The 57671-nt window shown below is 40.4% G+C and carries 56 protein-coding genes (1 of these 56 running past the window's edge); 33 read left to right on the top strand and 23 right to left on the bottom strand.

Annotated elements, in window-relative coordinates:
* A protein-coding gene (locus EHQ58_RS15110) for a hypothetical protein (RefSeq protein ID WP_246047383.1) crosses the window boundary here: on the bottom strand, positions 1-1045 show its 5' end (the start). The gene continues 1280 nt to the left of window position 1, outside the view; 1045 of the gene's 2325 nt are visible here — the first part of the coding sequence; the start codon lies at positions 1043-1045; its stop codon lies beyond the left edge, outside the window.
* Positions 1042-2307: a valine--pyruvate transaminase gene (locus EHQ58_RS15105; RefSeq protein WP_135624743.1), complete on the bottom strand. Its 1266-nt coding sequence runs from the start codon at positions 2305-2307 to the stop codon at positions 1042-1044. Before EHQ58_RS15105 ends, EHQ58_RS15110 begins: the two co-directional genes overlap by 4 nt.
* Positions 2308-2461: 154 nt before the next feature.
* Here EHQ58_RS15105 and EHQ58_RS15100 point away from each other — a divergent pair, with 154 nt between their 5' ends.
* Together EHQ58_RS15100 and EHQ58_RS15095 are read left to right on the top strand one after the other, a co-directional pair.
* Positions 2462-3556: a DegT/DnrJ/EryC1/StrS family aminotransferase gene (locus tag EHQ58_RS15100; protein WP_135624805.1), complete on the top strand. Its 1095-nt coding sequence runs from the start codon at positions 2462-2464 to the stop codon at positions 3554-3556.
* A gap of 87 nt (positions 3557-3643) precedes the next feature.
* Positions 3644-4738 carry a hypothetical protein gene (locus EHQ58_RS15095; RefSeq protein ID WP_135624742.1) on the top strand — a complete coding sequence of 365 codons (1095 nt, stop codon included), beginning with the start codon at positions 3644-3646 and terminating at the stop codon, positions 4736-4738.
* Here EHQ58_RS15095 and EHQ58_RS15090 read toward each other — a convergent pair.
* A complete protein-coding gene (locus EHQ58_RS15090) occupies positions 4735-5520 on the bottom strand; it encodes a discoidin domain-containing protein (RefSeq protein ID WP_135624741.1) in 786 nt (261 codons plus the stop codon). The genes EHQ58_RS15095 and EHQ58_RS15090 overlap by 4 nt on opposite strands.
* 19 nt (positions 5521-5539) lie before the next feature.
* On the opposite strand from EHQ58_RS15090, the gene cutA reads away from it, so the two are divergent.
* Complete coding sequence (gene cutA, locus EHQ58_RS15085) at positions 5540-5854, top strand: divalent-cation tolerance protein CutA (RefSeq protein ID WP_135624740.1); 315 nt, start codon at positions 5540-5542, stop codon at positions 5852-5854.
* Here the strand turns inward: cutA and EHQ58_RS15080 are convergent.
* Positions 5824-6561: a glutathione S-transferase family protein gene (locus tag EHQ58_RS15080; protein ID WP_135624739.1), complete on the bottom strand. Its 738-nt coding sequence runs from the start codon at positions 6559-6561 to the stop codon at positions 5824-5826. The genes cutA and EHQ58_RS15080 overlap by 31 nt on opposite strands.
* A 187-nt stretch (positions 6562-6748) precedes the next feature.
* On the opposite strand from EHQ58_RS15080, the gene EHQ58_RS15075 reads away from it, so the two are divergent.
* Entirely contained in the window at positions 6749-7564 is an 816-nt protein-coding gene (locus EHQ58_RS15075) for a M23 family metallopeptidase (RefSeq protein ID WP_167883649.1), read from the top strand.
* Here EHQ58_RS15075 and EHQ58_RS18775 read toward each other — a convergent pair.
* From EHQ58_RS18775 to EHQ58_RS15050, 6 genes are all read right to left on the bottom strand, one after another.
* On the bottom strand, positions 7561-7704 hold the full coding sequence (locus EHQ58_RS18775; RefSeq protein ID WP_167883648.1) for a hypothetical protein: 144 nt from the start codon (positions 7702-7704) through the stop codon (positions 7561-7563). The two genes, EHQ58_RS15075 and EHQ58_RS18775, sit on opposite strands and share 4 nt — an antisense overlap.
* A gap of 80 nt (positions 7705-7784) precedes the next feature.
* Positions 7785-9077, bottom strand: coding sequence for an acetyl-CoA hydrolase/transferase family protein (locus EHQ58_RS15070; protein WP_135624737.1), 1293 nt, complete (start codon positions 9075-9077; stop codon positions 7785-7787).
* A 63-nt stretch (positions 9078-9140) separates the two neighbouring features.
* The gene (locus EHQ58_RS15065) at positions 9141-9482 is read right to left on the bottom strand and encodes a 4a-hydroxytetrahydrobiopterin dehydratase (protein ID WP_135624736.1); all 342 of its coding nucleotides are present in this window, start codon (positions 9480-9482) and stop codon (positions 9141-9143) included.
* On the bottom strand, positions 9479-10381 hold the full coding sequence (locus tag EHQ58_RS15060) for a DMT family transporter (protein ID WP_342776258.1): 903 nt from the start codon (positions 10379-10381) through the stop codon (positions 9479-9481). The genes EHQ58_RS15065 and EHQ58_RS15060 overlap by 4 nt, the downstream gene beginning before the upstream one ends.
* Positions 10356-11021, bottom strand: a complete 666-nt coding sequence (gene ung, locus EHQ58_RS15055) for a uracil-DNA glycosylase (protein ID WP_135624735.1) — start codon at positions 11019-11021, stop codon at positions 10356-10358. Before ung ends, EHQ58_RS15060 begins: the two co-directional genes overlap by 26 nt.
* A gap of 18 nt (positions 11022-11039) precedes the next feature.
* Positions 11040-12281, bottom strand: coding sequence for a hypothetical protein (locus EHQ58_RS15050; protein ID WP_135624734.1), 1242 nt, complete (start codon positions 12279-12281; stop codon positions 11040-11042).
* Between the two features lie 29 nt (positions 12282-12310).
* On the opposite strand from EHQ58_RS15050, the gene EHQ58_RS15045 reads away from it, so the two are divergent.
* Positions 12311-13204 carry a DMT family transporter gene (locus tag EHQ58_RS15045; protein ID WP_135624733.1) on the top strand — a complete coding sequence of 298 codons (894 nt, stop codon included), beginning with the start codon at positions 12311-12313 and terminating at the stop codon, positions 13202-13204.
* Here EHQ58_RS15045 and EHQ58_RS15040 read toward each other — a convergent pair.
* Both EHQ58_RS15040 and EHQ58_RS15035 read right to left on the bottom strand, forming a co-directional pair.
* Positions 13197-14249: an AI-2E family transporter gene (locus EHQ58_RS15040; RefSeq protein ID WP_135624732.1), complete on the bottom strand. Its 1053-nt coding sequence runs from the start codon at positions 14247-14249 to the stop codon at positions 13197-13199. The genes EHQ58_RS15045 and EHQ58_RS15040 overlap by 8 nt on opposite strands.
* Positions 14246-14770 (bottom strand): cyclic nucleotide-binding domain-containing protein, encoded by a 525-nt coding sequence (locus tag EHQ58_RS15035; RefSeq protein ID WP_135624731.1) that lies wholly within the window; start codon positions 14768-14770, stop codon positions 14246-14248. The genes EHQ58_RS15040 and EHQ58_RS15035 overlap by 4 nt, the downstream gene beginning before the upstream one ends.
* Before the next feature lie 60 nt (positions 14771-14830).
* On the opposite strand from EHQ58_RS15035, the gene bioD reads away from it, so the two are divergent.
* From bioD to serB, 7 genes are read left to right on the top strand one after another with little or no spacing between them, the layout of a single operon-like run.
* On the top strand, positions 14831-15529 hold the full coding sequence (gene bioD, locus EHQ58_RS15030) for a dethiobiotin synthase (RefSeq protein ID WP_135624803.1): 699 nt from the start codon (positions 14831-14833) through the stop codon (positions 15527-15529).
* Positions 15513-16835: an adenosylmethionine--8-amino-7-oxononanoate transaminase gene (gene bioA, locus EHQ58_RS15025; protein WP_135624730.1), complete on the top strand. Its 1323-nt coding sequence runs from the start codon at positions 15513-15515 to the stop codon at positions 16833-16835. The genes bioD and bioA overlap by 17 nt, the downstream gene beginning before the upstream one ends.
* A 43-nt stretch (positions 16836-16878) precedes the next feature.
* Positions 16879-17934 carry a biotin synthase BioB gene (gene bioB / locus EHQ58_RS15020; RefSeq protein ID WP_135624729.1) on the top strand — a complete coding sequence of 352 codons (1056 nt, stop codon included), beginning with the start codon at positions 16879-16881 and terminating at the stop codon, positions 17932-17934.
* Positions 17935-17990: 56 nt separating this feature from the next.
* On the top strand, positions 17991-19568 hold the full coding sequence (locus EHQ58_RS15015) for an MFS transporter (protein WP_246047382.1): 1578 nt from the start codon (positions 17991-17993) through the stop codon (positions 19566-19568).
* Between the two features lie 22 nt (positions 19569-19590).
* Positions 19591-19770 carry a hypothetical protein gene (locus tag EHQ58_RS15010; RefSeq protein ID WP_135624728.1) on the top strand — a complete coding sequence of 60 codons (180 nt, stop codon included), beginning with the start codon at positions 19591-19593 and terminating at the stop codon, positions 19768-19770.
* On the top strand, positions 19748-20521 hold the full coding sequence (locus EHQ58_RS15005; RefSeq protein WP_135624727.1) for an SGNH/GDSL hydrolase family protein: 774 nt from the start codon (positions 19748-19750) through the stop codon (positions 20519-20521). Before EHQ58_RS15010 ends, EHQ58_RS15005 begins: the two co-directional genes overlap by 23 nt.
* Before the next feature lie 5 nt (positions 20522-20526).
* On the top strand, positions 20527-21405 hold the full coding sequence (gene serB / locus EHQ58_RS15000; protein WP_246047381.1) for a phosphoserine phosphatase SerB: 879 nt from the start codon (positions 20527-20529) through the stop codon (positions 21403-21405).
* Here serB and mutS read toward each other — a convergent pair.
* The 5 genes from mutS to EHQ58_RS14975 form a co-directional block, all read right to left on the bottom strand.
* Entirely contained in the window at positions 21376-23916 is a 2541-nt protein-coding gene (gene mutS, locus EHQ58_RS14995; protein ID WP_135624726.1) for a DNA mismatch repair protein MutS, read from the bottom strand. The two genes, serB and mutS, sit on opposite strands and share 30 nt — an antisense overlap.
* Positions 23903-24526, bottom strand: a complete 624-nt coding sequence (locus EHQ58_RS14990; RefSeq protein WP_135624725.1) for a phosphoribosylanthranilate isomerase — start codon at positions 24524-24526, stop codon at positions 23903-23905. The genes mutS and EHQ58_RS14990 overlap by 14 nt, the downstream gene beginning before the upstream one ends.
* A gap of 20 nt (positions 24527-24546) precedes the next feature.
* Positions 24547-25167 (bottom strand): TetR/AcrR family transcriptional regulator, encoded by a 621-nt coding sequence (locus EHQ58_RS14985; protein WP_135624724.1) that lies wholly within the window; start codon positions 25165-25167, stop codon positions 24547-24549.
* Positions 25168-25229: 62 nt separating this feature from the next.
* Positions 25230-26435, bottom strand: coding sequence for a glutamate ligase domain-containing protein (locus EHQ58_RS14980; RefSeq protein ID WP_135624723.1), 1206 nt, complete (start codon positions 26433-26435; stop codon positions 25230-25232).
* A 3-nt stretch (positions 26436-26438) separates the two neighbouring features.
* Positions 26439-27317 (bottom strand): shikimate dehydrogenase family protein, encoded by an 879-nt coding sequence (locus EHQ58_RS14975; protein WP_135624722.1) that lies wholly within the window; start codon positions 27315-27317, stop codon positions 26439-26441.
* Between the two features lie 83 nt (positions 27318-27400).
* Between EHQ58_RS14975 and EHQ58_RS14970 the strand changes: the two genes are divergently transcribed.
* Positions 27401-27745, top strand: a complete 345-nt coding sequence (locus EHQ58_RS14970) for a hypothetical protein (protein ID WP_135624721.1) — start codon at positions 27401-27403, stop codon at positions 27743-27745.
* Here the strand turns inward: EHQ58_RS14970 and EHQ58_RS14965 are convergent.
* Positions 27650-28504: a glycosyltransferase family 2 protein gene (locus EHQ58_RS14965; RefSeq protein ID WP_135624720.1), complete on the bottom strand. Its 855-nt coding sequence runs from the start codon at positions 28502-28504 to the stop codon at positions 27650-27652. The genes EHQ58_RS14970 and EHQ58_RS14965 overlap by 96 nt on opposite strands.
* 6 nt (positions 28505-28510) lie before the next feature.
* A complete protein-coding gene (locus EHQ58_RS14960) occupies positions 28511-29209 on the bottom strand; it encodes a histidine kinase (RefSeq protein ID WP_135624719.1) in 699 nt (232 codons plus the stop codon).
* 110 nt (positions 29210-29319) lie between these two features.
* On the opposite strand from EHQ58_RS14960, the gene EHQ58_RS14955 reads away from it, so the two are divergent.
* From EHQ58_RS14955 to EHQ58_RS14925, 7 genes are all read left to right on the top strand, one after another.
* Positions 29320-30687 (top strand): hypothetical protein, encoded by a 1368-nt coding sequence (locus EHQ58_RS14955; RefSeq protein WP_135624718.1) that lies wholly within the window; start codon positions 29320-29322, stop codon positions 30685-30687.
* On the top strand, positions 30684-31844 hold the full coding sequence (locus tag EHQ58_RS14950) for a S1 RNA-binding domain-containing protein (RefSeq protein ID WP_135624717.1): 1161 nt from the start codon (positions 30684-30686) through the stop codon (positions 31842-31844). Before EHQ58_RS14955 ends, EHQ58_RS14950 begins: the two co-directional genes overlap by 4 nt.
* Positions 31845-31854: 10 nt before the next feature.
* The gene (locus EHQ58_RS14945; protein ID WP_135624716.1) at positions 31855-32313 is read left to right on the top strand and encodes a tRNA (cytidine(34)-2'-O)-methyltransferase; all 459 of its coding nucleotides are present in this window, start codon (positions 31855-31857) and stop codon (positions 32311-32313) included.
* Between the two features lie 56 nt (positions 32314-32369).
* Positions 32370-33035, top strand: coding sequence for an ATP-binding protein (locus EHQ58_RS14940; RefSeq protein ID WP_135624715.1), 666 nt, complete (start codon positions 32370-32372; stop codon positions 33033-33035).
* A 5-nt stretch (positions 33036-33040) separates the two neighbouring features.
* Positions 33041-35038, top strand: coding sequence for an excinuclease ABC subunit UvrB (uvrB, locus tag EHQ58_RS14935; protein ID WP_135624714.1), 1998 nt, complete (start codon positions 33041-33043; stop codon positions 35036-35038).
* 64 nt (positions 35039-35102) lie between these two features.
* Complete coding sequence (gene lon / locus EHQ58_RS14930) at positions 35103-37490, top strand: endopeptidase La (protein ID WP_135624713.1); 2388 nt, start codon at positions 35103-35105, stop codon at positions 37488-37490.
* Between the two features lie 17 nt (positions 37491-37507).
* Complete coding sequence (locus EHQ58_RS14925; RefSeq protein ID WP_425460492.1) at positions 37508-39958, top strand: transglycosylase domain-containing protein; 2451 nt, start codon at positions 37508-37510, stop codon at positions 39956-39958.
* Here the strand turns inward: EHQ58_RS14925 and EHQ58_RS14920 are convergent.
* The gene (locus EHQ58_RS14920) at positions 39924-41351 is read right to left on the bottom strand and encodes an ABC transporter substrate-binding protein (protein WP_135624711.1); all 1428 of its coding nucleotides are present in this window, start codon (positions 41349-41351) and stop codon (positions 39924-39926) included. The two genes, EHQ58_RS14925 and EHQ58_RS14920, sit on opposite strands and share 35 nt — an antisense overlap.
* 2 nt (positions 41352-41353) lie before the next feature.
* On the opposite strand from EHQ58_RS14920, the gene EHQ58_RS14915 reads away from it, so the two are divergent.
* Positions 41354-43243: an ABC transporter ATP-binding protein gene (locus EHQ58_RS14915; RefSeq protein ID WP_135624710.1), complete on the top strand. Its 1890-nt coding sequence runs from the start codon at positions 41354-41356 to the stop codon at positions 43241-43243.
* Here the strand turns inward: EHQ58_RS14915 and EHQ58_RS14910 are convergent.
* On the bottom strand, positions 43240-43656 hold the full coding sequence (locus EHQ58_RS14910) for a zinc ribbon domain-containing protein (RefSeq protein WP_135624709.1): 417 nt from the start codon (positions 43654-43656) through the stop codon (positions 43240-43242). The genes EHQ58_RS14915 and EHQ58_RS14910 overlap by 4 nt on opposite strands.
* 101 nt (positions 43657-43757) lie before the next feature.
* Between EHQ58_RS14910 and EHQ58_RS14905 the strand changes: the two genes are divergently transcribed.
* The 7 genes from EHQ58_RS14905 to crcB all read left to right on the top strand — a co-directional run bounded on the left by EHQ58_RS14905 (position 43758) and on the right by crcB (position 50994).
* On the top strand, positions 43758-44024 hold the full coding sequence (locus tag EHQ58_RS14905; RefSeq protein ID WP_135624708.1) for a metal-sensitive transcriptional regulator: 267 nt from the start codon (positions 43758-43760) through the stop codon (positions 44022-44024).
* A gap of 104 nt (positions 44025-44128) precedes the next feature.
* The gene (locus tag EHQ58_RS14900) at positions 44129-44356 is read left to right on the top strand and encodes a YgaP-like transmembrane domain (protein ID WP_135624707.1); all 228 of its coding nucleotides are present in this window, start codon (positions 44129-44131) and stop codon (positions 44354-44356) included.
* A gap of 3 nt (positions 44357-44359) precedes the next feature.
* Positions 44360-45778 (top strand): TolC family protein, encoded by a 1419-nt coding sequence (locus EHQ58_RS14895; protein ID WP_135624706.1) that lies wholly within the window; start codon positions 44360-44362, stop codon positions 45776-45778.
* On the top strand, positions 45756-48956 hold the full coding sequence (locus tag EHQ58_RS14890) for an efflux RND transporter permease subunit (protein ID WP_135624705.1): 3201 nt from the start codon (positions 45756-45758) through the stop codon (positions 48954-48956). The genes EHQ58_RS14895 and EHQ58_RS14890 overlap by 23 nt, the downstream gene beginning before the upstream one ends.
* Before the next feature lie 12 nt (positions 48957-48968).
* Positions 48969-49718: a sulfite exporter TauE/SafE family protein gene (locus EHQ58_RS14885; protein WP_135624704.1), complete on the top strand. Its 750-nt coding sequence runs from the start codon at positions 48969-48971 to the stop codon at positions 49716-49718.
* Positions 49715-50584: an MBL fold metallo-hydrolase gene (locus EHQ58_RS14880; protein ID WP_135624703.1), complete on the top strand. Its 870-nt coding sequence runs from the start codon at positions 49715-49717 to the stop codon at positions 50582-50584. Before EHQ58_RS14885 ends, EHQ58_RS14880 begins: the two co-directional genes overlap by 4 nt.
* A complete protein-coding gene (crcB, locus tag EHQ58_RS14875; RefSeq protein ID WP_135624702.1) occupies positions 50581-50994 on the top strand; it encodes a fluoride efflux transporter CrcB in 414 nt (137 codons plus the stop codon). The genes EHQ58_RS14880 and crcB overlap by 4 nt, the downstream gene beginning before the upstream one ends.
* Positions 50995-51071: 77 nt before the next feature.
* On the opposite strand, the gene EHQ58_RS14870 is transcribed toward crcB, so the two are convergent.
* On the bottom strand, positions 51072-51878 hold the full coding sequence (locus EHQ58_RS14870; protein WP_135624701.1) for a hypothetical protein: 807 nt from the start codon (positions 51876-51878) through the stop codon (positions 51072-51074).
* Positions 51879-52165: 287 nt separating this feature from the next.
* The gene (locus EHQ58_RS14865) at positions 52166-52987 is read right to left on the bottom strand and encodes a hypothetical protein (protein WP_135624700.1); all 822 of its coding nucleotides are present in this window, start codon (positions 52985-52987) and stop codon (positions 52166-52168) included.
* A gap of 195 nt (positions 52988-53182) precedes the next feature.
* Between EHQ58_RS14865 and EHQ58_RS14860 the strand changes: the two genes are divergently transcribed.
* The 5 genes from EHQ58_RS14860 to EHQ58_RS14840 form a co-directional block, all read left to right on the top strand.
* Positions 53183-54154, top strand: coding sequence for an AAA family ATPase (locus EHQ58_RS14860; protein WP_246047380.1), 972 nt, complete (start codon positions 53183-53185; stop codon positions 54152-54154).
* 15 nt (positions 54155-54169) lie between these two features.
* Complete coding sequence (locus EHQ58_RS14855) at positions 54170-55051, top strand: DUF58 domain-containing protein (RefSeq protein WP_135624699.1); 882 nt, start codon at positions 54170-54172, stop codon at positions 55049-55051.
* Positions 55048-55617 (top strand): hypothetical protein, encoded by a 570-nt coding sequence (locus EHQ58_RS14850; RefSeq protein WP_135624698.1) that lies wholly within the window; start codon positions 55048-55050, stop codon positions 55615-55617. The genes EHQ58_RS14855 and EHQ58_RS14850 overlap by 4 nt, the downstream gene beginning before the upstream one ends.
* Positions 55614-56606: a vWA domain-containing protein gene (locus tag EHQ58_RS14845; RefSeq protein ID WP_135624697.1), complete on the top strand. Its 993-nt coding sequence runs from the start codon at positions 55614-55616 to the stop codon at positions 56604-56606. Before EHQ58_RS14850 ends, EHQ58_RS14845 begins: the two co-directional genes overlap by 4 nt.
* Positions 56607-56743: 137 nt before the next feature.
* The coding region (locus EHQ58_RS14840; protein WP_167883647.1) for a vWA domain-containing protein at positions 56744-57671 on the top strand (928 nt) is incomplete at its 3' end.

The raw sequence follows: 57671 nt of genomic DNA, 5'->3' as shown, positions 1-57671 counted from the left end.
TAACCTGTGCTTGGTTCCCTTTTTGGGACGCAAATGGAAAGGATTCTAATAAAGATAAAAATCGTTTCACTCTATCTTCAGGATTCATTTTCTCTTCGATGCTTGAGAAAATCTCATCTTGAAAGTATTGGTTCATCTTATCTACAAAAACTTCGTATTTTGCTTCACGAGCAATTTTCATCAAATGGTCTTTCGTAAAAGTTTCTAATGCATCTAAGTGCGCCAGAATCTGGTTTACCACTTCAGGCAATTTCTTGAAACTACCATCGGGTAAAATTTCCAACTGGTCTAGGACAATATGATAATCGTTTAATATACCAATCGCGAGATTTTGTTCCTTTGCATAATTTACAAAATCAATGAGGAAGTCCGTCATAGGTATGTAAGGAACAGTTCCAAATCCTTTTCGAACTAAGGAGGTGATCTCAGACTCAAGGCTGCCAAGCTTTGGATACAACCAAGGGTTTCCATCTTTGTTTTTTTGGATGAGGAGAGTGCCGGGATTAGTTTCGTCCCAGTTTCTACCTTTTTTGGAACGGTTGTCGAGTAACATCTTGATCAATTCCTGTGAAAACCGAAAGCATGCTTGTCGGTAGGGAATGGTGTCGGTCTTATTATCTTTCTGAGGTGCGATGAGTGCGATCTTGCTTGTAATTTTGCTTCCACTTTTAATGAGGTAAGGGTAAACATACATCACGCGGTTCGCTCCTCTATGATCTAAATCGAGAAGTAGGCGAAGAGCATGGTGGATCGCATTTTCTGTTTTTCCCTGTGAGCCAAGATTCGTATATTTGCCAAGGGCTTCAGGTAGTTTATCGAGCGTTAGCAGATAGGATGGATGTATTTCTTTACTGCCATGTTTTTCGACTCTTTTATGCCAGTCTTTTAATTCATCTAAAATGCAACGAGCTGTAGGCGTGAGACTTCCAATCGCATCAGATAATTGGATGTAGGATTGTGAGACGGGAGCTTGAACATCTGCTGGCGTCGGTGCCGCATCATCGCTCTTTAGGTCATTTATATCAATTAAATCCGCATCATTCATATGTCATTTTTACTATATTGGGAAACAAGTTTTGCCAGAATTTCTGCCCCACGTGCTATTTCTTGTGCACTGCGACAATATGTCAAACGTATGCATTTTTCACGGTGCGAAAAATCATTAGAAAGCCCTGGAAAAAAATAATGTCCTGAAACTATGTACACTTTCTCAAGTTTGCATAAGGAGTAAAGTTCCTGGTTTGAAATTTTCAACTCAGGAAAGTAAATCCATAGAAAAAATCCACCATCAGGAGAATGAATGGAATACTCGATACCATATGATTGAAAACGTTCATCAAGGATTTCCAAAGCTTCTTTACATTTCTTTTCGTAATACGGACGTAATATGTTATTCGATATATTGGTAAGGGTATCATTTGCCCAAAAAATCCGTGCAAGCTCTGCTCCTACATTTCCAGAGCTCAGATTCCCGACCGCGCCAAAGGCGGATAGCGTTTCTATCACATAGGGATCTGCGATGATGATGCCAAAACGGATGCCTGGTAAACCAACTTTTGAAAAACTTAGAGAAAGAATTTTTCCAGGATCAAACATGACAGGATCTGAATTTCCAATCAAATTGGGAAAAGGATTTCCATACGCCAGGTCAATGAGAAGGGGGATGTCAAATTTTTTCGCACCCGTGTAAAGAAAGGTAAGCTCTTCGGATGTGATTATATTTCCTGTAGGATTGGTGGGCCTGGAAAGAGCAATGCACCCGACGTCATTTAGATTGATTTTCTTTTGATCAATTTGATAACGAAACCGATTCGTAGAGAGGATTTCAATTTGTGGTAGGTTCGCTTGGAAAACATTTTCATCCCAAGTTTGATCCGCATAACCTATGTACTCTGGAACAATGGGCAAACAGATCTTTTTGAAACTTCCATCCTCCATATTTCCTGAATACGCATTGAGTAAATAAGAAAATGCGTTTTGGCTCCCATTAAAAAATGCGATGTGTTCATAGGTTAAACTTGCATTCAATTTCTGGCTTAAGTAAGCGGCGGTTAATGCGCGGATGTCTTTATTTCCTATCGGTCCGGCATAGTCACCAAACAAGTTCGCAAGTAAATCTCTTTGGTTTGCGAGTTCTGAAAAGGCAGATTCGTAGATTTTTTCCGCCTCAAGGATCTTTGCAGGATTCCCGCCGCCCAAAAAGGCAGTTCCGTCCCCTGTCTGTGTGATGGTTTCGCTGAGATCTGACATCAAACTGAGAATGCCATTTCCTTCCGTGAGTTTCTTTGCGATACGAGAACGGAGCATACTATCTGCCACAATCCCTGAGAAAACCTAGTACAGAACCCATTTTTTGGGCATTCGCTCTAGTTTCACAAAATTATGTTCCCATTAGTGAAAAAGGAAGTGACATAATTCGATTATGGCTCAATTAAGAGACATAATAAAGGAAGATTGTTGGATGACATCGGAAATATTACAGAGACCGTTAAAAAAACAAAAAGAAATCGAGTTTCATAAGCCCACCCTCTCACGAGAGGATTTAAAAGGTGTTTTGGAATGCCTTGTGGATGAACACCTATCGAGTGGCGAAATCGTAGAGAGATTTGAAAAATCCTTCTGCCATACGTTTAAATTCAAGCATGCCATTTCCGCAAATTCCCTGACCTCGGCCTACCACCTCACATTGCTAGGACTCGGCGTGGGACCTGGCGACGCGGTGATCCTTTCGAGTTTTGCACCGATATCCGCACTAGATGCGATCTTCCTTCTAAAAGCAAAACCCGTGCTCGTGGATTTGGGAAAAAATTCCTTCCACCCAGATGTAGTGGAGTTCAACCGCAAACGATCTGAATCTGGTGCAAAGGTTGCCATCTTTGACCACACATTTGGATCTTTGATCAATGTCAGCAAATATGAATTAGGTGATACGGCAATCATTGAAGATTATTCTGAGGCAATTGGTGCCACTTCTGAGCTTATCTCTGTGAGTAAACAATCAGTTGTTTCTATCTGCGGGTTGAATTCTGAAAATATGATCACCACTGGTAATGGTGCGATGATCACAACGAGCGATACGAATCTATCAAACCAGATCAAATCTCTAAAATCGGGTGTATCTTCCAGACGTATTTTAGGAGAACCAAAATTTGATTACAGTTTGATCGATTACCAAGCAGCACTAGGGATCGAACAACTTTCAAAGCTTGGAGTTATTTTAGAACGACAGAAAAAGATCGCGGTCGCTTATCTACAAGCTGTACAAAATTCAAGATTAGAAACATATTTTGCAAATCCAGCGGAAGATACATTTCATAGATTCCCTATTGTGGTTTCTAATCAGGGATATGAAGAAGTAGAAAGGTATTTTAAATCGATTCACATCGGAACCAAGCGCACCATAGGTGAACCTCTTCATAACGTGTTAGAAGAAAGCAAACAAGATTATCCGAATGCGGAAAGACTCTTCCAAAGAGGGCATTGCATACCAGTGTATCCAAACCTGACAAAAGACAATGTCCAAAGGATCGCAACCGCCATTCGTCGCATCTATTAGTTAGGCATTTTTACGAATCTATATTCACTAGACCCAATCTTTGAATATAGGTTCCTTAAGCCTCCTCCTGCTTTAGACAACCAAACTTTGAGAAGGCGTTTTTCTCTAGAAAAACTCTTCTTTTTTCTTTCTCGTTCAGAGGATTTTGTTCATATAACAGAACCGACAGATGAAAACTTTTTAAAAGACCTCTCTGTGCATGGATTTTCCTTCGGTAGTTCCTGGCTCGAAGGAGACTTTCTCCCTGAAGATGCGAATTTGGTCGAGTGGGGCCGCCGTCATGATCTGAATGAATCGTATCTGATAGAAAATTCTGAGAAAATAGAAATTTCGAGTTACTTGAATTCAAAGTTAACACAGCGACAGTGGAAAGAAGACTTAGGACTGTCAGAGCTACGTTCGAAATTAATTTCCTCTGAGGAACAACTATTAGACTATCTTTCAGATTTGATACATCCCGTAGTACTCAAATCGGAATACGGGCTTGCAGGCCGCAATCATATCATCTTAGAAAACCAATCACAAGGCTGGAAGTTACAACAGATTGCCAAAAAATTGTTTCGCTATCCGATTTATGCTGAGGATTGGGTAGGCAAGGAACGGTACTTGGATTTTTCAACGCTTTGGGACTTTACATCCACAAGTCCAGTGTATCTTGGAAGCACGGAAATGATGGTAGATAAAGATGGTAGCTTTCGAGGGATCCGAATCAGTGCGGAAAAAGAAAAACAACTCACTTGGATTTTACCAAATTGTTTAGAAACCATGAAATCTGTTTTTTCTGCTTCGGAGTATAGACCGACCGGCCCCGCAGCCATGGATGGATTTTTTTATCGCAAAGATACTTCTGTTGGAACTCAAGTTTTTTCCGAGATCAATTTTAGATATTCTATGGGACGCGTTCTTTATGAAATTCGGAAAAAACGAAATGTGAAGATGGATGAGTCCGGCATTTTATTTTTACCCTTAAACAAAATGAAACCATTCAATGAAGTCGCATGGCTTGTTTCGTTAAGAGAACAAACGGGTGCTAGTATATTTTTTGTGACACCGATACGCGATGCGAAGGGTAAGTTCTTTCAAAACGTTGGAATTTATTATGAGGTAAACGATAAGTCCATGCCTGCTGAAGAACTTGTTGAATGGCTCACTCAGCAGTGGAGGATGAAAATAGAAGATTAAACTTCTTCTTTATTTCTGATAAACGTATACTTACCATTCACTTCTACGGTGGGCTCATTGTTTTTGTTTTGAAGGCGCAACTCCAATCGGTCAGAGTTTGTCAAAGGTAGAGTGGCTTCTAGTTGGACCAAAACCTTATCCCCTTTCTCCGTCCAAGTGCAGAGCATCTTTGCCGTCTCGTATCCCATCTCGCAGGTGCCGTCATTATGCAAATTGATCTTGGCGATGTTTGATTCTGTTTTCCATTTTCCAAGAGCCCATGTATTTTTTGGAGGACTTAAAATAATGCCCGCTTGGTCAGCGAGAAATTTTAGCTCGGCAATCGATGTTTCATTTTCAGACTTACCTTTAAAAATTTCAAGGATGGTGAGCTTGATCGATTTTGCTGTGGCTTCCTCTTTTAGATTCAATTTTTGTGCAGAGAGGGTATCCTTTAGAGTGAATATCTCCTCATATCCACTATCGGTCGTTAGCTTTAATTTCTTGACACGGTTTTTGCTCGCCCATTTTTTAGGGTCACCAAATCCATTGTAAATCGCAATGGTTTGAAATTTGATTTCACTCTTATAGGAAATCGTAATTGATTCTCCGATTCCGTTGACATCAGTTCCTTCGATCCAGCTGGATTCGAGTTTGCCATCCATCGCAAAGGTGGGTGGAAATTTCCCGCTTGCATTGGATCGGAAACTACTTGAAGTAATGGTAGGACGGTTGGATGGTTCCGCAGCCAGTTGTGCAAAGAATAAAGTAAAAACCAATATCAATAAGAAACGAAGCATCATGAGCAAACTCTAATTCGACATGGAACAAATTCAATTCATTTATATAACTGTAAAAGATACGATTGAGGCAGAGAGGATCGCGCGCGCCCTGGTAGAAGAACGGCTGGTCGCGTGTGCCAACATCCTTCCCGCTGTTACCTCCATTTACATTTGGAAAAATGAACTGCAATCAGATAGCGAAGTTCTTCTTTTTTTGAAAACAAAAGAAAGTTTGGTTGATCGGGCCATCTCACGCGCCAAGGAACTCCACTCCTATGAAGTTCCATGCATTGTTTCTTATGAAGCAAAAAACGGGAATCCCGATTATTTGGAATGGATTCGAAATTCTTTATAGAATTCTCGGAGTCGGTCAAATAATGGTTCTGCATTTAATGAAATTCTCCAAGCCTCGAAATCTTCAGGCATGTCGACGGAAGCAAACCATGCGGAGGCGGGGGCTTCTGGGGGGAAGGCCAATAGACCCATAAGGCTTGCGAGCGTTAGGTCGACTCTTCCAAATGAACGACCATTAAAATACTTTTTCGACTGGTATAAATCCTGTAAATCGCGCGTAAAGTTGTGAATGTTTTCCCTGACGACCTCGACATTTTTCGGATTGATTTTATATTTTTTTTTGAGGATGAGGGCAATGAAATCATATTTTTCCGGAGGAGGGATCGGAACTTCTTTTTTCGGAGGAGTTGTAGAGAAGAGTTTACCAACGATCTCCGGATAGGCTAACACAAAATGGTAGAGCATCGTTTGCAGTCCTTTGCCAATGGTTTCGTCGATTTTTGTTTCCATTTCTCTTTCTTCTTGCGTTGATTTTTCACCAAAAGCCCGTTCCTCGACTAGATCAATGATCTTTGAGCTTCCCTGTAGGAATTGATCCCCTTCTTGTAGGACCGGCAAAGAGGTTTCGGGAACAATGCCTTTAAGTAGAGGTATATGTTCGCCAGGTGTTAATACTTTCAAGTCGTATGAAAAATTGGCTCGGTCGAGTGCCCACCTCGCTTTCTCAGAAAAATGAGAAATAGGGAAGATATAGAGTATCGGTTTCATGGTAAAAAAATCCCATAAGGAGCAGATTATGTCAGTCAAGTTTTTCAAAATCTGCTGAAAATGAATTGTATCCCTTTCCATTTCGTTCATAATTTAAAGGATTTTTATGAAGTTCCTCCTCGTTTGCATATTGAGCTTTTTACCAGCCCTAGTCCAGGCAGACGGGGAAAGGAGCGAGCACTGTTCTATGGATCGGGTCTGCGTGATCTACGTCCAAGATGAAACAGGCTTCGATGTCTACTTTCGCAATGACATTGGAACTATGCAGGCTGTCGTCACTCTGGAAATCAATGCAAAGTATGAGAACGTCATTCCATCAAGAGATCTACCGTTGGTTGTCAAACTAAATGGAACGAGCGAAATTAAATTTTTAAGATTTGAATTATTGGACAAAAAAGCAAGGGCATCTCTTCAAATTTCATATAACTGGATGTTAGGTGACTTTGATGCCAAACATGATGATAAAATCGTATATGAACTTCCTTTTGAAAAAGGTTATAAATACAGGGTGAACCAAGGCTATTTTGGTAAAAAAAGCCATACAGGTGCCAATCGCTATTCGATCGATTTTGGGATGCCAGAAGGAAGTCCCGTTACCGCTGCACGAGCAGGTGTCGTCGTAGATTTGGAGGATCAGAATACGGAGGGAGGTTTTGATCCGAAGTATTTACACAAAGCAAATTTTGTAAAAATTTTACATAAGGATGGAACCATCGCCCAATATGCTCATCTGGCCTACATGGGTGTGATCGTTAAAAGAGGTCTGGTTGTACGAACGGGGCAAATGCTAGGTTATTCGGGTAACACTGGTTATAGCGACGGACCACACCTTCATTTCGAAGTGTACCGGGCCACCATCGAAATCACAAAAGAAACAATTCCGACTTTATTTCGTACAGAATCCCAAGACGTCACAGAACTATTGGAAGGGGAACTTCACTGGAGAAGGGAGGCCCCGTCTCAACCGATTAGTTCTGCATTCGAAATTGACAGAACCAACTAACCTTCTTCTTTTACATTGGCCTTCACATACGCTTCAAATTCATCTTTGGACATTTTGTCGGAGTAAAGGCTCCATAAAGATTCCTTCAAGGTTTCCATATCTGGAAATTTTGCCCCATCAATTTTGAAAATTTTACTCATATCGTTCCCTCACGTCTCATTTTCAATTGAGTATGTTATGTGGCGACTCTATTTGTAGCGCGCAAAGATCAAAATGGTATTTAGGAAAAATGACGAAGTCCATTGACTTGGTTTTTTAATTCTGACCGAAAGTCTGGATGTGCAATCGAAATGAGAAGTTCCGCCCTTTCTCTGAGTGTCTTTCCAAATAGATTGACCGCTCCAAATTCTGTAACAACCCATTGCACATGGCCTCTTGTCGTCACAACACCAGCTCCCGGTTTCAATTCCAGGGAGATTCTTGAGACTTTTCCTTTGGCCGCTGTTGCTGGAAGTGCGATGATAGGCTTACCACCTTTTGATAAGGCAGCACCCCGAATGAAGTCCATCTGCCCACCGATACCTGAAAAAATTTTATGACCCATGGAGTCGGCACAGACCTGGCCTGTGAGATCGATTTCTAAAGCCGAGTTGATGGCAATGACCTTATCATTTTTACGAATCAAATGGGTATCATTCGTTCTGTCACATGGGTGAAACTCAACGGCTGGATTGTCGTTGATAAAATCAAACAATCGTTTGGTTCCTGAAGCAAAGCTAGTGACCAATCGAAATTGGTGTACTTTTTTGACTTTATTTGTGATGGAACCAGATTCGAATAAATCGACTGCTCTGTCAGAAAACATCTCAGTATGAATGCCAAGATCGGATTTATTTTTAAGACGACTGAGGACGGCATCAGGAATTCCACCAATACCCATTTGTAGCGTGGAGCCATCTTCCACTAACGCAGCAACGATCGTTCCAATTTTCGCCTCGACTTCTGTCTCTTCCGCTAATGGATGTTCGTGCAACGGTCGATTTGTAAGCGTAAATGCTTTGATTTTATTGAAAGGAACAACCGTATTCCCGTGAGTCCTCGGCATTTGTTCGTTGATTTCTGCGATGATGATCTTTGCATTTTCCGCTGCGGCCTTGGCAGTATCGACAGAACAACCTAATGTGCAATAACCATGTTCATCAGGCGGAGAAAGTTGTAAAAAAGCAACATTGAGTGGAACATGACCATTTTGAAAGAGAAGGGGAATATCAGAAAGAAAGATCGGCATAAAATCTGCTCTTCCTTCTTCGATGGGCTTTCGCATGGCAGGACCGGTAAAAAGAGAAATAGATCGAAACTGGTCTTTGTATTCTGGTTCAACAAATTTTAATTCACCCGTTAGGTGCAGGTGGTATAATTTAATATTAGTTAGATCTTTTCTTTTGACAAGCGCATCAAGGAGGGGTGTCGGAGTCGCAGAGGCTCCGTGAACGAAAATAGTATCACCACTTTTTACTAATTTTAATGCATCTTCTGCACTGACAGCCCTGTTTTTCCAATCGTTGTTTCTCATTAGAATCATTCAATCTCCCTGGTAACAGGATAAATTGTGAGTGAGAAAAAACAAACTTTTCTTTTATAGCAATAATTCTGCCTGATAGGCAAAGAGTCTGTCAAGATGAGTCAAATTTTTTGTCGTATGGGTAAATACTGTGAGTTTTACGAGTCCGTATAGATTGTAAATTTCTGCGTGGTGGTCCAATTTTTCAGAAAGGAGTCCGATTTTAGAAAGATAACCAAATGCCTGTATGAAGGTCGTAAACTGGTAGCTCCTTGTCAGAATTTCTATGCCGTCCTGCGCTCTGCGCTCGAGCTTCCAGTTTGGAAATGAGGCTAAAAATAGATTAAGTTCCTCCTTTGTCAGAAGCAATGGATTTTTCATGGGTTTTACTTCCTCTAGTTTCCAATCTGGATTCATTTTATTTTCCTCTGTCTATGAAAAATTAATAAATATAATCCGGACATAATGAACACAGTGCCCATTATTTTTTTCGGAGGCAAGGGTTCGTGCATGAAAAGAACTCCGATGGCCATTAGGAAGACAGGCTCAATCAGCAATGTTGAATTGAGTTTACTAATGGGAAGATGGTTATGTGCCTCAAAATAAAACGCGCGTCCTAAAAAATAACCAAGGAGAGAGAAGAGACCAAGAGCAAAGGTGAGAACGGGAGAGAGCACCACCCAGGAACCATTCATCGTGATATAACAGGCAAAAAAGAAAGAAAGGAGCAGTATCCGTAAGTAAGCAAATGCCAACCCATCTATGTTCTCGATATATCTTTTGATGAGATAACTTTGGATCGCAAAAAAGAAAGCGGAGATTAGGATGATGATTGCGGAAGTCACCTGGATTTGACCATCGAGTGAGGATATTAAAATGATCCCGAGGATGGCAAATAGAATGCCTATCATTTCAAAACCGCGCATTTCCTCTTTTAAGAATGCGACACCTAAGATCACGTTATATAAGACGGTCATTTTGATCAGCACGGCTGACGGCCCTAAGTCTGATATTCTTAGAGCATAATAATACATGACAATACCAATCGCATTGCAAAAGGTTCCAACTAATAAAACTTTGCCGTTATTTCTGATCGTAGTTTTTAAGGATTCTCTTCGCTTTAGATTGAAGAGAAAAAAAGGTGTCACGATTAGGGCGGCAATGGCGACTCCATAAAATGCTGCTATCTCCGGCCTTAGGTGAAATTTTTTGAAAATCTCCTTAAAACCTATCACTTCAAATGAAAAGAATACGCCTGTTAGGAAGACGAAAAAATATCCTTTTTTCGCATTACCATTCAATTGGTTTTGCTCCATGTTGGATCAGATATGCATTTGCTTTGCTGAAATGATGGTTGCCAAAAAACCCACGATGGGCAGAAAGCGGGGAAGGGTGCGGAGATTTTAAGACGAGATGCTTTTTTGTATCAATCACCTCACCTTTCTTATGTGCAAAACTCCCCCAAAGTAAAAATACTAGATTCTCTCTTTGATCCGATAAATTTTTAATAACAGCATCGGTAAAAACTTCCCAACCTTGGTTTTGGTGAGATCCTGCTTGATTCTCTACAACCGTTAGACTAGCATTTAATAAAAGTACACCTTGGTCAGCCCAATAGCTTAAGTTTCCAGATTTTGGCATCGGCTTTCCAATATCAGCATGGATTTCTTTGAATATGTTCAAAAGTGATGGAGGAAGCGGGACTTTATCATTCACAGAAAAACAAAGTCCATTAGCCTGACCTGCGCCGTGGTAAGGATCTTGGCCAAGTATGACTACTTTTACTTTATCAAAAGGGCATCGGTCTAGAGCAGCAAATATCAGTTTAGCGGGAGGATATACTACTTTTGTCTGGTATTCATTTCGAACAAAACTTCTTAAGGATAAAAAGTATGGCTTTTCAAATTCACGGGCCAAAGTTTGTTTCCAGCTTTCTTCGATTTGAATCTCTTTCATGTAGTTCTTTCTAAATTTCTAAAATTGATTTTTAAAATCGAAAAATAAAACTCTTAAGTCGATACCGCCATGAGTGACGTGAATCGTTTTTTGAGAAAAGCCTTTTAAGTGGTTTCTTACGAGTAGCCATTTTTCTTCCGTGGGACAAAGAATAAAACCTGCAAATTGTTTCAGTGCTTTCTTTTTCCGATTACGAAAGTAATCCCCTAATTGTTGAATTTTGCCACCTAATTCGGCATATAGTGTATCATCATTTGTAGGTCTTTCGTTTTTTCTAAATCCATAAGGAGGATTGATGGGAAGGAAGACTCCAAATTCTTCGATATCGGAGAGATCCATTTCTGATATTTCGAGAGGTTCGTTGACGCGAAAAAAATCTCCTGTAGCTAAATGCCAATGGATTTTGCTTTTAAAAAACTTTTCCCAGTTTTGTAATTCTTTTTTTTGATACGCTAAGAGTGCAGGATCGGTGTCTAACCAAAATTGATTCGTCTTTCTTTTGTTGACTTCAGCGAGTTTTGACTTTTGATAATGAGCGATCGTTTTTTCTGGATAGAAACTAAAGTCTTGAAAGATCGTTTTTTTAGGCAAGGAATGAGTGGGTGTGCTCTCTTGCATAAGAGTCCATTCGGTTCCGAAAGTCCCCGTCCCCGCGAAGGGTAGATACAAAAAAGTGTTTAAGGTTTCATCCCACTCGGCAAATTGTTTTGTATAGAGTAGCAATGCATGAGCAAGGTCTTCAGGAACTGGGGCACTTGTGGAAAGCGGAGCCTTGATTCCTCGAAGGTAAGCAAATTCACCAAACAAAGAGATAGTGACAGTGATTTCTGTTTCAAAATAACTTCCGTGCAATGCATTTCGAATCTTAGTATCCTTCACATTATCATCAGCTTTAAATAATTTTTTGGCAATGGGAATGGCAGATTCGATCACCTTTTGCATTTCTGCTTCTGTGTCGGAACTTGAAGTACGCCAATTGTCGTTCTTTGCAATGACTAGTCTGATATCTCGTAAAAAATGGCCGTATTCATATAAATAAGCTATTTGATGGGAATTTGCGTTTTCGAGTTTTAGTTTTTCCGTAAAAGTGCGTAAGCGGATCAAAGGTTGATTTGGTAGTTTAATTTCGTCTAACAGGCGCTTTACATTTTCTGTAGCCCAGGTGGCAAGGCCTGGAGGAAAGTAAATTTCCCAATTCAATTGTGTGCCCATTTCGGGTTTTCGTATTCTATACTTCCAGTCCATGTTTTCCTTGAACAAAATGATCTCTCGAAAAAAGTGAACGTAGCATGCTTAGCAAAATTCCCCCTGAAATATTTTTAATGCTGGCAGCATTATTTTGGAGCGGGACTTTTGTTACGATCAAATTAGCCTTAGAATCTGTACCACCATTTTTATTTATATCCATTCGATTTTGGCTCGCAGGTCTTGCAATCCTTCTGCTGTACGGAAAAGTATTATTTCGAAGAGAGAACCTAAAGAAACATTATATTTTACCTATCCTTCTGATCGCAGTTACAGCCCTTTCTGGATATGCCTTGCAAACCATTGGGCTTGTTACGACCACCGCTACGCAATCTGGGTTTATAACAGGAAGTTATGTAATCTTTGTGCCGATGCTCCAAATTCTAATCGAAAGAAAAAATCCATCTCTGCAAACCTGGATCGCTGTGATCATAGTATTTTCTGGATTGTTTTTGATCTCTCAGAACGGCTCAACTTTTGAAACACTATATTCAGGTTATGCGATCTCTGTAGGTGACTGGCTAACTCTTGCAAGTGCATTTCTGTTTGCCGCTCACATCATACTCATTGATATTTTTAGTCGCAAGATTCCGATACCAGTTCTCGTCTCATTAGAAATCTTTTTTATAGCGATACTTTCCACTTTGGCGCTTCCAATAGAACAGAATCTAAATGTTGCTTTTCATCAGACAAAACTGGATTATAAATTTTGGTTGGGAGTGATCTATACCGCATTCATTGCCACGATTCTCACTTCACAAATTCAAGCTCGCTACCAAAAGACAGTCTCCGCTACGAGAGCGGGAGTTTTATATTCCCTAGAGCCTGTTTTTGCATTTATTCTCGCCTATTTCATACTAGGCGAGAGTCTGTCAATACTGGGTGGAATTGGATGCTGCATGGTGCTTTCTGGCATTTTATTATCAGAAGTCAGATGATCTGATTTTCTTTAAGTGATTCGTATAAGATTCCAATAGTAACTTTCAATATCGAAATGACTGGTATCGCGAGTAACATTCCAAAGATACCAAAAAAATTACCACCTACTGCAATCCCTATCATGATGACTAGCGGGTGAAGTGAGACGGCATTTGCAATCACGACAGGTTGCACGATTGCATTGTCAACTAACTGTGCAAAAGCGACGACACCAAATGTTGCTCCAATTCCTGGTGATAATTCTGGAAACAAAAGTGCAAATACGAGAGGTGGAATGATGCCTAGCAAAGGGCCAATATAGGGAACAGAATTTGCGATGCCAAGCAAGAATCCGAAAAGGAAAAAATGCATATTCCCAATCAAATAAAAACCAACCGAAGCCACCGTTGCCATGATCCCACACTGGATTACAAGACTTTTCAAATAGCTCGTAATTTGTTGGTTGGTTCTGTAAAACACCATCAGAAACATTTCAAAAAATCGATTCGGGATAAAGCTAATCATGGTTTTGTAAATGAGATTCGCATCCAGTAACAAGAAAAAGCTGATGATCGGAATAATGATCATCCAACTTATAAAGGTAGGAATTAGGATCACTATTTCTTGTAGGAAATTTTCTAGATAACCTGTGGTTAATTTCGCCAATGCTTCAGGCTTTATGATTTTTTTCCAGAGCTCTGGATTTTGGGATATGATGGGAAGTTTATTTAAATCGAGTAATTGGAAGTCTGGATCATCCATTTTTGCTGACCAGTCTGCAATGATGGGTTGGGCGCTGGCAAACGAATCTGGTAAATAGAAAGCCAAAAACCAATAAGCAATCGAAATGAGGACCGCAAAAATTGCGAGAATTGTAGTCCATCTTGGAACCCCACGAGATTCCAATTGATCTACGATCGGATGAAAAATATAAAAATGAATTCCCGATATTAAAATCGGTATCGCTAAGAACTTTATCCCTATGACGCCAATCAGAACCGTGATGAGGAGTAGGAAAAAAAATGAGTAGCGAAGGATGACTTCAGATAGCTGGCTTGTGCTCATGATTTCATTTTCTCTCGTTTGCTTTTAAAATACGCACCTTCCAGAGTATCATTGGTCTTACGAAGCCTATCCGCTATGATGCTGGCAAACCCTAACAAAAGTTCGTTTCCGACGCGCGGTTTTGTTTCTAAGAGTGTTTTTAATTCGGGTTGAAAAAATCCAAGCAATATTGAATCTACCGTTGCTACTGCAGTAGCTGATCTTGGGAAGTCCTGGAAAAGGGCAAGCTCTCCAAAAAAAGCTCCTTTTTCTAACTCTGCAAGTTTCAAAGTAACACCTTCTCGTTGTGAGGAGATTTCGACTTTTCCGTGTAAGATTAAATAGACACCTGTACCTGCTTGGCTTTGGAAGAAGATCGTTTCACCAGCGTAATACTTTCGTTTATGAATGAGTCTAGCGACTTCTCTGAGTGTCCGTCGCGACATGCCTTGGAAGATAGCCGTTTCTCTGAGAAAGGCAGAGATTTCGGTGATTGGATTGTCATCGCGTTTTAGAATGGATTTCCAAAGTGGGAGTTGCATAGGACCTCTTCTATATAAATCGGATAGACGGCGCTTGGAATTGATAAAACCTTGAGATTTGTGAGCCAGGCTTTTTTCGTCGCAGGAACCGGGACCGACATCGGAAAGACTTTCTTTTCCTCTCTATTTCTCGCGAAATATGGCAAAAGCCATCAGTTCAGGTACTGGAAGCCCATCCAAACAGGACTTTTGGAGGGCGATGATACCGATTTCATTAGGAAAATCACGAATTTCGAAGATTTTCATTTTTTAAAACCAGTTTACCGATTGCGTTACCCTTCGAGCCCACACTTGGCTGCTGAAAAAGAGGGACTCGAGATCGATTTAAAAAAACTGCGCCTTGAGATCGCAAATATTCGTAATTTTCCTGTGATCATAGAGGGTGCGGGTGGGGTTTTTGTCCCTCTCACCAAAAGTTATCTTTCCTGGCAACTCATACGAGAATCGAATTTGAAAGTTGTAATTGTTTGTTCCACAGAACTCGGTACCATCAACCATACCCTTTTGACCCTTGAAAGTTTACTCCAAAGAATGATTCCTGTGGTAGGATTTTATATGGTTGGGCCAAAAAATGAGCTGATTGAAGATAATATTAAAACAATACAAATGTTTGGTGGAGTATCCTGTCTAGGTCTGACTACATTTCCCTCTCAAAAGCTTTCCTCACAAGAATTTATCGAATTTGCAAAATCTTCATTCGATACCGATCGGATGGTTCTTGATTCGCTCTTAGATATTGGTGATGATTTTGATTCCTAAGGAAACAGCGGTCTGGATTCCACTCACGATTCAAACATCGAACGATGAATTGCTCAATGTCACTCGGGCCTCTGGTGAGTATCTTTTTGATGAGAAAGGGGAGGCCTACGTAGATGGAGTAGCTTCTTGGTGGACTTCTATTCATGGGCATTGCCACCCCAAAATCATTTCAGCAATCACGAAGCAAGCCAGTCAATTGGATCACATGATGTTAGCAGGAATGATACATGCACCTGCCGAATCACTTGCAAAAAAAATACTTTTGCTCGCAGAGGGTGACTTCAATAAAGTTTATTATTCCGATAACGGATCTAATGCGGTCGAAATTGCTTTAAAAATAGCCGTCCAATTTTTTAAGAACAATGGGAACGAATCGGAATCGAAAAAAGAAAGTTTTATTACTTTTTCTGCCTCCTACCATGGGGATAGCATCGGTGCCATGAACGTCTCTGGCCTAACCTACTTTAATCGTATCTTCTCAGCACTCAGATTTCCGACAAAAGAGTTTATCGCGCCTAATTGCAAATCCTGTCCTTTTCTGAAAAAACCAGAGACATGTGGTGTTGAGTGTTTAGATTCCTTGGAAGAAGAGCTTAAAGAAAATGCTTCTCAGTATGCTGGTGTCATCATTGAGCCCTTAGTTTTTGGAGCGGGTGGAATGATTTTTTTTGAAACGAAAGTGCTCATCCGATTGGAATTTCTTTGCCATTCATATAATATCCTTCTCATCCTTGACGAAGTGTTTACGGGTATGGGGAGGACCGGTAAAGCCTTTGCTTACCAATTAGCGAACATAAAACCAGACTTAGTTGCAATGGCAAAAGGTCTGACTGGCGGAAGCTTGCCTTTGGCGGCCACGCTCGTATCAAAAAGGATTTATGAAAGTTTTCTAAGTGAAGATCCGTATGCTTCTTTCTTTCATGCCCATACCATGACAGGCAATCCCATCGCCTGTGCTGCCGGAATTGCAAGCATCGACTTGCTCATAAGCGATGGGTATGACTCGGTATCAAAATTGAAGTTACAACTCGAGGATTTCATTTTTCGATTGGCAAAACAATTTCCAGAAAAAATTAAAAATCCACGGGTTCTTGGTGCCATAGGAGCCTTCGAATGGGAAGAACCCATCGCAGACGATGAATACTTGAATCCGATTGGGAAACGTTTGAAACAGGAACTTCTCAAACACAAAGTTCTCCTTCGTCCCTTGGGAAGCACAGTTTACATCACTCCCCCATACAATATAGGGGCTCGTGCCTTGGAGCAAATATACGATGCCTTGCAAGAGGCATTCAGACTGCTGTGAATTCTTCATTTACAATTCGCATGATTTTTACGACATTGCATTCATGATTGCTACAGAAGCTTCCCCCCTTACCTCAAGCGCACCCTCACTCCTCACACCAGAGGAGGCACTTGCCATTCTAGAAGGTAAAGAATCCCTTTTGGCCCTTGTCAACCGAGCAAGCCAAGAGCGGGTAAGACATTTTGGAAATAGAGTTCGGATTCATATTCTTGATAACATCAAAAACGGCTATTGCCCTGAGGATTGTGGATACTGCGCACAAAGGAAAGGCGGCGAGTCTGGCATCCAAGAATACTCCCTGAAAGGGGAAGATGAGATTTGGGAAGATGCCAAGAAAGCAAAGGAAAACGGCGCTTACCGGTTTTGTATGGTAACCTCGGGTCGAGGACCTACTGACAAAGCTGTCGACCAACTAGCAAAAACGATACGAAAAATAAATTCAGAATTAGGCCTTCGTGTTTGTTTATCAGCTGGGATTCTTGATAACAAAAAAGCCCAAGTTTTAAAAGATGCTGGTCTTGACAGATACAATCACAACCTCAATACATCAGAATCAAATTATAATGAAATATGTTCTACACATACATTTAAGGATCGTTTGACGACATTGGAAGCGGCATCGGTTGCAAATATCGGACTTTGTTCTGGTCTCATCGTGGGAATGGGAGAACAGCATTCAGATATTGTTTCCGTAGCTTTTGAGTTAAAACGACTCGGAGTGATTTCCATTCCTGTTAATTTTTTCATTCCGATCAAAGGACATGCGATCACAAAGAGCAACCTAACGCCCGAGTATTGCCTCCGCGTTCTATCGGTTTTTCGTCTTGTCAATCCTGATTCGGAGATTCGCATTGGAGCTGGTAGAGAAGGGCACCTCGGAACCTTACAATCTATGGCTTTATATGTTGCAAATTCCCTATTTGCCGATGGTTACCTGAATGTGAAGGGAAGTGATATGGAGCAAACCATGTCCATGATTCGAGATTGTGGCATGATACCAGAATTTACAGAAGGAATTCCAGAAGGCTGGGAAGAATATAAATCCTCTTCTCTCTACGAGGAAAAAAACTTTCCAGAACTATATAAATTTAAAAAGTAGTTTGCCTTTTTTTCGTAGGGGGAATATTTTTCTCCTACTTTCCCCACGAGAATAAAATGCAGAAGCCCTCTCTTCCTTTCAGCAAACAAATTACATACGCGATTGGCCAACTCGGTTGGTCCACGCTCATCAATATCATTGGTCTCCACCAAGTTTATTTCTATCTACCGCCGGCACCTAAAGCGGGGGAAGATTGTTTCCCAGACCTCATCGAAAAGATGGCCTTCTGGGGACTATCGACGATCGGAGTGGTTGCTGCCGTAGGAAGGCTATGGGATGGAGTCACAGATCCTTTGGTTGCCAATTCTTCTGACAGGTTTACCTCACGTTTCGGCAGAAGGATACCCTTCCTTGCCTTGGGTGGTATTCCTGCCGCGGCTTTCTGTTGGTTGATCTTCGTTCCACCTAACCATTTTGTTTCTTCAGGAAACTTAGTTTGGATGACGGTTTTTATGCTCCTTTTTTATCTCTTTCTTACCGTCTATGTGACGCCCTATTTTGCTCTGATCCCGGAGCTAGGTCACACTCCTAACGAAAGACTGAATCTTTCGACGTATATCTCTGTGACCTATGCCTTAGGGATCATTGTAGCTTCTACGGAACCGATCATTTCCAATGCGTTAAAAGCATCCTTTACCTATTCGGCAGATCCGGCTCTGCAGTCCCTTATCTCCCGCCAATATGCCCTTGGGATTTTATGCGCATTCGCGGCGATCTGTATGTATTTTCCGGTCTTTACCATCCGCGAGAAAACATACTGTGAGTCGGAAGCATCGAGCGTTCCTTTTAAAGAGGCTATCGTTCTGACCTTTAAAAATAAAAATTTTAAATACTTTGCACTTTCTGATCTTTGTTACTTTCTCGCATTGACCGTGTTAACGACTGGTATCTCTTATTACGTGACAGTTCTTTTACAGTTGGAACGTGATTTTGTAACCCAGCTATTGACCATCATGCTTCTTGTATCTTTTGCCTTTTATCCTGTCGTCAACATCGTAGCCAAGAAGATCGGAAAGAAAAAAACAGTTCTCATTGGATTTTATATCTTCTTAGCTCTCTTCCTTTCTATATTCTTTATTGGAAAAAATTCCCTCCCCATCTCTCCATATATCCAAGGTTATATGATTGTTGCAGTCGCTGCCATTCCCATTGCAATTCTTGGTATCTTGCCAAATGCGATCCTTGCAGATATCGCGGAACTTGATGCATTAAAGACAGGATCGAAGCGAGAAGGTCTATTTTATGCAGGAAGGACCTTTATGCAAAAGCTAGGACAAACACTAGCGGTTTTGATCTTCAGTTCCCTGATCTTGGTTGGTCTAGGAAGTGAAGGAAAAAAAGGGGTCTCTCCTAACGTAACGGGCATTATAGCTCCCTCTGTATCAGAGAATGTAAAAAAAGAAGTACAGAAATCGCCAGACCAAGGTGCAAACGAGCAAAACATATCGAAACAAGAAGCAAATACTACTGATAAAATCATTTGTAAAGTGGAACAAGAAGAAAGTGGTGGAGAGCTTGGAGTCAGACTCACAGGCCCGCTCGCTTCTGCTTTCTGTCTATTGGCCATTTATCTCTTCGGAAAGTACAAGGAGGATGAGACATTAGAAGAGATTGCCAAGATACGCGGACGTTAAATCCTGGTAATTGGAGATACAGATGAGATATCGCATAGAGACAACCAAATTGAAGAATGGGTACATCGAAGCCAAACTCATTGAAACTACGACGAATAACCCCATCGAGTTTCGTATTTGTGACACGGAAGAATACGCTCAGTCCCAAATCAAGGACTGGCAGAAACGCTTCCGCATGAATGAGCCGTCAGAACAAGAATAGACTTCCTTTCTCTGGGAGATCTATTCTTTCCATTTTTTTTCTCCTTACCTTTATCATCCAATGCCGTTCTCTCAGGGTAAAAGATTACTTTCACCCGTCCTTTGAGTGCCATGCTGGCGCGGGTTGGAAAAATGCAAAAGACTATCAAAAATACCGTACTAAATTCTGGCTTCCCAATCGCCTTTTGTTCCAAGAAGAAAACCAGAAGCTCAAACAATCCAAAGTAGTGATTGCTGGGAATAGCCTTGTGCAAGGTTTTACTCCTGATCTGATGTCAAAGGAATTTCCAGGTCTTTCCATCGTCAATCGAGGGATAGGCGGGGACATGACTGAATCGTTGTTAGACCGTCTTGATACTGACGTGCTTATGTTGAATCCACAAACAATTGTGATCGAGATAGGTGGCAATGATCTCATCTATAGTAAGTGCCTTTCTGTTACACAGAAAAACATAGAAATGATTGTAGAAAAAATTCATAAACGAAACTCTAATACGAAAATTATTTTCCTTGCAACTCCGCCGACACTTGTTCCTGAACTGAATAAAATTGTTCCTATTTATAACTTATACTTATCTGAATTTTCAAAAAATCATAAAAATGTAATGTATGTTGAAGTTTGGAATGACATGCGTAAATCGGACGATACAAGGATTGATGACGAATTTGTGCGTTCCAATGGAGACCCCATTCACTTCAACGAAAAAGGTTACGAAGTTTGGGGTAAAAAACTTAGACCGCTAATACAATAATATCCGTGGCAAAATTATTATTCATTAAAAAAGGATCATTTCCTCGATCGGCATTTGAGACTCTCCTTCATCAAAATATTTCCTTGCCTGCGAATGCGCTGGCCTCAGAAAGAGCACAATTTGACCACATATGTTTCGACGTGACGATCCCGAATTTTCTATCTAGAACAGAATTGACCGAAATAAGGCGAAAGTTTGGTGCTCACCAAATTGATGTTATATGCATGGACCAGTACTTGGATCCAGATGTTTTAAGTTTATTTTGTTTTGACATGGACTCTACCGTCATAAGGGAAGAGGTCATCGATGAGCTTGCTCGTAAACATGGCGTTTTTGAGGAAGTATCGCGCGTTACCAGGGAAGCCATGGAAGGTGGAATGGCTTTCGATGAAGCATTAAAACTCAGAGTGAAATATTTAAAAGGGTTATCTCGAAAAAGTTTTGAAGAGGTCTATGATTTATTAACTTTGAGTGCCGGCATGGAGATCATCCTGCGCGAATTGCCTAAGTTAAATACCAAAGTTTCAATTTTGAGTGGAGGGTTTACACCTGTTCTCGAACTTTTTTCAAGAAAATATCCAATCCATTTTTTTAAAGCCAATGAATTGGAAGAAAACGGCGGGATCTTTACAGGTAAAATCGTTGGCGAAATTATAAATAAAGAAAAGAAGTCATATTATTTAGACCAACTGATCACACGTGAAACTATCTTAAAATCGCAAGTTGTGGCTGTAGGAGATGGAGCAAATGATGCCCTTATGTTAAATACAGCGAATATAGGCATTGGGTTTCACGCTAAGCAGGGATTAAAGGATCAGATTTCAAATTGGATTGATTTTTGTGATATGAGCGTTTTACTCTTTCTCTTTCGACCATCGATTTAGCTCTTCCAAAATCTGAAGCGCCTCGATCGGAGGAATTTTATTTATATCGATCTCTTCAAGTTTTTTTAAAATTCGAATCTCTGTTGGTGATTTTGTTTTTGAAAGAAGTTCTGGATCTACTAGATTTCCAAATAAGCTTGGTTCTTCCTGCTTGATTTTAATTTCCTTCTTTTTTGACTCAAGCCCTGTTAAGAGTTCACGAGCCCTTGCTGTCACTTGGCTGGGTATTCCCGCGAGTTTAGCTACATAGATTCCAAAAGACTGTTTCGATTTGCCTTTCTTTACTTTCTTCAAAAAAAGAATTTCTCCTTCTTTTTCAAATGTATCTAAATATAGATTAAAAATCCCATTTCCTTTTTCAAGTTCCGTTAACTCATGATAGTGGGTTGCAAAAATCGTTTTTGCTCGCGGGAAATCTTTTCCCATAAATTCGAGTATTGCCCAAGCCAGAGAAAGCCCATCATAGGTCGATGTGCCTCTTCCTACTTCGTCAAAAAGGATAAGACTTTTTTCCGTATAATGATTTAGTATGTAAGCAGTTTCTTTCATTTCTACGTAAAATGTAGATTCGCCAGTAGTTAAATTGTCACCAGAGCCAATCCGAGTAAAAATGCGATCCACGATAGGAAGTGAAGCAAATTTTGCTGGTACAAAAGATCCCATTTGGAATAGGATTTGATTGATTGCCACCTGACGCATGAAAGTTGACTTCCCTGCCATATTCGGTCCTGTCAGAATCGCGATGGCATCCTCTCTGGGATTTAAATCAAGAGAGTTTGGTACGAAACGTTCTCCCATCGGAAGGAAAGCTTCCACCACAGGGTGTCTAGATTCAACCAATTGAATGACACCATCTTCACGAATTTCAGGACATATCCATTGGTATTCTTCCTTACAAATGGTGAGCGAAATATGATAGTCCAATGAGGCGATTTCACTCGCTAGGCTAAGAAAATCAGAAAAGTTTTCTAAACAAGCTGAAATGAGATATTCAAACTCCTCTTTTTCAATCTTTTCGATGATTTCATCAGCTGCCAGTATCGCCCTTTCCATTTCTTCTAGTTCGGGCGATGTGAATCTCTCGCCCGTAACGAGTGTTTGTTTTTTTACAAAATGGCTTGGTGCATCTTTGGCTTGGCCTCTGGAGATTTCAATGAAGTAACCTAAAATTTTATTATAACGAATTTTTAAACTAGAAATTCCAGATGCTTTTTTCTCTTTTTCTTCGAGTTCCAAGATCCAGTCTTTACCCTTTTCTTTTGCTAAGATGGCATGGTCATATTCTTTCGAATATCCTGATTTCAGAAACGGAGAGTTTCCTAGGAAAACCGGCAGCTCTCCCTCGCTCAGCCTAGTATCAAATTTTAAATTTAATTCCTGAAGATTGGTATGAAGAGAAGAAAACGAAAAACCTATCTCATCTAAAATAGTTTTAATCTGAGTATAAGAAGTGATACTCTTTTGGATCCCACGAAAATCTCTAGGACTTGCCTTGCCTCCACGGAAACGAGATAACACGCGTTCAATGTCAATCACTTCATCCAATAGAGATAAAAGTTTTGTTCTTTCTTTTTTAAAGGAAGTTAAAATTTGGATTTTGTCCCAATGCGAACGAATCATCTCAGGATTGGAGGATGGAAATAGGATACGCTGTTTTAAATGGCGTTTGCCTTGAGGGGTGACGCAGCGATTGAGAACGCCAAATAAAGTATGATTTTTTTGGTTTTCATTCTCTACTAACTCCAAATGTTCGATGGTTCTTTCGTCCAGTCCTAGAAATTCGGATTCATCAATCAATCTGGGTGATTTAAATTTGAAATCATGCCGCCGGTAGTTATATTTTAAATATGCATCTAAGACATGAACGACAGTATCTATTCCTTTCGTTTTCGCATCGGGTAGGAAGTCGGGTCTGACAGGCGTTAGTGTTAATTTTTTATCTTGTGTGGCAGGCCCCAGATACTTTTCTGATTCCGGGGAATACAAAACTTCTTTTGGAGAAAACCTTTGGATGGTGTCTTTGATCCGATCAGAATCAGATTCTGGTAGATAAAAATAAATGAGTTCTGCGGTAGATACATCTGCGAAGGCAATATAGACATACTTTTTATCACACAATACCAAAGATAGATAGTTGTTCTGGTAACTTCCAAGGAGATTCTCTTCGACAACAGTGCCAGGTGTGATGATCCTTACCACTTCTCGCTGCATGATTTTTGCTTTCGGATCGTCTGATTTTATTTGTTCACAGACGACAACTTTTTTACCAGCATTGATAAGCCGAGCGATGTAGCTTTCTGTTGCATGGTAGGGGATGCCTGCCATGGGAATCTGGTTTTGCCTTTTAGTGAGTGTGATATCGAGTATGAGAGCTGCTTCTTTGGCATCTTCAAGAAACATCTCATAGAAATCACCCATGCGAAAGAAGAGGATGGCATCAGGGTGTAATACTTTAATTTCTAAATACTGCCGCATAACGGGCGTACTTAGAGCGTCATTATCCTCGGACATTTTTTACCAAGGCCTCAATTTTAGTTTGGTCTTTTTTACCGTTCGTTTCCACTCCACTAGCTACATCAATTCCAAAAGGCTTCAAATATCGTATCGCATCTACTACGTTATCTGGAGTGATCCCACCTGCTAATAGATAAGGACGTTTGACTTCCTTTACATATTCCCACGGAAAAGTATGGCCTGTTCCACCTCCAAGGTCCTTTTTGTAACTGTCTAAAATGACAAAGGGTAAGTCTGGGCAAAGTAGGGATTCATCTCCCACTCGACCTTGTAAACGAAAGGCTGGAAGTAAGGTTTTAGAACTTCGGTATCTTTCCCAGACTCCAGTAATGTCAATGGGATCGCCAGCAATGAGTTGGACGTAGTCTGGATTGTATTGATTTACCAGTTTTGTGATTTGTTTCTCCTCGTTTTGAAAGAATAGGAAGACAATTTTAGGAAAATGTTCCTTCTCTCGGAAAGCGAGGAGGGCTTCAATTTCGGATTCCGAGATATTACGAGGCGAATTCGGGGAAAAATTAAAACCTAGAAAATCGATCCTAAGAGCATGGCATAGGTCTACAGTTTCTAAGTCGCGGATGCCGCAGATTTTTATTTTGATTCCCATGCTTCGAGAACCAAAATGATTTAATTCAAATCAGAAGCAATCGATCCTTTATAACCATAATGCAAAAATTTCAGCATGCTGTCTTCATAAAGGAGCATTTCCTCCTTAGGAATATTTTGTCTGATCATTTGAACAAAAATGTTAAGAAAGTAGGAAAGGATATTTCTGACTACAAATTCACCAACTTCACCTTTGTAATTGGGGTTCGAAAGTTTGAATTGTTTGTATTGTTCATAGTTCAAACTTGTGAGTCGAGTCAGAATTTTTTCAGGAAAATCTTCCAGAGTAGATCCTTGAGACTTTAAGAGAAGTAAGGTGAAATCATCCCTATTGGTATCCACATAATCAAGCGCCACATTGAAACGTTCTCTCCATGTCTCGTAAGAATCATTGAATCGTTTTTCAAAATAATTTGGTTGGGAAATGAACTGAAATGCCTTCTCTAACCCCGAGAGAATGGGATTTAGGATCTCCATCAACAAGTGTTCTTTATTCTCAAAGTAGTTGTAGATATTGCTCGTGGAGACCTTTGCCTTTTTGGCAATGGTACGCATCGATGCTTTTTCAAAACCCATTTGGATGAATTCTTCGCGCGCGGCGACCAAAATCTCTCGTCTCGTGTGTTCTTTAGGGGTCTGCATGGGCCTGAACGTCGTTTCCTAAAAAAATATTGCAACCACTCATGGATTTGTAAAGTCGAAAATTACAAAATGACACGGTTCTGGTACAAACTTGTTAAAACTGGGTAGAGACGAAAGCTACCTAGAGCAAGAACGGGACCAGCCTCTGCGTCCAAGGCTTCCTTCAGCTCCTTCTCTGAATGTAAAAATTTTCCAGTTGTACTTGGCAATGCATCCGACCACTTGTAAAATCCTTCTGCTTCATAAAAGAAAATCTCCTGCCAAGCCTCGGCCGAGATCTCCTTCCATATGGAGTCTGTATCCTTATCTGGCAAACACCCACAGAGCAAGCTTGGCTTGTTTTGCCATTCTGGCGATTTTCGTAGCGTTGCAATCGTATGTTTGACGGCATCCGGGTTATGTGCAGGATCGAAAACAAGAAGCGGAGTCTCCCTTATGGTTTCCAGTCGTCCAGGTGGACGTTTGAGCGTCTCAAAAGAAGGCAAAAGACTGGGATCTAAAATGTGAAGGTCTTCTAACACCCATTTCACAAAATTGAAGTTATACTGTAAGTAATCTGGATAATTATTTTCATCAAAAAAATGGACTTCTAATCGTAAGGATTTGGCAATCGAAACAATCTCGGATCTTAATTTTCCCGTAACAGGAAAGCTATAAATAACTTTCGAGTTATTGCCTGCTATGTGTATTTTTTCAAAGGCTATTTTTTCTAAGGTGTCACCCAATATCTCACTATGATCGATGCCAATTTTTGTGAGTATGATCACATCAGGATTCGCTAATTTTGTCGCATCAAGCCTACCACCGAGACCTGCCTCCCAGACTTCAAACGAGCATCCCATTTTTTTAAAAAAACAAAAACAAAGAAGAGTCATGCATTCAAAATAAGACAGTGCCTTTAATTGAGACGCATCTATCCTCTCCAATTGTGTAATGATTTCGTCTGATTCGATCTCGCTGATCATCTTTCCATTACAAATAATTCTTTCGAAAGGAGAAAGTAGGTGAGGAGATGTATAAAGACCAATATTTTGATCTAATTTTACTTTTTGCAAAAGTTCCGAAAGATAATAAGATGTACTTCCCTTTCCATTCGTCCCAATGACTGCAAAACGAAAAGGCCGATAGGAAGGATCAAATTCTAAAAGCTTTCCATACTTTTCGATTTGTGATTGAAACTCATCCAGGGAATAGTTTTTAAAAACATTAAAATTTCTAGTCTTTTCTGGGTTTTGTAACTCGGAAAGAAGATTTAGAAATAAACTCATTTCTTAAGTTAGCTTATTTAGCAAAAGCGTATCGATCGCCTTGATCCATTTTTGCTTCGGTTCTATTTTGGTAAAATATTCAAACTGTCTGATCCCTTGGTAAAGTAACATGGAATAACCTGGAATGATTTGTGATCTCTTTTTTTTCGCTAATTTGACTAATGGTGTCTCTAGCGGATTGTATACGATATCAAAGAGTGTGGTGTCTTTATGGAAAAAATCTTTTCCCAGTAAGGCATCACCACCTATCCCTTTCATACCAACGGGCGTGGTATGAATCACGAGCGAGATGTTTTTAGATTCTTCGTATGCCGCATCCAAAGTGATTGGCTGAATCATATTTCCAGCATCCAAGGATTCTATCATCTCCTGAACAGCTGTAGTATTTCTTGCTAATATTCTTATTTTCTTGTGAATAGGCTTGTTCTGATTTTTTAAGTATTCAGCGATTGAGAATAATATTCCTTTGGCACTTCCGCCGCTCCCTAAGATTAAAATTTGGGAAGAATCGTCTGATCGAAGTAAGGACTTGTCTTGAACCAAAATGGATTTTAAAGCTCCTTCCCCGTCGGTATTTTTTGCCAAAACTTTACCTTCTTCAAAAAGTAAAGTATTTGAAGCTTTCATCGTTTTAGAAGCAGTGCAGGCTTCATCGGCAGTTTGAAAAGCCCATTCCTTAAAGGGAATCGTAACAGAAAGCCCCCAAACCCCCATCATTTGAAGGGAACCGAGGCCGACCGCTGGCCAATCCTGTCTTTCAAATACGAGATAAACCCCGTCGTAATTTGCAAGTTGAAAGAGAGTGTTATGAATCCAAGGGGAGAGCGTGTGGCTTAGAGGAAACCCCAGGATGCCATAAATCTTTGTATTGTTAGTATACATTTCTTTCCTCTGGAATCTAAAATTTTATCTTCTCGACGTCGAGGCATATTACCGAAAATTGAGTATAGATAGGTAAATGCTTTATGTTTTTAACGCCGATAGCGGCTCCTTCTGAGCCTTGGACCATTCTCGTTGACATTTTATTCTTTTTTCTTGCTTCCGCTGCTTGTGCCTATTACTTTTATTATTATAAGCGAAAAGATCTTCTGGGTAAATTCTGGGGGTCAACTTTCGTAGCAGGGATTGGAGCTCTCATCGTATTTGCAACTTTACAAACTTATATTCGAGATGTGATCATGTGGCTCATGTCACCTAAGATTGGTTCGACTCAGTTATCGAATGTGAATCTTGTCGCGATTTTTTTGGGTGGTTTTATCGCTCTCTATATTATGAATCGGATCAACCATAACAAGGAAAGGAGAGACTGACAATTTTTGATGCTTTTCAAATAGCTTCAAATATTTTAAGAAATTATAATAAAACCCAAGTGTAGCCAGCACGAACCCTTGTTTGCCGTCTAGAGCCCCAAGACGAACAAAATACATATAAAAAGCTTTAAAACATCCTTTGGCGAAAGCCCAACCGATAGAACTTTTTTTACCTTTGCGAAATTCTTCTTCTGCAAACAAACTGGAATACCTATCGATAAAACTCAGATGGTCTGAAATATTTTGATAAGAAAAATGATATAATGGATGCATCAACTTTTTTGGCGGAGTTGGCAAGACAACTCTTTCGTGTACGAGCCCACCACTAAACTTTCCCTTTGATTTTGGAAATAGTCTTGTTTGGTAATTTGGATAAAAACCGCCGAATTTGATCCACTTACCGAGATACCAAGTTAATCTTGGAATTAGATAGCCTTCGTTAGGTGGAATCTTGTTTGGATTTTGAAATAAAGACTCTATCTCCAAACGCAAGGCTGGTGAGACTACCTCGTCAGCATCAAGTGCTAACACCCAGTCATTTTTGGTTTGTTCTAAAGCAAAGTTTTTCTGGCTGGCATAGTTATCAAATTCGCGATGGAAGACTCTCGTTTTGTACTGCTCCGCAATTCTCAGCGTTCGATCTGTTGAGCCTGAATCGACGATAACGATATCGTTAATGAATCCAAGTGCCGCAAGAGTGCGTTCTAAATTATCCTCTTCATTTAAAGTGATGATGGTCGCAGAAAGAGGAAAAGGCATGAATATTTAAGAGGTTTTATTTTCGCGAACTGATGTAAAGCTTTTTGAAAGGGGTATTTCCAATCGTGCGATCGTCGAATCTTCACCGATGATGATCCTAAAAAAATTCGGGTCGATCCCTTCCCCTTTCAGCATGATGAGTATGAGTGCCAATCCTAAGCCCGCACCCTCGGTGTTGTCTGCATTGTCCATATAAAACTGTGCAATGTCGTCATAGGCCATCCCTTTTTCCAGTCTTTCCCGAATGGCTTTCTCTTCCTGTTTGGCGATAGGTGTGTTATTGATTACTTCTACCGTGATACCGTGATCGGTAAAATTGAAATTGATCAAACAATAATAACCTTTCTTCTTCGCTTTTGCACCAAACTCGTTCGACATTTCTTCTGAGAAAAGCTCTCGGTATTCTTTTACACCTTGCGCGTATTCGGTGGGATTTGAAAAAGAATAACCTCTTTCTTCGAAAAACACTCGTTTTTGATTGGCTTTGCAGGCATTGATCGCTAGTTCCTTGATGATGGTATAAAGTGTGGGTATGAGTGTAGTATGGGTAAGACGGTCAAGTATGAGCTCGACTGCTTTTTTGATATGTTCTTCCACAGTCTTGGAAATACGATGCGTCTTCATGGAAAGTATCTTTCCATTTTCCACATGTAGTTTTATGTGGTCAGAAATCTCGCTTGTTTCCTTTCCCATACCCGAAATCATTTAAATAATAGCCCCATTGTCAAGATACTATGACGACAAATATGAAAAACAAGACGCGATATTGCCTAACCTGCTTCCTCTATTTATCGGCCTTCTTACCCACGATTCTTTTGTCTCAGAACCTGAAAATGATCGGAGTGAGGGTCTGGGACACTGAAAAAAAATCTTTTGGAGAGATAAGCGACATAGAAATCCAAAAAGGACTGATCAAGTCGATACGTCCTAGCTCTATTGCAAAAAAAGAAATGGTACGTTATCTACTCCCTGGCTTTTGTGATGCAAGTGTCACACTCAGCTCCAATTCTTTGGGTGGTGAAATGACAAAGGAAGCGCTTCCATTTCATCTCCTCGGTTTTCTCTCCACTGGCTTTAGCCATGTAGAATCCGTAGCAGATCCAAATTTGCAAGCCGTCAGGGAAGAGATATCCAAGGGCAGACTCATCGGACCCATCATTTCCCAGTCTCAAAAACCGGTCCTACTTCCTTCCCACTTTCCAGAGGATGACAGGCCGACCAAACAATACCAGTTCGTCTCGGAGTTAGGCACAACTCCTTCTCTCTTTCACGAGAAGGAAGACCGTTCGAAAATTTTACCAGTTTTTCTGAAGCGTTCCCAAAACAATTCTTATCCGCAGACGGAACTGTTTCGGTTGAGAGCGGAAGCCGAAAAAAATGGACTGAAGCCTGTCATTTATTCTTTCATAGACCCTCTTTCGTGGGAGGACGCGATCGATGCTGGATATGAAATTATATTTCATGCCATTCCACCTAAGACAAATTTGGGGCTCATCCAAAGGCGTAGTTACACTTGGTCTCCCATGTTAAATATTACATATATCAAATCTATGAAGGAAGACCCAGAAAATTTAAAGAAAAAATTTAGAGCTATCGCCAAACATCATAAAGTTTATTCGGGAAAATTTGCAGAAACATTTGAAGCAGCTCTGAATGCCACGGGCGATCCAACGAAGGCGAGCCTGTCCCAAAGAGAGTTCCTCGAGTTAGAAAAGGCGATGATTGCATTTCCCAAAGATAGATTATTATTTTCTTCTGGTTCTGGACATTTCGGATCCTATCCGGGAGTAGGGGCAATCCTTGAGTCGGAACTTTGGCTCCAAAGTTGGAAGCAGTCTCCCCAAGTTAAAAAAGTTTCTATCGAGGAAGAGAAGGAGCCTAGCTTCTGGAAGAAAATTTGGGGGAGTCTGAGTGGAGAAAGGCTACTTCAAAAAACCAACATCGATCCCGAGACTCTATCCCCAGAAGGGATGGCACTCGTCGACATTTTGACAAGGAAAACATGCAATTTCCTGGGTGCCGATCATAAGGGTCTTATCAAGGAGGGCGGGCCGGCGCATTTCTCTGTCCATACGCAAAATCCATTTGTGGGTCCTTTGGGAATATTTGCAATTGAATCCATGGTCTTGGGTGGAAAACTGGTTTATACCCCAAAACTAGAAAAAGTAGGTAAGAAGCCATGAAAGGGAATTCCCACCCAGCTAATGAATTTGATCGACTATTGGAAGAAAGTTTTAAAAAAAGAAAGTCGATTGAGCCTGGTTCTAGACAAGAAGGAAAAGTAGTCTCTGTCAAAAATGACTATGTCTTTATACGAACCGTCGGATCAAATATAGTAGGTAACATCGCTTTTGAAGAATGGAAGGACGAGACTCCCCCCAAGCCAGGAGATCTCCTTACCGTATATTTCTTAAAGGAAGAATCTGGAGATTATTATTTCACATCTTGCCTTTCAGGTGAGTCTATCACAGAAGATCATTTAGCAATCGCTATATCTTCCGAGATCCCAGTTTGGGGGCAGGTGGCAATGGAGTCTAACGGTGGTTATGAAGTAAAACTAGGATCTTTACACGGATTTGTTCCGTATTCCCAACTTGATGCCGAGTTTAAAGGGAAAGAGTTATACGGCAAAAAATTCAAATTCATTGTTACCGAGCTAAATACAAAATCTCAAAAAGCCATACTCTCGCAGAAAAAAATCAGCGATAGAGAAAAGGAAACTAAAAAACGAATCCTGCAAGCAGAACTGAAAGAAGGAATGTTTGTTACGTGTCGAATCAAATCAATTCATAAATTTGGTCTCATTGTAGATATGGATGGATTCGATGCGCTTGTTCCTGCGAGTGAAGCGACCTTTAGAAAAAACGCAGACCTTGAAAAAGAGTTCCAAGTCGGAGAATCTCTGCGCGCAAAAATCATCGCATTAAATTGGGAAGAAGGAAAATTTTCGCTTAGCGCTAAAGACTTTTTACAAGATCCATGGGCCTTAAAGGTTCCCTTTCGAGAGTCTGATATTTTGACAGCAGAAATTGAATCTATTAAACCATTTGGAATCTTTGTTAGGCTGAATGAGTCTTTTAACGGGCTCATTCCAAACAAAGAAACAGGTGTGCCTATGCGAACACCTGTTAATACGGTGTATTCTCCTGGACAAAAAGTAGAAGTTTTTGTTTTGGAAGTGAATCCAGAAAAAAAGCAGATCGCACTTTCGATTACAAAAGCGGCAGAAGCAAAGGATCGACTCGAATACCAGCAGTATCTGAAACCAGAAGAAGACCCGAAGGCAGTCTCCAGCTTCGGTCTGCTTTTGAAACAATCGCTCGATAAAAAAAAGAAGTAGGCTTTCCTATTTGGAAATTGCTCTTTTTGAACCTGAAATCCCGCCAAATACGGGAAACATAGCGCGACTTTGTGTCAATGCCGATGTCCCTCTTTGCATCATCGGTAAGCCAGCCTTTGATCTGTCAGAAAAGGCAGTGAGAAGGGCGGGGCTTGACTACTGGCAGGATTTGGACCTACACCTTTTTTCTGATTATGAAACATTCCTAGCAGAAAAACAGAAACGATCACAAAGGATCTTTCTGGTTTCGAAGTTTGGAGAAACAACCTATTGGGACAACCGGTTTCAGGCAGATGATGTCCTGGTTTTTGGTAAAGAAACGAGTGGCCTACCAGAAATCATCCGCGCCTCACACCCCAAAGAACGCATTCTTTCCATTCCGATGGGTGCTAAATCGCGTTCCATCAATTTGTCCAATGCCGTCGCGATCGTACTTTATGAAGCACTGCGTCAAAGAATATTAGAATGAGCCTAGTTATATAAAACAATTTACAACTCTTTCCTTACCAATGAAATGGGAATATTATGGCGTTCCCTCTATCAAAGTCAGAGCTCGAAACAGAGATTAAAGCTCTCTTTTCTTCTGGAGTCTCCGGGAATGCGAAAGATTTCTACTCTTGGGTGCAGATGGAAGTTTTTCGAAAGTTTAAGGATTTGCCTAATTGCACATTTGAAAATGTCCAAAGCTTTGTGGACCACCTAGTTTCCCAAGGAGATGTGGCGACAAATCCCCTTGATGCACGCGAATACCTACTTGCAGAAAAATCGAGTCTCATACGAAAGATCGGAACTACCGAAAAGTTCACCATCCTTGGTGCCCTGAATTACAACCCCATGCAGTATGTGCGTGCACGGTTGGATCATTTCCTAAATCGAAATGGAGTGATTGAAGACATCCGCATGGACCTTTGCATAGCGACTGTAGAAGCAGTCGAAAATGCAGCTAAGTATGGTGATGGACTCAATGTTGATATTATTTTTAGCATCGATAAATCCAAAGTTTTTACTCTTGAAATGACAAATACGGTGAAAGACTTCAATCTAGAAGACGATATCTTACGTGGTAAGTTTTCATCTACGGCCACTTTGATGCGGGGCATGATGGTGATGCAGAAACTTTTTGATTCTGTAGATCTTGATATCATAGATAATCGAAAACAAGCATACTTAAAAGCACAACGCAAACTCTAAGTTATATGGCGAAATTCAAAATGGTTTCACCCTTCTCTGCGGCAGGTGACCAAATCCAAGCAATCGAATCCATCGGTCAGGCTTATCAGTCTGGTAAAAATAAGGTCACTCTCGTTGGTGTCACTGGTTCGGGTAAAACCTTTACAATGGGCGAAGTCATAGCCAAAATCGGTAAGCCTACCCTTATACTTTCGCATAACAAAACGCTCGCGGCGCAACTCTTTCGAGAGTTCAAAGAATTTTTCCCTGAAAATGCCGTCGAATATTTTGTTTCTTATTACGATTATTATCAGCCCGAAGCCTATGTTCCATCCTCCGATACATTTATCGAGAAGGATATGGCAATGAATGAAGAGATTGATAAACTGAGATTGCGTGCGACTTCCAGTTTGTTAGAAAGGGATGATGTAATCATTGTTAGTTCCGTATCCTGTATTTATGGTTTAGGGTCTCCGGAAGATTATATGAATTCCGTTGTCATGCTGAAAGTCGGCGATAAAATTGACCGGGATCAAATCATACGTAAATTCCTTCAAATCCAGTACAACCGTAATGACATAGAATTTAGCCGAGGTAATTTCCGTGTCCGAGGAGATTCGGTAGAAATTATGCCTTCTTACCAGGAAGAGGGGATTCGTATCGAGTTGTTTGGAGATGAGGTTGAGGCAATTTCCAAATTTGATCCCATAACTGGGAAAACAAAGGCAAAATTAGATCGGATGGTCATCTATCCTGCGAAACACTTTATCACCTCTGGACCAAAGGTAAAAGATGCCATCGTTAAAATCAGAGAAGAAATGGCCCTGCAAAAAGAAATGTTTCTTAAAATGGGAAAACATTTAGAAGCAGAACGTATCGAGTCTCGAACGAATTATGATATGGAGATGCTAACAGAGCTTGGTTACTGCAACGGGATTGAAAATTATTCACGTCATTTAACAGGTCGCAATGAAGGGGATAGGCCAGCCTGTCTTATCGATTATTTTCCTAATCTAGATTTTTTAATGATTATAGACGAGTCACATGTTACCTTGCCCCAGATTGGTGGAATGTATGCGGGTGACAGGTCTCGCAAACAGACGCTAGTCGATTTTGGGTTTCGTTTGCCCAGTGCACTCGACAATCGGCCTTTGAACTTTGCTGAATTTGAAAGCCTAACACCAAGGACATTGTACGTATCGGCAACCCCAGATGAAAGGGAATTAGGAAAAAGCGAAGTCATTGTCGAACAAATCATTCGACCTACGGGGCTGCTCGATCCAGTTGTCGAAGTTAGACCGACTGCCAATCAAATCGAAGATCTCCTTCAGGAAATCCACCTTAGAATTCAAAATAAGGAAAGAGTGCTGATCACGACTTTGACAAAAAAGATGTCCGAGGATCTGACGGATTATTATAAGGAAGTCGGACTCAAAATCGCCTATCTACATTCTGAAATTGATACCATTGAAAGAGTCGAAATCATTCGAGATTTACGCAAAGGGATTTATGATTGTTTGGTGGGAATCAATCTCTTGCGGGAAGGTTTAGATATTCCAGAAGTTTCACTTGTTGCAATCTTAGATGCAGACAAGGAAGGATTTCTTCGTAATTTTAAATCCCTAATCCAAACGATTGGTCGCGCGGCGAGAAATGTGAACGGTAAAGCGATACTTTATGCGGATCGGATGACAGATTCGATTAACAAAGCCATTAGCGAAACGGATCGTCGACGTAAAATCCAGGAAGACCATAATACAAAGTTCGGCATCACGCCTCAGACCATTCTCAAAGAAATCCATGACATGCTTCCGAGGGAGATGGCAGAGGAAACAGCACAAGAAGAAGCACTTCACGAAATGGAAAAGGAATTCACTCTCAAAAAATACAAAACGAAGGAAAAATTGAGAGAAGCACTAAAAAAGGAAATGTTGAGATTTGCGAGCAATCTTGATTTTGAAAAGGCAGCCATGTTCCGCGATAAAATGCTCTCCCTTGGTCCTGATAGCATTGAAAAGAAGTAACTAAAAATCGTTGCAAGGTACTTTCCATTCTAACACATTGAATGGGAACAGTTAGGAGTGTCCATTGGATCAAAACGACTCTTGGGAAAGTCCCACAAAATTAGTCAGGATTGAGGATGCCTTACCAAAGCAAATATTCTTATTACCGATCAAAGTAAGACCTGTATTTCCAGGAATCATTACACCGCTCATTGTCCCTGCGGGCAGATTTATACCCTCCATTGAGGAGACGACAAAAGGCGCAGGATTCGTTGGCCTCATCTTACTCAAAGATGACGAAAGTGAGACTCCATCAGAAGATAACATTTATCAAGTGGGAGTGATGGCTCGCATTTTAAAAAAAATCAATCTACCTGATGGCGGGATGAATATCCTCGTGAATACCATGCAGAGATTCCAGATTGAAAAAATCACACACAAAAATCCATTCCTGATGGCTAATGTAAGTTATCCAAAGGAAGAGGCTGGCACTTCGAAGAATAATATCAAGGCGCTCATGAGAACTCTTTTGATTCTAACGAAGGAACTTGCACAGAACAATCCTCTCTTTACGGAAGATATGAAGTTGACGATGATGAACGTAAATGAACCAGGCAAAATGTCTGATTTTGTTTGTTCGATTCTCAATCTTGAAAAAGAAGAATACCAAAGCGTAATCGAAGCAATCACGTTAAATGATCGTTTAGAAAAGGTGCTACTGTTTTTAAAAAAAGAAATCGAATTAGTGGTTTTGCAAAGAAAAATCCAAGATCAAATTAATGATAAAATTGATAACCAGCAAAGACAGTTTTTTCTTAGAGAACAATTAAAAGCCATTCAACAGGAACTTGGTATTGGTGAAGATAAATCTGAGATCAAATATGATAAACTCCTTGAACGATTGAAGAGCATCCCAGTTCCCGAAGAAGTAATCAAGGAAGTGGAGAGGGAAGTAGACAAAATCAAAAATACAGATCCTATTGGTAGTGATTACAACGTCATCCGAAACTACCTTGATCTTGTGGAAGCTCTCCCTTGGGAAGAGCCGAAACCTAAGGAAATCAATATTTTACATGCAAAAAAAATATTAAATAGAGACCATTATAAATTAGAAGACGTCAAGGAACGTATATTAGAGTACCTTGCAGTGCGTAAGTTAAACCCTCATTCGCGGGGAACTATTCTCTGTTTGGTGGGGCCACCTGGTGTTGGTAAAACTTCTATCGCAAAGTCAATTGCAGAAGCGATAGGTCGGAAATATTTTAGATTTTCTGTGGGTGGAGTCAGGGACGAAGCCGAGATCAAAGGCCATCGAAGAACCTATATCGGGGCTATGCCAGGAAAAATCATTAACGCGCTAAAAATATCAAAAGAAAGAGATCCTGTCATACTGTTAGATGAAATTGATAAAATGTCGCAGGGTTTTCAAGGCGATCCGCAGTCGGCACTACTTGAAGTCCTAGACCCAGAACAGAATGGCACGTTTCGTGATCATTATCTTGATTTGCCGTTTGACCTTTCGCAAGTCTTTTTCATTGCTACGGCAAATACGTACGAACCTATTCCCAGAGTACTACTCGATCGAATGGAAGTCATTCAACTGTCTGGATATATTACAGAAGAGAAGGTTCAAATTTTCGAAAAGTATCTCTGGAAAAAGATTTTTGAGAAAAATGGGCTGAAAGCTGATTCCTTTTCTATGAAAAAAGAGGCCATCGTACACTTGATCAATTCATATTCGCGCGAGTCTGGGTTACGGGGTCTTGAAAAGACATTCGATAAACTCGTTCGAAAGTTGGCTTTGAAACAAGTGTTAAAGGAAAAGTATTCAAAAGAAATCAGAGAAAAAGATTTACTCGAAAATTTAGGTCCTCCACCTTTTGTAGACGACCGCATGACAATACCAAGTGTTCCAGGCACCGCACTCGGGCTTGCTTGGACAAGTGCAGGTGGATCGACTCTTCTCATCGAAGCAGTATTTGTTCCAGGCAAAGGTGGTATTTTACTTACTGGCCAGATGGGTAAAATGATGGAGGAGTCAGCAAACATAGCACTTTCCTTTATTAAAAATTATCTAAAAGATGATTCTATCTTTGATAAAAAATCAGTTCATTTGCATGTTCCGGATGGAGCCACACCCAAAGACGGTCCAAGTGCTGGAGTCACTATGGCGACAGCTCTTTTCTCACTCGCGCAACATACCACAGTTGCCCCGGGTTTTGGGATGACGGGAGAGTTAACGCTCACAGGCGAGGTATTGGCAATCGGCGGACTCAGAGAAAAGATCGTTGCAGCCAAACGTGTCGGAATTAAAAAAATTATATTTCCAAAGGACAATGAAAAAGCATTTCAAGAAATTCCTGATTATGTGAAACGTGGAGTGAAATTTTTTCCTGTTACTACTTTTGAAGAAGTGGTATTACTGATGTTTCCGAAAATTAAGAAAACATTATTAAAGAATAAGAATAAATGATTAATAAAAATTCAACCATGCTTCTTGTCCTATCTGCGTTGGCAGAGCACATTAAAGTTTTTGCACTCCGAATTTGGCAAAAGCGTACGTTTGTTTTTTTTCTTGGTCTTTTTACTGTTGTATTCTTAAGTTTCTTTTTTCTTGGCGGTGCTTATGTGGTTTGGTCGAGTGAACAGCAACGAGTCGAACGTTCTCTTGAAAAATACAGATCGGAAGTATCAAATTTTTATGATACATTTCAGCCAAAATCGGTAAAAATTTTAGATAGAAACAGCAAGGTGATCGGAGAATTTTACCGTCGTAATTTCAGACCCATCAGAACAGATAATCTAAAAAAACATCACATGCTTCTCTGGGCAGTACTTTCCTCTGAAGATAGAGAGTTTTTTACTCATGGCGGAGTCAACTATGCAGCCATAGGTCGTGCCGTATTTACCAACCTAATTCAGTTTCGACTTTCTCAAGGGGGTTCAACGATCACTCAGCAGCTCGCCAAACTTACATTAAATTTAGGGAAAAGAAATTTATTTAATAAGATTACTGAACTTTATTGTACATTTTATATTGAAAGTAAATTTTCCAAAGAAGAAATTTTGGCAATGTATTTAAATCAGATATTTCTGGGAGAAGGAAATACCGGCGTAGAAGAGGCGGCGAGATACTACTTCCGCAAGCCTGCCTCGGAATTATCTGCAGAAGAGGCTGCAATGCTCGTCGGGACCATCCCTGCTCCTAGTATCTTTAATCCGATACGTAACTTAGGCATTGCCTTAAATAGGCAAAAACGAGTGTTATACGACATGGCTAGGAATGAAGAGTTACATCTAGTACCCTCTGAAATTCCAAAAAAATTCGGCGATTCCATAGAAGGAAATCTTCGTAAATTTAGGTCGATTTATAAAGTAAAAGAATTCAAGGATGAAGAGGGAAATTCAAAATTTAGCAGTGAAATTGGCAAATACGGCTCGGATAAAGATTTCCGCATCAATTTAGCTCCTGATTTTAATACGGAAATTAGAAGATTTGTCTTAGATACTTTCTCGAATGAAGATTTAGAAGAGAGAGGCATGGTTGTATTTACTACTCTTGATCTGGAAAAACAGAGAATGGCAGAAGAGTCCCTGCGACAGGGTGTGGATTCTGTTCGAGGAGATCTGGCAAAACAAGAATCTGAGTTAAATAGCAAAGGGCAAAAAGATCTATCTGAATTGACAAAAACGATATTGCCACAGATGACTGGTTCTCTCATTTCCTTGGATCCAGAAACAGGCGACATTGAAGCGTTAGTTGGTGGCTATAAAATATCAAATACATTTCGATTTAACAGAGCAGAAGATGCAAGAAGGCAACCTGGCTCCACGATCAAGGCCCTCGTTTATACACTTGCCTTTGAGAAGCGAATTGTGAATCCCTCTTCCCGCATTAAGGACGAGAAATTAGACTTTTCCGGATACTCACCTAAAAATTGGTATAAGGGATATCGGGGTGAGATGACAGTAAGGACAGCCCTTGCTCAATCCGTTAATACTATCTCTGTAAAACTTTTAGATCAGATTGGGACAGGGTATTTTCTTTCAAAGCTCGGGAAAATTCTATCCTTATCAGAAGAAGAAATTGCAAGTCGCTTTCAAAGGAATCTTTCTCTTGCGCTCGGGTCAGGTGAGCTTTCGCCAATGGAACTCGCAATCATCTATTCGACGATCGCAAATGGCGGACGAAGGGTAACACCAAGAAAGATTATAAAAATCACGGACATTGATGGCAATGAGTTTTATCAAACGACTCCCAATGAAGCTGCCGAACAATTATTAGATCCTGTCGCCTGCGCAATGGCGATCAATACGTTAGAATCTGTTCTTACAGAAGAAGGAACGATGAATATCAAACGAGTTCCTGGTGAACCAAACTTGTTTGCTGGAAAAACAGGTACGGTCCAATCGCCCAAAACGAAAAATAGCAGATGGAAAGGATTAAAGGGAGTCAGGGATGTCTGGTTTGCTGGTCTTGCACCAAGAAATATAACCGTTGTTTGGGTAGGGCATGATGAGGGAGCACCTTTCCCGGGATCGGGCTCTGGTGTATCTGGGGGTATTTGGCTGAGGTTTACTCAAAATGTGAAATCTAAGCTAGGTTTCGGCAATAGGTTAATTACGCCCTTTGTGGGAGATTTTGTCAAAGTTGATGTCTGCGCCGATGACGGAACACTTTTGGAAAATTCTACAGAGTATATATGTAAGATGCCACTCTACCAACAATATTATTATATAGGAGATCTTCCCCAAAAACGTGCAGGCTTTGCAAAAGTTGAAATCACCCCTCCCACCAATTTACAGTTAAACGAAGAAGAGGAAGAATCCGAAAACACTTATTATAACGAGACAGGTAATAAGGAAAAACCTGCCGGAGTAGACAGTGTGGAACTTGAGCCTCCCGTCATAGAAAATCCGAAAGTGCTTCGTGATGAATAAATCTCTCAGAGACTAAATAATTTTCTTGGATCGACCATAGAAAAATCCAAGGTGCATCTTCTTCGATCTCTTTGATCACTGAAAGTGCATCCATTAGACTTTCTTTTTTATCTAAACGCTTAGTTAAATTTTTGTTAGCATAGAGGGCTCGATTTCCACCATTCCCCAATTTACTTTCATGAAAAAGTGGATCCAGAAAATTCCAGACAGATGGATAATCAACATACCATGTAAGTAAGGTTAGATCTCCTTTTCCTTCTCCATTTTCTTTATACAGAGGAGCTTTTTCAAGTCCGAGGAGACGAACTTTTAATCCGATATCACGTAATGCCTGTACAATGGCCCTACCTTTTGCCTGATTTTCATCATCTCCTCTCATCCGAAATTCTAATTCGGATTCTAATATTTTGGGATAACATTTTGAATTGCGAAGAAATGATTCACTCTTTTGTTTATCGAAGTCAAATTTTGAATGAGAACTGTTTTTAAAAATAGATTCAAAAAACGGTTTTGGGATCGGACCAATGACCGCATCAGCCCGACCTTCCAATAATTTTGTGATAATCAGATCCCGAGGAATGGCAAAATTGAGGGCGTACCGAAAATTTTTATCAAAACAAGGATTTTGAGAATTGATAGCAACATATTGTATCGATCTTCCGCGCTTAATGATGGTATGCCGCGAGTCAGCTTCAGGAATCGTCAATAGAAAGTCTGTGAGTTTTAAAGAATCAATTTTATCCTTTTTATAAAGAAAAAGAGACGTTGTGGATTGAGGTAATATTTGAATGAGAATCGAATCAGGCAATGCCTGATGATTATTTTGATTTTTTTTTAACATTAGATATTCATTTTTTTTCCATTCAATAACAGAATAAGGTCCAAAAGAAGAAAATTCTTTGGAAGAATTAAAAACAGATTCTTTAATGATTGATGCAAATGGTAGGGCTAACTTTTCCTTCACCAATGATTCTGTTGTATTCGCTTCTAATAAAATCGTTAACGAAGATCCCGAGGTTTTGAAGATCTGCTTTAACATTCCATAATCACTCTGCCTTGGTGAATTTCCTAGCCTCAGTCGATTGAGTGAAAAAATAACATCTTCTGGTTTTATACCTGAATCCATTCGTAATTGAACCTCCAATCTCGGTTCCATTTTTGAAGGGATGAAGGTGTCTCTTGCAACGAGTTTCGGTATGACTTTTGAATTTTGAAATTCATAAAGCCCAGCAAAAATAAACTTCGCTAATTTTTGGCTCACAAGATCGGTAGAAAGAAGTGGATCTAGACTTGGCGGGTCACTTGGAAATGCTAAGGCAATGTCGAAGTCCCTTGTCTCTTTGGCACAAAAAGTGAGGGACAATATGAGGAAAATGAGGGATATAGTTCTCATACGTGAAGATCTATCGAAAACTTTGGCCATATTTATTAAAATACAAATACAGACTCTCTGTAGGCATTTTTTTATCAATTTTCGTATCCATTTTCAATGGAGCCTCTCTCACATCACTCATTCCCATCTTTGATTCTTTGGGTTCTGGAGAAAACTACAAGTTTCAACTTTCCCTAACTAAAAAAGACCAAGAGATGCTCAAAAAAACAGAAAAGGATGTTCCTGGTTATACTCTCGAGTATGGCCAATTTTTTTTCGCACAAACAAAAGTATATATCAACTCGGAACTTTCAAAGCGGACTCCAGATGAGCTAGTATTTTTGTTCTGTCTCGTGATCCTGCCGATATATCTTTTGAAATTAATCTGTCTCGCTGGTACGATCTATTTTGTCAATTCTGCAGGTCTACTCTCTGTCAGGGATCTGCGTCAGTCGCTCTATGAAAAGCTTCAAGAACTGCCGTTAAACGATTTTCTTCGGGAAAAAACAGGCATTCTAATGAGCCGCATTATAAATGATGTGGATACTGTCGGAAAAGTAGTTTCAAATGATTTAAAAGATGCAATCAATGATTTTTTTTCAATCATAATACATCTCGTCATATTACTTGTGTTAAGCTGGCAGTTGTTCTTTTTGGTTTTTATCATCATTCCTTTCATTTTAGGTCCCGTTAGTACCCTCGCGGATCGAATTCGACGCTCCACAAAAAGCCAACAAGATAGACTGTCCGCATTGAACGGAGATTTGCAAGAAGTGATTTCAGGTATCCGGGTGATACGTGCTTTTTCTATGGAAGATAAAGAGGCTGAGCGTTTTTATGAAGTAAATCATGACCTCTCAGAGAAAACGTTCAAAACACATTTTTATCACCAAATCGGGCCAGCATTAATCGAATTATCTGGCTCTATCGTTACCATGATATTTTTAGGAATTGGAGCATATCTCCTTGAGGATCCTAGTTTTTCAAAAGGAAGATTTCTCGTATTCTTCATCACTCTCATTTTTCTCATGCGCCCACTCAAACAAATGGGTATTCTTGTGAATCTAGTTCAGGCTTCTGCTTCGGCTGGGGAAAGAGTTTTTGAAATTCTCTCTCGAGAAACAGACATTAAAGATCCTGACGTAGCAAATGATCTTGGCCCTCTTCAGAAAAATATATGTTATCAAAATGTTTCGTATATTTATCCAGGCACTGAAACATATGCACTGAAGGAGCTAAATCTTGTGATTCCCAAAGGGGGAACAATCGCCATAGTTGGATCATCAGGTGCGGGAAAATCTACGCTAATAGATTTACTGCCAAGGCTAATCGATCCTACCGCAGGTAGCATTTTGTGGGATGGAGTAGATGCGAAAAACCTAAAATTGGATAATTTACGATGTAGGATAGGTGTAGTTTCCCAAAATATATTTTTATTCAATGGTTCTGTTCGAGAAAACATTTCCTATGGATTCCCTCAAGCTACAGAAAGCCAAATACGACAGGCAGCAGACGATGCTTTTGCAACTGAATTTATCGAATCTTTCGAAGAAGGTTTTGATACTATTGTTGGCGAAAGAGGTGTCATGCTTAGCGGTGGCCAACGCCAACGTATATCGATAGCAAGAACTTTACTCGCTAATCCAGAAGTATTGATTTTAGACGAAGCTACGAGCGCGCTCGATACAGAATCAGAAAGGTTGATTCAACAGGCTTTCGTTAGGTTATATTCTCAAAAGACAGTCATCATTATCGCTCATCGACTTTCTACTGTTAAAATAGCTGATACAATATACTATATAGAGAATGGAGAAATTGTAGAAAGTGGCAGCCATACCGAGTTACTAGCCAATCAAGCCTCAAAGTACAAACGTTTGTATGAAATGCAATTTACACCTTCACAAGATTCTTAAGCCATTCTTGAGGATCCGCACTCAGGGCAAAATTTTGCTTTTGGGACTTGGATCAGAGATCCACAATTAGAACATTTCCAATCGCCCGAAATTTTTACAGGTTCCAATGTTTGTGGAATGGCCCTCGTTTTTAAGACCGTGAGTTGTGCTTCGATAGAATCGAGTTCGTTTAAATAAGGTATGCTGATCGATTGAAATTCTTCCTCGGAAATTTTGCCAGAATGGAAATCCGAACGTAAATCCTTTAAAGAGTCCAAAGTATTCGATTTTTTTTGTTTGAGGGGCATGAGCGATTCATTCGAGTCACTGCCAAACGTAGATCTATTTTCCTGAAATTTGAAATGAAATAATAAAAATGGCGTAAGGAGGATGATAGAGAATAGTAGGTAGTAGCTATAAAGTAAAAAATCCATAAGTATAGCATTCCAGTGAATTCACGAATGGCAATCTCTTTATCACCAAACGATTTTGAATTTCAGTTGACAGATTAAATACCCCAAGGGGTATTCGCTTCATGGTCAGCCAAGAAGAGAAAACAAAACTCATACACCGTATCAATCGCATCCAGGGACAACTGGAAGCCATAAAAAAAACAATTCTTGAAGATGAGAAGGACTGTGAAAAAGCCATCTTATTGCTCAAAGCATCGCATCAGGCAATGAAAAAATTTGGTGAGGCGTACATTCAAGAGTATATGGATTCTTGTTTTAAAGAGAGAAAAAATACGAATTCCATCGAACTAGATGTGAAAAAGGCCATCAAGGCAGCCTTTTCTCTCTAAGCTTACCCTCTCCTACCTTAAAAAAATCGCAAAACCAACTTGACGCCAACATACCCCCACGGGTATCTTGGCGTTGTGACTAGCATACTATAGGGGGTATGGTAATGTATTTAGCTTCAACCAAAACATGGTATTTAGAAAGGACTATTTTTTTGCTCGCAGGTTTGTTTAGCCTCGCAGGCATTTCCATCGGCTATTTAGTTTCCCCATTTGGGTATTTACTGAATTTGCTTGTAGGGATCAATCTAGTGGTTTTCGCAACCACGGGATTTTGCGTTATGTCCGTAATATTGAATAAGCTTGGTTTTGCAGCTAAGTGTAACCGGGAGTAGAACATGAAACGCGCGTTAATGATTGTTGTCCATTCACTACTGATGGTTCCAGGATTCTTGTTTGCGGATTCACTTTCGTTTGAAGAACTTTGGCAAAAAGTAGAAAGCCACTCCCTTGGTAGGCAGGCAAAACAGCTTGAATACAAGGCCTCGGAAGTAGCAAAGGAAAGAAGCGATAGACATTGGCTCCCGCGTGTTTACACAGACGTTCGAGCCTATAATACGAACGATCCGGCTTTGAACTTACTCGGTAAATTAGGGCAAAGATCTGCCACTGATGCGGACTTTTCAACCGCGTCCGCTCGAGTTAGACCGGGTAATTTTCTAGATAGCAATAACCAACCGTATAACACTCTTAATTCGGATACAGCCAATCTATTTGCTAAAGACACTCTGAACAATCCTGGTTCCAATACATATTCTCGTGGAAGTCTCGGGATAGACTTACCTGTGTATGAGGGTGGTGCAAGTCAGACTTTATCCAAAATACAAGAAAAGAGATCTATTGGTATAAAATTTGAGAAAGAGGCTTTGAGGGATAGAGAGTTTGCCAACTTGGCACTTTATTATAGAGGATTACAATCGATTGCAGAATATAAAACAAGACTGGAACAAATCTCCAAGACAGAGTCTCGTTTCCAGTCAGGATACCAACTGGCAAACAAGAGTAATCCTGTCGGGTATTCTGGATATTTGGCACTCAAGTCCTTAAAAAATCGTTTGGATGCAATGAGCAAAGAATCTTCCAACCAACTTCTCGAATTCAAAGAAAATCTTTCCCTACTCTCAGGTATGGAAGCAGAACAAATCCAGACGATCTCAGCAGATCTATTTCCCTTTGTAGATACCCACTTCCCTAAATTAGGTGAAAAAGGTGATTCAAATTATACAAAGGCACTCTCTATTTATACGGAAACTGAGGGGTTAAAATCAGAAATGGAAATGTCAAAGTTTTTACCTAGAGTGGGAGTCTACTCGGAAGCAAATGCCTATAGTGGAAGCCGAAGCACCCAAACGGCATACAACGCGGGTTTTTATGTGCAAATGAATCTCTATAACCCAAAGGACATGGGTGCCGTGGAAGAGGCAAAACTGCAAGCAGAGGCCATGCGAAAGAGATTGGAAGAAACAAGAAATAAAGAAGAGGCCTTTGTAAAAACTTTAACAAATCAAGAAGTTGCTTTGAGAGAAAACTATCTACTCATCAAAGATTCTTTGAAAAACCAAGAGGAGCAGGTGGTTTACATGCAGAGGTTATTTCAATCCGGTGCTGTTAATGCGATTCAGTTTGCGGAAGTTTTAAATCGTTCCATTGATGTTGCAAAGTCAATGTTAGATATTGAGCTAAATTACATACGCGTCAGATCCGAGTTACATTTAATACAAAAAGGAAATAGTAATGAACCAGCTTCAACTAATTAAAAGAGGATTTGCGGGAAAACTCGCTGAGATGTTTATGTTTTCGAAACTAACTCCCGTCATAGCAATCGGAAGCTTGCTCATCGGCGTTATTTCCGTTTTTTTAACTCCCAAAGAAGAAGAGCCACAAATTAGCGTGCCCATGGTAGATATACAGATCCCTGCACCAGGTTTCTCTCCTGAGGAGACCGAGCGAAAGGTAATCGAGGTGGTTGAGCGGGCGATTTGGGGAATTGAAGGCGTGGAGTACATCTATTCAACAAGCAAATGGCATGGAGGGCTCGTTACGGTTCGGTTCAAGGTAGGAGAGCCCATAGAACCATCTCTGGTTAAAATTCATCATAAGCTCATGGAAACAAGGCAATGGCTTCCAAAAAATGTAATGGATCCACTAGTCAAATCTTTCTCGATAGATGATGTTCCTTTTTTAACACTTACGTTTAGTTCTGAGACTATGGATGACTATAGTTTAAGAGGTAAGATCGCGCCATTGGCAAGAGAGTTATCATCTACTCCTGATTTGGCGAATGTGGAACTGTTGGGTGGAAGAAAAAAAGTAGTTCGAGTGATTGTAAATCCAGGAGATATGGCGCGTTATGGAGTTACCCTTTTAGAAGTTGCTAGTTCACTTCAAGCGAACGATAGTTTTCTCCCTGCTGGTAATAATTGGTCGAAAGATAAGGTCATGGATGTTGAAGTTGGTGGTCAAATTAATGGAATCTTAGAAGTAGAAAGGCTTCCCATTGTTCAACGTGGTGGGCGAGTCATTCGTTTGAACGATATAGCAAAAGTTTTTGAAGGTCCAGAAGAGAGAACAAAATCATCATATCTCTATGATAAAGAATATGGAGCTAAAAAGCGCAATGCTGTTTCCATTGTTTTTGCGAAAAGAAAAGGCACGAATGTTGTGACTCTTGCAGAAGATTTACTTACTCGTGCACAAGCTTACCAATCAGAATTACCAAGTGATGTTAAATTATCAGTCGTAAGGAATTATGGAAGCACTGCAGCAGATAAATCTCATGAATTGATCGAACACTTAATGATCGCAACTTTATCAGTTACCATACTCATCGCGCTTTGGATGGGTTGGAGAGCATCACTTGTTGTCGCCATTGCGATTCCTGTGACGCTTGCGCTTACGTTAGCAGTGTATTACTTTATGGACTATACACTAAATCGTGTCACCCTGTTTGCACTGATTTTTTCCATCGGAATTCTAGTAGATGATGCAATCGTCGTTGTAGAAAATATTGAACGTCATATGGAAGAGAATCCGCATCTAGGTATCGTCAAAGCGACGTTACAAGGTGTATCTGAAGTAGGGAATCCAACAATACTTGCAACATTTACTGTAATTGCAGCAATCTTGCCAATGGCTTTTGTTCGGGGTCTCATGGGTCCGTATATGAAACCGATTCCCGTGGGTGCAAGTCTTGCGATGATTCTTTCACTTTTTGTTGCATTTATCATCACTCCGTGGGCTTCCGTAAGATTGCTAAAGCACAAGCAGAAAGAAAAACATAGTGATTCGAAGGAAGAGTCGATATCTAAGCTCGATAAAATTTATATTATCTTCACGAATTGGCTACTAGCGACAAAGAAGAATGCAAGTTTGTTTGGAATCATCATCATTGGTTTGCTATTCATATCCATGGGATTCGTTGCCTTAAAATTAGTAAAAGTCAAGATGCTTCCTTTTGATAACAAAGAGGAATTCCAAGTGCTACTTGATTATCCACCGATGACAAGTAGAGAAGTCGGGTTACTTAAAAGTGAAGAGTTGATCGCGTCCCTTCTCGCTAACGAAAATGTGATGAAAATTCAAGTTTACACTGGTGATTCCGCACCGTTCTCCTTTTCGGGAATGGTAAAACATTCTTTTCTAAGAAATTTGGAATCCATGAATGATTTACAAATTGTTTTGAAAAATAAATCGGATCGAAAAGAATCGAGTCATGAAGTGATTGAATCTCTTCGTCCGCTCATACGTAGTTTTGGAAAGAAACACGGTGTCATCACAAAGGTTTTAGAAATTCCACCGGGTCCACCTGTTATGGCGACAATGGTTGCGGAAATTTATGGACCAAATTCCGCCGAACGAAAGAAAGTTGCCGATGAAGTTTACAATATCTTTGCGGCAGAGCCTAGTGTTGTGGATTTAGATACGAGTCTACGCAATGGCCGTCCAAAAATTGTCTATCCAATCGCTTATGATAAGGCTGGGACTTTTGGGATTCGAGCCATGTCACTTGCGGGAACTGGCAGGTATTTATTTTCAGAATCGCCCTTGGTAAGTCTTTCTGATGCTTCGGAGCCTGAGGAAGTTACCGTAAATCTTTCCGTCGAACAGACGTTTCGTTCAAATAAAAGTCCTTTTAGCGGTCAGAATCTTCTGTCCATGGAAACGGGTGTAATCCCTGCCTCCTTGGTTCTCGGAACTCCAAGGATCGAAGAAGATAGGGCTTTATTTCGTAAAAATCTGAAACCCGTTTCTTACGTTACAAGTGAACTCTCTGGGGCAGAAGAATCTCCCGTTTATGGTATGTTAAAGATTGCGCCAAAAATTCAATATGAAACAAGGACAGCGGAAGTTCCATGGAATACTACAAAGCCTGTAGTCAAGTGGGATGGAGAATGGTATATCACCTATGAAGTTTTCCGTGATTTAGGAGGAGCATTTGCTGTTGTCATGGTATTGATTTATATTCTGGTGCTTGGTTGGTTTCGAAGTTATACCGTACCACTCATCATCATGGCTCCCATTCCGATTTCACTTATCGGGATCTTGCCTGGACATTGGATCATGGGTGCTTATTTTACTGCTACTTCAATGATAGGATTTATAGCCGGCGCGGGGATCATCGTAAGAAATTCGATCATTCTCGTGGATTTCATTGAAGCGGAAATAAAAAAAGGCGTCGAGGTGAAAGAAGCGGTGATCCATGCTGGGGTGGTTCGTTTTAGACCAATGTTACTGACGGCTTCAGCGGTAATCGTCGGTTCCTTCATTATGCTTTTTGACCCTATCTTTCAGGGGTTAGCCGTCTCATTAATGTTTGGTGAAATTGCAGCTACCATTCTCAGTCGCTTTGCTGTCCCAGTACTATACTATTCCTTTGTAGGGAATGCGCGGAAAAGAGAATTGTTAAGGAAGGAAGAAGAACATTTGTTCGTCTAATTGGGTAATAATATGAGTGCTCTTTGGATTGGTATCATCATTGGATTTGTGATGGGACTCACCGGTTCCGGAGGGGCACTCATCTCAATTCCCCTTTTCATTCTCAACTTTGAGATGACTTTGAAAGAAGCGACGAGCTTCTCGCTTGTAGCCGTCGCGCTCTCTGCTTTTTTCAATCTCCTCACGCAATGGGAGGAAGTTGATCTGAAGCTTGCTCTTTGGATCATTCCTTTTTCAATCATCTCTAGTTTTCTGTTTATTCCAGTAAAAGTTTTGTTGTCTGAATGGATTATTTTTATATTACTCTTTGTCGTATCCCTCTTTGGATTGATTAGTGTTTGGTGGCCAAACAAGAACAAAAATGATTCCAGGATACGAAAAGAAAACATTCCCATCCTTGGTTCCATGTTAGGCGTTGCTTTAGGAATTCTTACTACGCTTACTGGACTTGGAGGAGGAGTGCTTATGATGCCCGCCTTGATATCTTTTTTTCAGTTCCCTCATGAAAAGGCTGTAGCAACGAGCTTGCTCCCGATTTTTGTGACTTCTGTAGCTGCGTTTCTGTTCCAATGGAAAGACGGATTGCAACTTCCAGAACCAAAACTATTTTTTTATCTATTTATGGGGATTCTACTGGTGGCGATCCTCTTTCCTATTTTGACACGAAACATCCCGAAGACATTTACACTATTACTCAGGAAAATTTCTTTTAGTCTCATTGCCATTTTTTCCCTATCAAGTATTTTGGAGGCACTACCATGAAGGTGCAGCATTTTTTTGACTCGGATACCTTTACTCTCACCTATCTTGTATACGATGAGGATTCAGAAGATGGGATTTTGATTGATCCCGTCTTAGATTTTGATCCAAACTCGGGCAATGTTTCGACTAAAAACTTGCAAAGAGTTATCAACTATATACAATCAAAAAAAATCAAATTGCGAGCAATTCTTGAAACACACGTACATGCAGATCACTTATCAGGCTCTCAATTTTTAAAAAAGCACTTCCCGGAAGCCGTCATCGGTGTTGGAGAAAGGATCAAGTTAGTCCAAGAGACATTTAAAAAACACTTCAATCTGCTATCTCTAAAAACAGATGGTTCCCAATTCGATCATTTGTTTACCGATTTTGAGAAAGTAAAGTTCGGCAGCATTTTCCTTGAGGCAATTCCCACTCCAGGTCATACGCCAGCTTGCATGAGTTACCTAATCGGTGATCTTTTATTTACAGGCGATGCACTCTTTATGCCAGATTACGGAACTGGGAGATGCGATTTTCCGAATGGAAGCGCCAAGGACCTATACCAATCGATCTCAAAAAATCTATATACGTTGCCAGAGCAGACACGAGCATTCGTGGGCCATGACTATCTACCAAACGGTAGAGAATTGAAATTTGAAACAACAATAGGCAATTGCAAAAGTAATAATATACAACTTTCTGAGCATACAACGGAGTCAGACTACATCGCCTTTAGAGAAAATCGAGATCAAGGTCTTGCAGTTCCTCGGCTGCTTTTGCCAAGCATACAAGTGAATATCAATGCCGGAATTTTGCCAGAGCCAGAATCCAATGGTACGTCATATTTGAAATGGCCTCTACATTTTATCCTTGAGAATCCTTGAGTGCTAATTATCCCTTTCTTATGGATGTTTCCCTTGGCTTGATTTATGTGTTTTTAGGTGGAGGAATAGGCAGTGTGCTTCGGTTTTCCATCGAACGATGGACTGGTAAAGCATTTCCATCTAGTTTTCCGTATTCCACTCTCACTGTGAATTTGATCGGTTCCTTTTTTATCGGCGTACTATTTGTTTGTTTGGATCGTTTGTCCCTCCCATCGCAGTATCGATTGTTCATCGGCACGGGCCTGCTTGGCGGATTCACCACTTTCTCAACTTTCTCTCTTGAAAATGCGTTACTCATCCGTAATGCGAGTTACCAGGCAGCAGTTGTTAATATTGCCACTAGTATCCTATTAGGTCTTTCGTTCGTGATCCTAGGGATTTATTTTGCAAGTCTTGTCATCAAAAAATAGAAAAGGTTCAAACAAAAAAAAAGCCCGACTTTTACATCGGGCCTTTCGTCCAACCGCTCAGGGATGGGAGTGATTACTTATCTGTAACCTTCCTTTGTGATTTCGCTATGGTTTAAGTAGAGACCAGTTGCTGTAACAGAAGCCGCTCTGTAGTGACCAGAATACTGAGTATACGTCACGTTAGAGTTAAAAGGCCAAATTCCTTCACTTTGAGTGAGTGAAGATTGGCATTTGTTCAGCCCGCCTGCTTTGTTGTATCCACATGACGAGTGGTAAGCGACGGCATAGTCGTCTTCACCTGGAAGGATCGCAGAAGCGCCTATGAGTCCTTTGTAACCTGGAACATGGTAAATACCAATCGATCCAGTGTTGTTATGGTTGAAAGCACCGCGAGCAGTTCCTACGATGAGAGCTTTGTCCATTGCATTTCCGCCGAAACCGAAAGTTGCTCCATTCAAAGCAGAAGCAAGTTCAGATCCACCAGAAGCCGCTGCTAGAGCCGTTACTTTTGTCAGGTTGAATCCTTTAGAAGAAGCGGTTCCACCTAAGTTAGAAAGCCAAAACTCGATCGCATAACAACCCGCAGAGTGACAAACGATTTTACAAGAGTTTGCACCTTTGCAATAGTTTGTAAGACCTGTTGTTACGTTAGTTTGTGCACGAGAAGCACCGTACGTTCTAGGGTCAGTGGTTCCATCGTAACCGATGAAAATTTTGGAACCAGATACGGAACTAGGAGCAGTACCCCAATAATTGTTCACATCAGTTGTTCCCACACCGTTGTGGTTCGAGCCTGATTTTCCATGGATGAAAACTGTGTAAGTCTGTGCACTGACGCTCGCTGTGAAAAGCAGGACCGCCAGAATGGTAAGTAGGTTGCGCATTTAAATCTCCCAAATGAGGTATATGCTTCAAGGTAGCGAAATGTAATAAATGTGGCAATAAAAAAATAAAATGTGGCAAATTATTTATTTAGGTGTCGTACTAATGAATTCTCTTTGGGAATTCCCTTAGTTTTGGGCGTCCGGGCAGGCTACTTTGGGGTTCGCTCCGCTTCCGTCTGCCGTAGCAGACCAAGCCCGTCGTATCCTTGACGCAAGTATTCCCTTGGGCAAAAAAAAAGCCAGCGAAGCGCTGGCTTTTTCTCAGGAGAAGGAGAGAGTGAGGAAACTTATCTCCAACCTTCTTTCGTGATTTCGCTGTGGTTTAAGTACAACCCAGACGAACCAACCGAAGGAGCTCGGTAGTGACCCGAGTATTGGTTGTAAGTTTGGTTTCCACCAAAAGGCCAGATTCCTTCATACTGCGTGAGGGAAGATTGACATTTGTTGAGACCACCAGATCTGTTATACCCACAAGAAGAATGGTAAGCGACAGCATAATCATCTTCGCCAGGTAGGATCGCAGAGGCTCCGATGAGTCCTTTGTAACCTGGAACATGGTAAACACCAATAGAAGCCGTGTTGTTATGGTTGAAAGCACCACGAGCAGTTCCTACGATGAGAGCTTTGTCCATTGCGTTTCCAGCGAAACCAAAAGTGATACCGTTCAAAGCAGAAGCGAGTTCCGATCCACCAGAAGCAGCTGCGAGCGCCGTTACTTTTGTCAGGTTGAATCCTTTAGAAGAAGCAGTTCCACCAAGGTTCGACAACCAATACTCGATGGCATAACAACCAGCAGAGTGACAGACCACTTTGCAGGATTTAGTTCCCTTGCAGTAGTTTGTGAGACCCGTTGTGACATTTGTTTGAGCGCGAGAAGAACCGTAAGTTCTAGGGTCAGTGGTTCCATCGTATCCGATGAAGATTTTAGAACCAGAAACGGAACTAGGAGCCGAACCCCAATAATTGTTCACATCAGTTGTTCCCACACCGTTGTGGTTCGAGCCTGATTTTCCGTGTATGAAAACAGTATAAGTTTGTGCGCTTAGGGATCCCGCTAAGGTAAGTGCAAAGAGTGCTGTTAAGGTTTTGAGTAAAGTTCGCTTCGTCATTTTTGTCTCCGAGTGTATGCTATAATTGTTGTAGAAGATTGGCAAAAATATGGCAAGAATAATTTTTTAAGGAAATCCCTAAAAAATAGAAAAAATGAATAAAAATCGCAGTCCGTTTTAGTTTTTCATTGAAAGTCCTGGAATTAAATTAAGATTCGATAGATTTTCCATACTCTCGAAAGTGCAAGGTGACCATTGAAATCCATCAAAGAAGCTAGTGAAACGTTAATAGAATCCAGAAAAGAAATGCACAAAGGCATCGTCGGGCAAGAAGACCTAGTAGATGGCCTTCTCCTTGCCATGCTCTCCAATGGACACGTGCTCATCGAAGGACTTCCTGGTCTGGCAAAAACGAGAGCAGTCAATTTGCTCTCTCAGGTTTGCAGAGTAGATTTTCGAAGGATTCAATTTACACCGGATTTGTTGCCAGCAGATATTGTAGGTACACGGATATTCAATCAAAACAAGGCTACGTTTGAAAATCAATACGGTCCGATCTTCGGTAATTTTATCCTGGCTGACGAAATCAACCGAGCTCCCGCAAAAGTACAGTCCGCCCTTCTTGAGGCGATGCAAGAGCGTCAAATCACTGTGGGTGAGGAGACGAAAAAGTTGCCTGCCCCTTTCCTTGTATTTGCGACGCAAAACCCGATCGAACAAGAAGGAACCTATCCTCTTCCAGAGGCACAACTTGATAGGTTCCTTCTGAAACTTGTCGTAGGTTACCCGAAAAAAGAAGAAGAGGCAGAAATCGTAAAGATGGTTGTTTCTGAGACAAAATTCCCTGAAATGAAAGCCTTCTTTTCGGATAAAGACATCATCAGCTTGCAAGAGTTAGGTAGGACTGTCCATCTAGAGGACAAATTGATACACTACATCGCCGAGATTGTACTTTCGACGCGAAATCCCGAAAATTATGGGCTTCCAGATTATAAACAATGGATTGGGCACGGAGCTTCTCCGCGAGCTTCGCTTGCATTGGCACAAACTGCCAGGTCTGTGGCTTTGATGCATGGTCGAGATTTTGCTACGGCGGAAGACGTACGTTCGGTGGCGCTATCGGTGCTTCGGCATCGAGTATCTCTAAATTATATGGCAGAAGCCGAAGGCATGAAATCGGAAGATCTAATCCTTAAGATATTACAAACGGTAAAAGCTCCCGCCTAGCGAGAAGTTAATTTAGTGAGCCAAACTTCCTCAATCGAAATACTTAAGCGAGTGCATCTTTTGGAATTGATTTCCAAGAAAAATGCATCATCTCTGTTAGATGGACATTACTTAACGGAAATTCCTGGAAAGGGAACAGAATTCAAAGAAGCTAGAAAGTATGTCAATGGCGAATCAATTCGGCTCATAGATTGGAATATGACTGCTCGATTAGGTGAGCCCTACGTTAAAATATTCCAGGAAGAGAGAGAGCGTAATATCTATATTGCTATGGATGTTAGTCCTTCCATGTATACAGGCTGGCAGGAGAAGACTAAAATTGAACATGCTGTAGAGCTTGCGGCAACTCTCGCATATAGCACGATTAAGACGGGCGATCGATTGGGATATGTTTTTTTTAATGACCAGATACTCGCTGAGTCTCCTGCCAAGACCGGTAGACGACAGCTATATCAAATGTTAGAGAGACTTGTTTATCATCGTGACAATCCTTCTCTTTCAGGTAAAACTGATATTCGTAGCGCGATCCATTCTCTTCAAAGAAGAAAAGGACATCGATTTGTCGTCTTTTTGATCTCAGATTTTATTGATTTAGATATGCCGGATGACCTGCGTTATTTGGTAAGTTCGCATGATTTGGCTCTCATGCATGTATATGAGCCTTTTGAATACTCTCAATCAAAATATTTAAAATTTCAATTCAAAGATCCGGAAAATGAACAGAACATTTTACATACATCTGCTCGCTCCATTCGGACGCTAGTGGAACAAGAAGATCATTTAAAAGAACTTTCTTTAAAATACGGGCTCACTTGGGGATCTTTCCCAAGTAATGTTTCCGCAAACCATTCGTTAGGTCATTTTTTTGCGCGCAAAAGAAGGATCTCAACATCATGAAACTTTCAATAAGTGAACTGCTCCCTATGGAAATTTTATCTGAAAGTGAGGTTTATTTTTTGAGGGTAATTGTTCCCATATTGCTTTTAATGCCTTGGGTTATCGGAATCGGATTTTATCTAATCTATAAGTTGTTCAAGTGGTTAGCATCCCTTAAGCCGAAAGTGAATCCTGCACAAACAGTGAAAGATGAAAAATTATCTCTTCATCCTATCTCATTCGTTGATCAAGCGCCAAAGTTAAAACAAATTGAAGAACTGGCACAAACAAGCCCGCGTTTGGCGATCATGGAGCTAAGTAAGTTTATTCGAATCGTAAATCTTGCCAAAGGCTATGAAAAATCTTCTTTGGAATTTTACATAAAGTCTATGAATCCAAAGTCGACGCATGCTTGGACAAACGTCCTATCGAAAAGTTTTAAGTCTGTTTTAAAGGCCCCACACGATCTTTTTGCGGAGATTGTGCTCTCTTCTTATCAAGTTGAAGAACCGACGACTGCCCTCGCTCTCAGTTATATAGAAAAAGTAAGAACTCTAAAAACAAAGTCTAAGGAAAAATTAACTTGAGTTTCGAATATCCTTACGCACTTCTTTTGTTAATTGGTGTTTACTTTGTCCATAAGTATGGATATAAGACGGATACGATTCTATTTGCCCCATTAGGTTGGAATGCGGATAAAAAAAATCAATCCTCCTTTTTGGAGAAACTTGTAAAGAAATCGGAAATATTGGCTTATTCTTTTTTGGTTTTTGGTCTTTCTGGACCTTCTTTATCCTTACCAAGGGATTCCATTCATCTAGAGGGGATTGATTTGACCATCACACTCGATCTCTCCGCAAGTATGCAGGCTGCAGATTTTCGTCCCAATAGACTCGAGGCAATGAAAGAACTCGTAAAAGAGTATTTGGATGATACTCGAGGAAATCGAACAGAAATCATTGTCTTTAGTGGAAAGGTATATTTACATTATCCGTTTACTAATAACAAAACAGCGATGAAAAAGGCTATTGATAGCATCCACTTTCAAACCATTGATCATAATAAAGCGGGAGGAACTAACATAGGAGATGCGATACTCTATTCATTAGAAGAGCTAAAGAAAGTTAAGGTAGAGAATAGAGAACAAGCGATTCTAATCATTACAGATGGTGAAAATTCTGGCGGTATCGATCCGTTGATTTCAGCAAAAGCCGCCATCAAAGAAGGCGTTCATTTATACATAGTCGGACTTGCTGGTGAAACGCCTATTGAAGTGTATGAGTCAGATGGTTCTCCCTTTATCGGTGCTGATGGAAAACAAGTTGTAACAAGCCTTAAAGATGAAAGTTTACAGAAGATTGCGAATGAAGCGGCAGGATTATATTACAGAGCAAAAGAGGGGGATTCGTTAAAATCGATATTAAGAGAAATTAGTGAATTAGAAAAACATCCCTTAGAAGTCAAAAAAGTAACAGAGAGAGTGTCACTATTTCTTCCCATTTCAATACTTTCTGTAATCTTCTTTTTTATATTTTTTCTCGGGAATGGCATTTGGTTTCGGAGGCCACTTCGATAATGGGCTTTCTCTACCCGTTAGTATTACTTTTATCCGTACCGGCTCTCCTGTTTTGCATTTGGTTTATCCGAATGCAATACCTGGCTATAAGAGAAATTAGTAATTTAGTTCATCCTTCCAAAGTCAGTAAACTAACAATGCTTTTGAGCAGTAAAGATGGCAAATTGTCGGGATATTGGAAATTTTGGTTCTATCAAATTTTCTTATCCATTTCTTTTCTATCTTTAGTTGTCTCCTTAGCGGGGCCAAACATTAGTGGAGATTCCAAAATTGAGTCAAATCAAACATCTGTTTATTTTGTATTCGACGGATCTTGGAGTATGGATGCAGAAGATGTCAAGATCCTCGATGGTTATTCTTTTGTCCCTCGAACCAGATTCGAAGAGTCAAGATTCCACTCGATGGAATTATTAAAACGAAATTCCGATCAAGTTTCTTTTGGTGTCATAACATTTGCTGGATCAGCTGTACAACACTCCCATCCACTACCGGACCCTGTTTGGATCAATGATATCCTTTTTAATCAGATGAACCAGCATAACACCTTTTATAGCGGCACAAATTATGTTTCGGCATTTCAAGAATTGATAAATTCCTCAAGATATTTAGGAGAAGGGTTTCAGGTTGTCTTATATTCAGATGGGGATGCCTCAGAAGATGAAAAAGCTAAGGGGTTGGAATATATTAAAAATTTCTCGAGGCTAGGCATTCCCGTTCATGTTGTAGCTTTGGGTACGATACAAGGCGCTGAAACAGATCTAACATTTAACTTACTTAAGTCAGTTGTATCAAATAAAAATCTATCAGGCGATGCTGCAGGCAATGACTATGAAATTTCTTCAAATGTTTCCGTTCAAAAGCGTAAGAGTGTTCCCGATTTTGAGTTTCTACGGAGGATAGCAGTGGAGACAGGTGGCGCCTTTATTCGTACGAATGAAGGCTATGCAGGTTTTGATGAGTTATCGGATGCGATCCACACAGCAAAAGCCAAGAAACAGACCTTACTCTGGGAAGCTGGCGGTAGAGAAGTTATTAGCCCCTACTTCTTTTTGCTTCCTTTCTTAT

Origin of the sequence: Leptospira ognonensis, assembly GCF_004770745.1 — a bacterium.
GTDB lineage: Bacteria > Spirochaetota > Leptospiria > Leptospirales > Leptospiraceae > Leptospira_A > Leptospira_A ognonensis.
Note: the sequence above shows the minus strand (reverse complement) of the source record. Positions and strands in the feature narration are given on the sequence as shown.

What these genes read in the sequence shown, in the direction of transcription:
- EHQ58_RS14985 (WP_135624724.1), bottom strand. Translation starts at nt 25,167, where the DNA reads ATGCAGACCCCTAAAGAACACACGAGACGAGAGATTTTGGTCGCCGCG.
- bioA (WP_135624730.1), top strand. Translation starts at nt 15,513, where the DNA reads ATGATTTTGATTCCTAAGGAAACAGCGGTCTGGATTCCACTCACGATT.
- EHQ58_RS15070 (WP_135624737.1), bottom strand. Translation starts at nt 9,077, where the DNA reads ATGAGAAACAACGATTGGAAAAACAGGGCTGTCAGTGCAGAAGATGCA.
- EHQ58_RS15035 (WP_135624731.1), bottom strand. Translation starts at nt 14,770, where the DNA reads ATGCAACTCCCACTTTGGAAATCCATTCTAAAACGCGATGACAATCCA.
- EHQ58_RS14940 (WP_135624715.1), top strand. Translation starts at nt 32,370, where the DNA reads ATGGCGTTCCCTCTATCAAAGTCAGAGCTCGAAACAGAGATTAAAGCT.
- EHQ58_RS14925 (WP_425460492.1), top strand. Translation starts at nt 37,508, where the DNA reads ATGCTTCTTGTCCTATCTGCGTTGGCAGAGCACATTAAAGTTTTTGCA.
- EHQ58_RS14980 (WP_135624723.1), bottom strand. Translation starts at nt 26,435, where the DNA reads ATGAGTTTATTTCTAAATCTTCTTTCCGAGTTACAAAACCCAGAAAAG.
- EHQ58_RS15010 (WP_135624728.1), top strand. Translation starts at nt 19,591, where the DNA reads ATGAGATATCGCATAGAGACAACCAAATTGAAGAATGGGTACATCGAA.
- bioB (WP_135624729.1), top strand. Translation starts at nt 16,879, where the DNA reads ATGATTGCTACAGAAGCTTCCCCCCTTACCTCAAGCGCACCCTCACTC.
- EHQ58_RS15040 (WP_135624732.1), bottom strand. Translation starts at nt 14,249, where the DNA reads ATGAGCACAAGCCAGCTATCTGAAGTCATCCTTCGCTACTCATTTTTT.
- EHQ58_RS14850 (WP_135624698.1), top strand. Translation starts at nt 55,048, where the DNA reads ATGAAACTTTCAATAAGTGAACTGCTCCCTATGGAAATTTTATCTGAA.
- EHQ58_RS14870 (WP_135624701.1), bottom strand. Translation starts at nt 51,878, where the DNA reads ATGCGCAACCTACTTACCATTCTGGCGGTCCTGCTTTTCACAGCGAGC.
- EHQ58_RS15075 (WP_167883649.1), top strand. Translation starts at nt 6,749, where the DNA reads ATGGATCGGGTCTGCGTGATCTACGTCCAAGATGAAACAGGCTTCGAT.
- EHQ58_RS14970 (WP_135624721.1), top strand. Translation starts at nt 27,401, where the DNA reads ATGTTTTTAACGCCGATAGCGGCTCCTTCTGAGCCTTGGACCATTCTC.
- EHQ58_RS15100 (WP_135624805.1), top strand. Translation starts at nt 2,462, where the DNA reads ATGACATCGGAAATATTACAGAGACCGTTAAAAAAACAAAAAGAAATC.
- EHQ58_RS14910 (WP_135624709.1), bottom strand. Translation starts at nt 43,656, where the DNA reads ATGGATTTTTTACTTTATAGCTACTACCTACTATTCTCTATCATCCTC.
- cutA (WP_135624740.1), top strand. Translation starts at nt 5,540, where the DNA reads ATGGAACAAATTCAATTCATTTATATAACTGTAAAAGATACGATTGAG.
- EHQ58_RS14905 (WP_135624708.1), top strand. Translation starts at nt 43,758, where the DNA reads ATGGTCAGCCAAGAAGAGAAAACAAAACTCATACACCGTATCAATCGC.
- EHQ58_RS15065 (WP_135624736.1), bottom strand. Translation starts at nt 9,482, where the DNA reads ATGAATCCAGATTGGAAACTAGAGGAAGTAAAACCCATGAAAAATCCA.
- EHQ58_RS14965 (WP_135624720.1), bottom strand. Translation starts at nt 28,504, where the DNA reads ATGCCTTTTCCTCTTTCTGCGACCATCATCACTTTAAATGAAGAGGAT.
- EHQ58_RS14960 (WP_135624719.1), bottom strand. Translation starts at nt 29,209, where the DNA reads ATGATTTCGGGTATGGGAAAGGAAACAAGCGAGATTTCTGACCACATA.
- EHQ58_RS14900 (WP_135624707.1), top strand. Translation starts at nt 44,129, where the DNA reads ATGTATTTAGCTTCAACCAAAACATGGTATTTAGAAAGGACTATTTTT.
- EHQ58_RS14885 (WP_135624704.1), top strand. Translation starts at nt 48,969, where the DNA reads ATGAGTGCTCTTTGGATTGGTATCATCATTGGATTTGTGATGGGACTC.
- EHQ58_RS14865 (WP_135624700.1), bottom strand. Translation starts at nt 52,987, where the DNA reads ATGACGAAGCGAACTTTACTCAAAACCTTAACAGCACTCTTTGCACTT.
- EHQ58_RS14880 (WP_135624703.1), top strand. Translation starts at nt 49,715, where the DNA reads ATGAAGGTGCAGCATTTTTTTGACTCGGATACCTTTACTCTCACCTAT.
- mutS (WP_135624726.1), bottom strand. Translation starts at nt 23,916, where the DNA reads ATGTCCGAGGATAATGACGCTCTAAGTACGCCCGTTATGCGGCAGTAT.
- EHQ58_RS14895 (WP_135624706.1), top strand. Translation starts at nt 44,360, where the DNA reads ATGAAACGCGCGTTAATGATTGTTGTCCATTCACTACTGATGGTTCCA.
- EHQ58_RS14950 (WP_135624717.1), top strand. Translation starts at nt 30,684, where the DNA reads ATGAAAGGGAATTCCCACCCAGCTAATGAATTTGATCGACTATTGGAA.
- EHQ58_RS14890 (WP_135624705.1), top strand. Translation starts at nt 45,756, where the DNA reads ATGAACCAGCTTCAACTAATTAAAAGAGGATTTGCGGGAAAACTCGCT.
- EHQ58_RS15090 (WP_135624741.1), bottom strand. Translation starts at nt 5,520, where the DNA reads ATGATGCTTCGTTTCTTATTGATATTGGTTTTTACTTTATTCTTTGCA.
- EHQ58_RS18775 (WP_167883648.1), bottom strand. Translation starts at nt 7,704, where the DNA reads ATGAGTAAAATTTTCAAAATTGATGGGGCAAAATTTCCAGATATGGAA.
- EHQ58_RS14975 (WP_135624722.1), bottom strand. Translation starts at nt 27,317, where the DNA reads ATGTATACTAACAATACAAAGATTTATGGCATCCTGGGGTTTCCTCTA.
- EHQ58_RS15005 (WP_135624727.1), top strand. Translation starts at nt 19,748, where the DNA reads ATGAGCCGTCAGAACAAGAATAGACTTCCTTTCTCTGGGAGATCTATT.
- EHQ58_RS15045 (WP_135624733.1), top strand. Translation starts at nt 12,311, where the DNA reads ATGCTTAGCAAAATTCCCCCTGAAATATTTTTAATGCTGGCAGCATTA.
- EHQ58_RS15060 (WP_342776258.1), bottom strand. Translation starts at nt 10,381, where the DNA reads ATGGAGCAAAACCAATTGAATGGTAATGCGAAAAAAGGATATTTTTTC.
- EHQ58_RS15015 (WP_246047382.1), top strand. Translation starts at nt 17,991, where the DNA reads ATGCAGAAGCCCTCTCTTCCTTTCAGCAAACAAATTACATACGCGATT.
- uvrB (WP_135624714.1), top strand. Translation starts at nt 33,041, where the DNA reads ATGGCGAAATTCAAAATGGTTTCACCCTTCTCTGCGGCAGGTGACCAA.
- EHQ58_RS14920 (WP_135624711.1), bottom strand. Translation starts at nt 41,351, where the DNA reads ATGAGAACTATATCCCTCATTTTCCTCATATTGTCCCTCACTTTTTGT.
- ung (WP_135624735.1), bottom strand. Translation starts at nt 11,021, where the DNA reads ATGAAAGAGATTCAAATCGAAGAAAGCTGGAAACAAACTTTGGCCCGT.
- EHQ58_RS14990 (WP_135624725.1), bottom strand. Translation starts at nt 24,526, where the DNA reads ATGGGAATCAAAATAAAAATCTGCGGCATCCGCGACTTAGAAACTGTA.
- EHQ58_RS15105 (WP_135624743.1), bottom strand. Translation starts at nt 2,307, where the DNA reads ATGCTCCGTTCTCGTATCGCAAAGAAACTCACGGAAGGAAATGGCATT.
- EHQ58_RS15080 (WP_135624739.1), bottom strand. Translation starts at nt 6,561, where the DNA reads ATGAAACCGATACTCTATATCTTCCCTATTTCTCATTTTTCTGAGAAA.